The organism is Rothia sp. SD9660Na (assembly GCF_030064065.1).
Classification (GTDB): Bacteria; Actinomycetota; Actinomycetes; order Actinomycetales; family Micrococcaceae; genus Rothia.
This window is the reverse complement of the sequence record NZ_CP125946.1, coordinates 1,431,293-1,488,963: the sequence shown is the minus strand read 5'-3', so window position 1 is coordinate 1,488,963 and position 57,671 is coordinate 1,431,293. Positions and strand designations below refer to the sequence as shown.

The 57,671-nt window shown below is 59.2% G+C and carries 47 protein-coding genes, 6 tRNA genes and 1 CRISPR repeat array (2 of these 54 running past the window's edge); of the genes, 30 read left to right on the top strand and 23 right to left on the bottom strand.

Annotated elements, in window-relative coordinates:
* A protein-coding gene (gene sepH / locus QM007_RS07150; protein ID WP_283489327.1) for a septation protein SepH crosses the window boundary here: on the bottom strand, positions 1-222 show its beginning. The gene continues 1,131 nt to the left of window position 1, outside the view; only the first 222 of its 1,353 coding nucleotides appear in the window; it begins with the start codon at positions 220-222; the stop codon falls past the left edge of the window.
* A gap of 424 nt (positions 223-646) precedes the next feature.
* On the opposite strand from sepH, the gene QM007_RS07145 reads away from it, so the two are divergent.
* Positions 647-946 (top strand): DUF4193 domain-containing protein, encoded by a 300-nt coding sequence (locus QM007_RS07145; RefSeq protein ID WP_083091691.1) that lies wholly within the window; start codon positions 647-649, stop codon positions 944-946.
* A 110-nt stretch (positions 947-1,056) separates the two neighbouring features.
* Here the strand turns inward: QM007_RS07145 and QM007_RS07140 are convergent, their stop codons facing one another.
* Positions 1,057-1,524, bottom strand: a complete 468-nt coding sequence (locus QM007_RS07140; protein WP_283489326.1) for a DUF3093 domain-containing protein — start codon at positions 1,522-1,524, stop codon at positions 1,057-1,059.
* Between the two features lie 134 nt (positions 1,525-1,658).
* Between QM007_RS07140 and dut the strand changes: the two genes are divergently transcribed.
* Genes dut through QM007_RS07125 form a run of 3 tightly spaced genes read left to right on the top strand, consistent with a single transcriptional unit; the run spans position 1,659 to position 3,461 of the window.
* Positions 1,659-2,102: a dUTP diphosphatase gene (gene dut, locus QM007_RS07135; RefSeq protein ID WP_283489325.1), complete on the top strand. Its 444-nt coding sequence runs from the start codon at positions 1,659-1,661 to the stop codon at positions 2,100-2,102.
* A gap of 34 nt (positions 2,103-2,136) precedes the next feature.
* Positions 2,137-2,919, top strand: a complete 783-nt coding sequence (locus tag QM007_RS07130; protein ID WP_283489324.1) for a DUF3710 domain-containing protein — start codon at positions 2,137-2,139, stop codon at positions 2,917-2,919.
* Between the two features lie 5 nt (positions 2,920-2,924).
* Entirely contained in the window at positions 2,925-3,461 is a 537-nt protein-coding gene (locus QM007_RS07125; RefSeq protein ID WP_283489323.1) for an asparaginase, read from the top strand.
* Between the two features lie 82 nt (positions 3,462-3,543).
* Here QM007_RS07125 and QM007_RS07120 read toward each other — a convergent pair whose 3' ends face one another.
* Positions 3,544-4,197 carry a potassium channel family protein gene (locus tag QM007_RS07120; protein ID WP_283489322.1) on the bottom strand — a complete coding sequence of 218 codons (654 nt, stop codon included), beginning with the start codon at positions 4,195-4,197 and terminating at the stop codon, positions 3,544-3,546.
* On the bottom strand, positions 4,188-4,880 hold the full coding sequence (locus QM007_RS07115) for a potassium channel family protein (protein ID WP_237199538.1): 693 nt from the start codon (positions 4,878-4,880) through the stop codon (positions 4,188-4,190). The genes QM007_RS07120 and QM007_RS07115 overlap by 10 nt, the downstream gene beginning before the upstream one ends.
* A gap of 187 nt (positions 4,881-5,067) precedes the next feature.
* Here QM007_RS07115 and QM007_RS07110 point away from each other — a divergent pair, with 187 nt between their 5' ends.
* Both QM007_RS07110 and QM007_RS07105 read left to right on the top strand, forming a co-directional pair.
* Positions 5,068-7,020 (top strand): APC family permease, encoded by a 1,953-nt coding sequence (locus QM007_RS07110; protein WP_283489321.1) that lies wholly within the window; start codon positions 5,068-5,070, stop codon positions 7,018-7,020.
* 39 nt (positions 7,021-7,059) lie between these two features.
* Positions 7,060-8,520 (top strand): class I SAM-dependent RNA methyltransferase, encoded by a 1,461-nt coding sequence (locus QM007_RS07105; RefSeq protein WP_283489320.1) that lies wholly within the window; start codon positions 7,060-7,062, stop codon positions 8,518-8,520.
* Positions 8,521-8,697: 177 nt separating this feature from the next.
* Here QM007_RS07105 and QM007_RS07100 read toward each other — a convergent pair whose 3' ends face one another.
* The 3 genes from QM007_RS07100 to QM007_RS07090 all read right to left on the bottom strand — a co-directional run bounded on the left by QM007_RS07100 (position 8,698) and on the right by QM007_RS07090 (position 9,920).
* Positions 8,698-9,291 carry a hypothetical protein gene (locus QM007_RS07100; protein ID WP_283489319.1) on the bottom strand — a complete coding sequence of 198 codons (594 nt, stop codon included), beginning with the start codon at positions 9,289-9,291 and terminating at the stop codon, positions 8,698-8,700.
* Positions 9,288-9,524: a helix-turn-helix domain-containing protein gene (locus tag QM007_RS07095; protein WP_283489318.1), complete on the bottom strand. Its 237-nt coding sequence runs from the start codon at positions 9,522-9,524 to the stop codon at positions 9,288-9,290. Before QM007_RS07095 ends, QM007_RS07100 begins: the two co-directional genes overlap by 4 nt.
* 198 nt (positions 9,525-9,722) lie before the next feature.
* Positions 9,723-9,920, bottom strand: a complete 198-nt coding sequence (locus tag QM007_RS07090) for a DUF7455 domain-containing protein (RefSeq protein WP_283489317.1) — start codon at positions 9,918-9,920, stop codon at positions 9,723-9,725.
* Positions 9,921-10,145: 225 nt separating this feature from the next.
* Between QM007_RS07090 and QM007_RS07085 the strand changes: the two genes are divergently transcribed.
* The 6 genes from QM007_RS07085 to QM007_RS07060 all read left to right on the top strand — a co-directional run bounded on the left by QM007_RS07085 (position 10,146) and on the right by QM007_RS07060 (position 20,802).
* A complete protein-coding gene (locus tag QM007_RS07085; RefSeq protein WP_283489316.1) occupies positions 10,146-12,239 on the top strand; it encodes a DNA gyrase/topoisomerase IV subunit B in 2,094 nt (697 codons plus the stop codon).
* Positions 12,240-12,275: 36 nt separating this feature from the next.
* Entirely contained in the window at positions 12,276-13,292 is a 1,017-nt protein-coding gene (locus tag QM007_RS07080) for a malate dehydrogenase (protein ID WP_283489315.1), read from the top strand.
* Between the two features lie 284 nt (positions 13,293-13,576).
* Positions 13,577-15,148 (top strand): cytochrome ubiquinol oxidase subunit I, encoded by a 1,572-nt coding sequence (locus tag QM007_RS07075; RefSeq protein ID WP_283489314.1) that lies wholly within the window; start codon positions 13,577-13,579, stop codon positions 15,146-15,148.
* 17 nt (positions 15,149-15,165) lie between these two features.
* The gene (gene cydB, locus QM007_RS07070) at positions 15,166-16,245 is read left to right on the top strand and encodes a cytochrome d ubiquinol oxidase subunit II (protein ID WP_283489313.1); all 1,080 of its coding nucleotides are present in this window, start codon (positions 15,166-15,168) and stop codon (positions 16,243-16,245) included.
* Between the two features lie 183 nt (positions 16,246-16,428).
* Entirely contained in the window at positions 16,429-20,130 is a 3,702-nt protein-coding gene (gene cydC, locus QM007_RS07065; protein ID WP_283489312.1) for a thiol reductant ABC exporter subunit CydC, read from the top strand.
* Positions 20,131-20,304: 174 nt separating this feature from the next.
* Positions 20,305-20,802 carry a hypothetical protein gene (locus QM007_RS07060; RefSeq protein WP_283489311.1) on the top strand — a complete coding sequence of 166 codons (498 nt, stop codon included), beginning with the start codon at positions 20,305-20,307 and terminating at the stop codon, positions 20,800-20,802.
* 189 nt (positions 20,803-20,991) lie between these two features.
* Here the strand turns inward: QM007_RS07060 and QM007_RS07055 are convergent, their stop codons facing one another.
* The 8 genes from QM007_RS07055 to casA all read right to left on the bottom strand — a co-directional run bounded on the left by QM007_RS07055 (position 20,992) and on the right by casA (position 29,879).
* Positions 20,992-23,559: a DNA gyrase/topoisomerase IV subunit A gene (locus QM007_RS07055; protein ID WP_283489310.1), complete on the bottom strand. Its 2,568-nt coding sequence runs from the start codon at positions 23,557-23,559 to the stop codon at positions 20,992-20,994.
* A gap of 127 nt (positions 23,560-23,686) precedes the next feature.
* On the bottom strand, positions 23,687-24,034 hold the full coding sequence (cas2e, locus tag QM007_RS07050; protein ID WP_283489309.1) for a type I-E CRISPR-associated endoribonuclease Cas2e: 348 nt from the start codon (positions 24,032-24,034) through the stop codon (positions 23,687-23,689).
* Positions 24,031-24,963 carry a type I-E CRISPR-associated endonuclease Cas1e gene (cas1e, locus tag QM007_RS07045; protein WP_283489308.1) on the bottom strand — a complete coding sequence of 311 codons (933 nt, stop codon included), beginning with the start codon at positions 24,961-24,963 and terminating at the stop codon, positions 24,031-24,033. Before cas1e ends, cas2e begins: the two co-directional genes overlap by 4 nt.
* 66 nt (positions 24,964-25,029) lie before the next feature.
* Positions 25,030-25,713, bottom strand: a complete 684-nt coding sequence (gene cas6e, locus QM007_RS07040) for a type I-E CRISPR-associated protein Cas6/Cse3/CasE (RefSeq protein WP_283489307.1) — start codon at positions 25,711-25,713, stop codon at positions 25,030-25,032.
* Positions 25,710-26,417, bottom strand: coding sequence for a type I-E CRISPR-associated protein Cas5/CasD (gene cas5e / locus QM007_RS07035; protein WP_185173074.1), 708 nt, complete (start codon positions 26,415-26,417; stop codon positions 25,710-25,712). Before cas5e ends, cas6e begins: the two co-directional genes overlap by 4 nt.
* Entirely contained in the window at positions 26,417-27,538 is a 1,122-nt protein-coding gene (gene cas7e / locus QM007_RS07030; protein ID WP_237185353.1) for a type I-E CRISPR-associated protein Cas7/Cse4/CasC, read from the bottom strand. The genes cas5e and cas7e overlap by 1 nt, the downstream gene beginning before the upstream one ends.
* A gap of 24 nt (positions 27,539-27,562) precedes the next feature.
* Entirely contained in the window at positions 27,563-28,177 is a 615-nt protein-coding gene (casB, locus tag QM007_RS07025) for a type I-E CRISPR-associated protein Cse2/CasB (protein ID WP_283489306.1), read from the bottom strand.
* A 13-nt stretch (positions 28,178-28,190) separates the two neighbouring features.
* Positions 28,191-29,879, bottom strand: a complete 1,689-nt coding sequence (gene casA / locus QM007_RS07020; protein ID WP_283489305.1) for a type I-E CRISPR-associated protein Cse1/CasA — start codon at positions 29,877-29,879, stop codon at positions 28,191-28,193.
* A gap of 336 nt (positions 29,880-30,215) precedes the next feature.
* On the opposite strand from casA, the gene QM007_RS07015 reads away from it, so the two are divergent.
* Genes QM007_RS07015 through cas3 form a run of 3 tightly spaced genes read left to right on the top strand, consistent with a single transcriptional unit; the run spans position 30,216 to position 33,829 of the window.
* The gene (locus QM007_RS07015; protein WP_283489304.1) at positions 30,216-30,509 is read left to right on the top strand and encodes a hypothetical protein; all 294 of its coding nucleotides are present in this window, start codon (positions 30,216-30,218) and stop codon (positions 30,507-30,509) included.
* On the top strand, positions 30,502-30,834 hold the full coding sequence (locus QM007_RS07010; protein ID WP_283489303.1) for a ribbon-helix-helix domain-containing protein: 333 nt from the start codon (positions 30,502-30,504) through the stop codon (positions 30,832-30,834). Before QM007_RS07015 ends, QM007_RS07010 begins: the two co-directional genes overlap by 8 nt.
* A 34-nt stretch (positions 30,835-30,868) precedes the next feature.
* Positions 30,869-33,829 carry a CRISPR-associated helicase Cas3' gene (cas3, locus tag QM007_RS07005; RefSeq protein WP_283489302.1) on the top strand — a complete coding sequence of 987 codons (2,961 nt, stop codon included), beginning with the start codon at positions 30,869-30,871 and terminating at the stop codon, positions 33,827-33,829.
* A 58-nt stretch (positions 33,830-33,887) separates the two neighbouring features.
* Positions 33,888-36,541: a CRISPR direct-repeat array (repeat unit 28 nt; unit sequence GTGCTCCCCGCGTAGACGGGGATGAGCC).
* An 80-nt stretch (positions 36,542-36,621) separates the two neighbouring features.
* On the opposite strand, the gene QM007_RS07000 is transcribed toward cas3, so the two are convergent.
* On the bottom strand, positions 36,622-37,338 hold the full coding sequence (locus QM007_RS07000; protein ID WP_283489301.1) for a hypothetical protein: 717 nt from the start codon (positions 37,336-37,338) through the stop codon (positions 36,622-36,624).
* A gap of 336 nt (positions 37,339-37,674) precedes the next feature.
* Between QM007_RS07000 and acnA the strand changes: the two genes are divergently transcribed.
* The gene (gene acnA / locus QM007_RS06995; RefSeq protein WP_283489300.1) at positions 37,675-40,359 is read left to right on the top strand and encodes an aconitate hydratase AcnA; all 2,685 of its coding nucleotides are present in this window, start codon (positions 37,675-37,677) and stop codon (positions 40,357-40,359) included.
* A gap of 187 nt (positions 40,360-40,546) precedes the next feature.
* Here acnA and QM007_RS06990 read toward each other — a convergent pair whose 3' ends face one another.
* The gene (locus QM007_RS06990) at positions 40,547-41,170 is read right to left on the bottom strand and encodes a mismatch-specific DNA-glycosylase (RefSeq protein ID WP_283489299.1); all 624 of its coding nucleotides are present in this window, start codon (positions 41,168-41,170) and stop codon (positions 40,547-40,549) included.
* Positions 41,171-41,248: 78 nt separating this feature from the next.
* Entirely contained in the window at positions 41,249-42,781 is a 1,533-nt protein-coding gene (locus QM007_RS06985) for an alanine/glycine:cation symporter family protein (RefSeq protein ID WP_283489298.1), read from the bottom strand.
* Positions 42,782-43,107: 326 nt separating this feature from the next.
* On the opposite strand from QM007_RS06985, the gene dxs reads away from it, so the two are divergent.
* Positions 43,108-45,084 carry a 1-deoxy-D-xylulose-5-phosphate synthase gene (gene dxs, locus QM007_RS06980; protein WP_283489297.1) on the top strand — a complete coding sequence of 659 codons (1,977 nt, stop codon included), beginning with the start codon at positions 43,108-43,110 and terminating at the stop codon, positions 45,082-45,084.
* A 241-nt stretch (positions 45,085-45,325) separates the two neighbouring features.
* On the opposite strand, the gene QM007_RS06975 is transcribed toward dxs, so the two are convergent.
* The 3 genes from QM007_RS06975 to msrB form a co-directional block, all read right to left on the bottom strand.
* A complete protein-coding gene (locus QM007_RS06975; RefSeq protein ID WP_283489296.1) occupies positions 45,326-45,823 on the bottom strand; it encodes a Rieske (2Fe-2S) protein in 498 nt (165 codons plus the stop codon).
* A gap of 9 nt (positions 45,824-45,832) precedes the next feature.
* Complete coding sequence (locus QM007_RS06970) at positions 45,833-47,104, bottom strand: HRDC domain-containing protein (RefSeq protein WP_283489295.1); 1,272 nt, start codon at positions 47,102-47,104, stop codon at positions 45,833-45,835.
* 103 nt (positions 47,105-47,207) lie between these two features.
* Positions 47,208-47,630 carry a peptide-methionine (R)-S-oxide reductase MsrB gene (msrB, locus tag QM007_RS06965; RefSeq protein WP_283489294.1) on the bottom strand — a complete coding sequence of 141 codons (423 nt, stop codon included), beginning with the start codon at positions 47,628-47,630 and terminating at the stop codon, positions 47,208-47,210.
* An 83-nt stretch (positions 47,631-47,713) separates the two neighbouring features.
* Between msrB and QM007_RS06960 the strand changes: the two genes are divergently transcribed.
* Positions 47,714-49,042: an alpha/beta hydrolase family protein gene (locus QM007_RS06960; protein WP_283489293.1), complete on the top strand. Its 1,329-nt coding sequence runs from the start codon at positions 47,714-47,716 to the stop codon at positions 49,040-49,042.
* On the opposite strand, the gene ybaK is transcribed toward QM007_RS06960, so the two are convergent.
* Entirely contained in the window at positions 48,980-49,477 is a 498-nt protein-coding gene (gene ybaK, locus QM007_RS06955; protein WP_283489292.1) for a Cys-tRNA(Pro) deacylase, read from the bottom strand. The genes QM007_RS06960 and ybaK overlap by 63 nt on opposite strands.
* 234 nt (positions 49,478-49,711) lie before the next feature.
* On the opposite strand from ybaK, the gene zapE reads away from it, so the two are divergent.
* Positions 49,712-50,773 (top strand): cell division protein ZapE, encoded by a 1,062-nt coding sequence (gene zapE, locus QM007_RS06950; protein ID WP_283489291.1) that lies wholly within the window; start codon positions 49,712-49,714, stop codon positions 50,771-50,773.
* A gap of 76 nt (positions 50,774-50,849) precedes the next feature.
* Here the strand turns inward: zapE and QM007_RS06945 are convergent, their stop codons facing one another.
* The gene (locus QM007_RS06945) at positions 50,850-51,419 is read right to left on the bottom strand and encodes a GNAT family N-acetyltransferase (protein ID WP_237204827.1); all 570 of its coding nucleotides are present in this window, start codon (positions 51,417-51,419) and stop codon (positions 50,850-50,852) included.
* A 229-nt stretch (positions 51,420-51,648) separates the two neighbouring features.
* Between QM007_RS06945 and QM007_RS06940 the strand changes: the two genes are divergently transcribed.
* The 11 genes from QM007_RS06940 to def all read left to right on the top strand — a co-directional run.
* A tRNA-Gly gene (locus QM007_RS06940) sits at positions 51,649-51,721 on the top strand.
* 24 nt (positions 51,722-51,745) lie between these two features.
* Positions 51,746-51,817, top strand: a tRNA-Val gene (locus QM007_RS06935).
* Positions 51,818-51,850: 33 nt separating this feature from the next.
* Positions 51,851-51,926: transfer RNA gene (locus QM007_RS06930), tRNA-Gly, on the top strand.
* Positions 51,927-52,133: 207 nt separating this feature from the next.
* Entirely contained in the window at positions 52,134-53,798 is a 1,665-nt protein-coding gene (locus tag QM007_RS06925) for an ABC-F family ATP-binding cassette domain-containing protein (protein WP_237204828.1), read from the top strand.
* Between the two features lie 49 nt (positions 53,799-53,847).
* Positions 53,848-53,920 (top strand) — tRNA-Gly (locus QM007_RS06920).
* A 49-nt stretch (positions 53,921-53,969) separates the two neighbouring features.
* Positions 53,970-54,043: transfer RNA gene (locus QM007_RS06915), tRNA-Cys, on the top strand.
* Position 54,044: 1 nt separating this feature from the next.
* A tRNA-Val gene (locus QM007_RS06910) sits at positions 54,045-54,116 on the top strand.
* An 82-nt stretch (positions 54,117-54,198) separates the two neighbouring features.
* Positions 54,199-54,981 (top strand): MOSC N-terminal beta barrel domain-containing protein, encoded by a 783-nt coding sequence (locus tag QM007_RS06905; RefSeq protein WP_283489290.1) that lies wholly within the window; start codon positions 54,199-54,201, stop codon positions 54,979-54,981.
* Positions 54,982-55,149: 168 nt separating this feature from the next.
* Complete coding sequence (locus QM007_RS06900) at positions 55,150-56,385, top strand: CapA family protein (RefSeq protein WP_283489289.1); 1,236 nt, start codon at positions 55,150-55,152, stop codon at positions 56,383-56,385.
* 128 nt (positions 56,386-56,513) lie between these two features.
* Positions 56,514-57,395: a cytochrome gene (locus QM007_RS06895; RefSeq protein WP_283489288.1), complete on the top strand. Its 882-nt coding sequence runs from the start codon at positions 56,514-56,516 to the stop codon at positions 57,393-57,395.
* Positions 57,396-57,418: 23 nt separating this feature from the next.
* Positions 57,419-57,671, top strand: the 5' portion of a protein-coding gene (gene def / locus QM007_RS06890; RefSeq protein WP_283489287.1) for a peptide deformylase. It continues 380 nt past the right edge of the window; only the first 253 of its 633 coding nucleotides appear in the window; its start codon is at positions 57,419-57,421; the stop codon falls past the right edge of the window.

Below are 57,671 nucleotides of genomic sequence, written 5' to 3'. Positions count from 1 at the left end.
AATCTCTTCAACCGTTGCGCCCTGGCGGAAACGGGTCTGGATGTCGCGGGGGCCAAAGGCTCCGCTAGCGCTGCCGCCGCGCAGGGGGCTGATACGGCGGGCGCGGGCAATGCTCTGCCGTAGGTTCTGGTCGATGGGCAAGAGGTAGGTTGCGCCGTCAGATGATTCGAGGACAAGGTTTTCACCGTCGTCGTGAATGCTAGCAAGTCGCAGTTCTCGCACTGCTCGGTCTCCTTAGATGGGGCCGGGCACCGCCTCAACAGAGAGGGGTGCTCACTTCAATCTTTACACTTACTTGAAAGACTACCTGCTCAAGCTGTGCTTGAAAGCTAAAGTAGCTGGGGGCCGGGGCGAAGTTTCGAAAAACCCGGTTTTTCAAGGGTTTTTGGCTCAAGTTCAGCAAGAGCTTGAAACATTTTTCTCACCCCGAGGCAAACCTAGTCAGACCTTTGTGACTCGCTAAGAGAGAACATGAAGTTTGCACTTGCATTATCGGGGGCAATGGTGAACAATTCTACCCGTCACCTCAACACAGTCGTAGACCCTGACGAGCGCAGAGTCGGTCGGCACCAAGACCGAGGTGCTGGTGCCCCCAGACTAAACAGAGGGGGTATCTACCCTTCGCACACTTAATACGGAGAAAACCATGGCAACCGATTACGATGCACCTCGCAAGCAGGACGAAGAGAGCAAGGACCAGTCTTTTGAGGAGTTGCGTTCACGCCCCTCAGAAATGCAGTCAGGTGCAGTGGATGAGGACGAAAACGCAGCGGCCGAAAGTTTTGAGCTGCCCGGTGCTGACCTCTCCAATGAAGAGCTGAACGTTGTGGTGCTCCCTGCACAGGACGACGAGTTCACCTGTGCTTCCTGCTTCCTGGTGCGTCATCGCTCCCAGATTGCCCGCGAAGAGGGCGACCTCAAGTTCTGCATCGAGTGCGAGAGCTAAAGATTAAGAAACTTCAAAAGTACGAGGGCGGGCCCACGTTATATAACGTGGGCCCGCCCTCGTATGGTCCAGAGATGAGGCCTGCCAGATGCTAACAGTCTTTGGGCGTCTTAGTCCTCTTCGGGCAGACCCTCATTCAGGATGGCGGCAATTTTTTCGGGGTTGCGGGAGGATGCAATCCAGTAGGGGGTGGGGTCTGCCGGGTCAGTAATCTGAATACGAATGACTGAGGTAATCCACCCGCGGAAACACATGTAGGCGCGACCATCGAGGGCCGGGCCGGTGGCGAGGCGGGCATCTTCACCTCGGAAGGCGTAGGCACGACCAACATAGTCACGCTCGATACGGGCCCGGCCAAAGCGTACAGTGGTTTCGGTAATCTCGATGGTGGGGGAGCTGCCGTAGAGTATTCCGCCGACCAGCAGGAACATCACGATTCCGGCAACGATGCCAGCGGTGATATTAATCGGTGCGCCAACCAGGAAAGAGGCTAGGCCAACGCCTAGGCAGCCTATCCACAGGCCGATTCCGGGGGCCAGACGTTCACGGTAGAGCACGGTGGGGGCGGTAGCAGGCATAGCTTCCTTCGACGAGGGACAAACTGTGAAGTATGAGCCGGAGCAAACCCGGCGCACAGGTTCTAGTCTAAGGGGTTTTGGCGCCCGATGTGGGGCGGCACCGGAGCGCTTAAGCCGGTACAGTAAAGAGGGTGATGAACCAGCTTAAGATTGATATCAAGATGCTCGATGAGGGAATTGACCCCCCCGCCTACGCCCAGCCCGGGGATGCTGGCGCTGATTTGCGCTCGCGAGTGGACCTCACCCTGCAGCCGGGTGAGCGGGCCCTAGTGCCGACCGGTGTGGCCATCGCTCTGCCCGAGGGCTATGTAGGTCTGGTGCACCCCCGTTCAGGCCTGGCTGCTAAGCACGGCATTACGATTGTGAACGCGCCGGGCACCGTTGATTCCGGGTATCGAGGTGAGATCATGGTCTGCCTGCTCAACACCGACAATAGCCAGGCTTTTGAGATTCAGCGCGGTGACCGCATTGCCCAGTTGGTTATTCAGCGGTTTGAGTCGGCTACTTTTAATGTGGTGGAGAGTTTGAGCGAAACCGAGCGTGGAACTGCCGGGTTCGGTTCAACGGGCGTACAGTAAGAGCAGTAGATAGGCGAGGGCCGAAGGAGGCACTATGTTTGGTTTTGGTAAGAAAAAGAATGGCGCGGACGCCGCGACTGAGCGTGAGCAGGGCGCAGCAGCTGATGAAGCGACTAAGAGTGATGCGCCCCAGCCTGCCGCGCAGGAGGAGCCTGCGGCGTCCTTCGTAGAATTTACCCGTGATAACGGACCCTTTGACATCACCGAGCAACGTACCGGCTCTAGCTACATCGACCTAGGTGGCCTACTGGTCAAGAGCAACCCCGGGCTGAACCTGCGCCTTGAGGCGGACCAGAAGACCCAGCAGGTTATCGCGGTGACCCTGCAGCTGGGTGAGGGTACTTTGCAGGTGCAGGCTTTTGCGGCTCCTAAGAGCCGCGGTATCTGGGATGAGATTCGTAAGGAACTGTCTGAGAGCGTGCGCCGCCAGGGCGGTCAGGTTGATATCAACGACGGCCCCTTCGGGCGTCAGCTGATTTCCCGTGTACCCGCTGAACTTCCCGACGGACGCAAGGGCTTTCGTATCGCTCGCTTTGTGGGTGTGGACGGGCCCCGCTGGTTCGTCCGCGGTGTATTCTCGGGCAAGGCCGTGCTGCCCGGTGAGAGTGCTACCGCTCTTGAAGAGGTCTTCCGCACCATCGTGGTCAACCGCGGTTCTGACCCCATGCCCCCGCGCGACCTGCTGCCCATGCGCGTACCCCAGAACATTCAGGACGCCGCAGCCGCCCAGGCCGCTGCCGCAGCGGCTGCCCAGGCTGAGAAGAAGCCCACCGTTGAGGTGCCCCGCCGCGGCCCCGAAATTACTGAAATTGGCTAGCGCCCATGCCTGAGACTGAGTCTCCCTTTACCCAGCAACGGGCTGCCGGGCCGGTCACCCGCCTGGAAGAGTACCCCGAGCGTTTTCGCGCTAGAGCCGCCGGGCGGGTAACCCGGGTGCATATGTCGCATGTGGGGGCTAACCCCCGGTTCGAGGTGACCCTGCTGGTCGATAAGTCTAAGCCCCTGCCTCCGGCTAAGACCCATCCCATGACGGGTATGCCCATTGCAGAGACCGGTGAAGATCTTGATGACACCACCGATGTGAGCACCTCTGAAGACACCTCAACCGGCCAGATTTCTGTGCTGGATGAGGAGACCGGCTTCACCACCCGGTTTAGCGTCAACCGGGCGGCACCCCGGGTGCTCTACCCAGAGTTCCCGCCCCTGAGCCCAGGCACTGTGCTGACCCTGATTTGGCAGGGCCAGCGTCAGGTGCCGGGAATAGAGGCAGGCGGCTACCTTCGGGTCTCAGGCATGCTGAGCACCCGTGAGAAGCCCCTCATGTACAACCCGCGCTACGAGATTGTTCCGGCCCTCTAGCCGCAGGCGCAAGGACGCCGGCCCCACCTTCGGCGAAGAAGGTGGGGCCGGCGTCCTTTTTTGCTGATAAGCAGGAAAGGGGCTAACTGAAGAGAGCGCGGATGTCGTCCTCACCGGTGGGGGTGGTGATGAAGAAGAGCTCGTCGCCGCCCTCAATTACGTCGTCGCCGCTGGGGGTAATCGGTACCCCGTCGCGCAGGATGGCGGTGAGGGTGGTTTCGTAGGGCCACTGCACGTTATCGACGGTGTGGCCAATAATCGGGTGGTCGGTGGGCACAGTGTATTCGACCAGGGTGGCGCTGCCGGTCTTGAGGGTCAGCAGGCGCACGACGTCGCCCACCTCAACGGCCTCTTCCACCAGGGCGGTCATGAGGCGCGGGGTAGAAACCGCAACGTCCACGCCCCAGGAGTCGTCGAAGAGCCACTCATTTTTGGGGTTGTTCACGCGGGCCACGGTGCGGGGCACCCCGAATTCACTGCGGGCCAGCAGCGATACCACTAGGTTGGTTTTATCGTCGCCTGAGGCGGCGACGATGACGTCCGCGTTCTCGGGCTTGGCCTGGCGCAGGACGGACAGCTCGCAGGCGTCCCCAATCACCCAGTGGGCGTGCTGAATGTCGCTGCGGGAAATAGCCTCGGGCTTGATGTCGATAATGGTTACCGTGTGGCCGTGGGAGAGTAGTTCGCGGGCGCTTGAAGAGCCCACCGATCCAGAGCCGATAACGATTACTTCCATTCCAGATCCCCCTCAGCGTTGCGTGCCGGGGGAGCACCCAGCACCCTGGCAATGTCGTTGATGTCTTCGGTGCGCATCATGGCATGCACCGTATCGCCCTGCTGGTAGGAGGTCTCCTTGGTGGGGAGCATACCCTCCCCAAACCGGGTCAGGTAGGCCACACGCACACCGGCAGCCTGCTCAATCTCGGTCAGGGCGTGCCCAGCCCAGTCTTCGTGCAGCTGCAGCTCACCGAGCATCAGGCGGCCCGAAGCCTCACGAAAATCACCGGCCATGGCCTGCTCCGGCAAAATGCGGCGTAGCACCTGGTCGGTCGACCAGCGCACCGCAGCCACCGTGGGAATACCCAGACGCTGGTAGAACTCAGCCCGGTTGGGGTCGTAGATACGGGCAACCACGTGCTGCACCCCAAAGGTCTCACGGGCCACACGGGAGGCAATAATGTTGGAGTTATCGCCAGAGGACACCGCGGCAAAAGCGTAGGCGTGCTCAATACCGGCCCGCTTGAGGGTCTCGCGGTCAAAGCCCACACCGGTCACCTTCTTACCGGCAAAATCTTTGCGCAACCTGCGGAAAGACCGGTCATCCTGATCGATTACAGCAACCGAATGACCCGCATCTTCTAGGGTATGGGCCAGCATAACGCCCACCCGACCAGCACCCATAATCACAAAATGGGGCACTTAGCACCTCACGAAACCACGACGGAAACAAACTTTAACCCCGCACAGCAGGGTTGCCTCTAGTCTACGCCCGGCGGCCCCAGCACCCAACCGGCGCGCCATAGCCGCGCGGGGCGTCCTTACCCACGAGCAAAATGTGGTGTGTATAGCTGTGTTTTCCCCGCTCTACCGACTACGGTTAGAGCCTGTGAGAAATATTAGGAGCGCGGCCACCCGCCTGATTTTTGGTGCCCCCGTCACCAGCAGGCACGCCAAGAAGGGCAACCTGCCCAAACGCCGTGCCCTACCCCTCTTCGGGGCGGACGGGTTCTCGTCGGTTGCCTATGCCCCCGACGAAATCCTGCTGACCCTGCTCCTGGCTGGCCACGGTGCCTTAGCCTACTCGCCCCTGGTGGGGCTGGGGATTGCCCTGATTCTGCTGGTTGTGGTGGGTGCCTACCGCTATAACATCCAGCATGTGGGGGAGCGCGGCGACTTCGCCCTGGTTCACCAGAATCTGGGGATTACCGCCGCTATTGTGCTGGGCGCTGCCCTGATGGTTGACTTTATGCTCACGGTTGCGGTATCGCTGTCTTCGGCTGCCCAGTACCTTGAATCGATTACTCCGGTACTGCTGGGGCATCAGCGGCTGATTGCCTGTTCCCTCATTGCTCTGGTGACCTTTATCTGCCTGCGCGGCCTCAAGGTGATGCTGCGGGTGTCGCACCTTCCCTCATACGTCTTTTTAGTGCTGCTTGCGGCGACCGTGGCCTGCGGTCTCATTGTGGACGCCACCGGGCAGCTCGGGCACGCGGTGTCGGCTGAGTACACGGTGGTGGTACCCGACGGTGCTGCCGAGGTGCTGACCACCCAGCTCGGTGTTGGCCTGCTGCTGGTGAGGGCTTTTGCCTCGGGTTCTGTGGCACTGACCGGGGTAAACACTGTCAGTAATGCAGTCAATGCGTTCGCCCCGCCGCGTCAGCGCAATGCGGCCACTAGTCTGATGGTGATTGGCGGTCTCTCGGCGCTCTCCCTGCTGGGGGTGCTTTATCTTGCCCAGCAAACCGGGGTGGTCAGCGTCCTTGACCCGGCCCAGGGGCTACTCGTCAATGGCCAGCCGGTGGGGGAGGACTTCCACCAGGTACCCGTACTCCTGCAAATTACTGATGCTATCTTTGGCCTGCCCTTAGCCGGCATCCTGCTAGGTGCTGCCACCATCGGAGTGCTGATGGTCGCGGCCATGACCGCCTTTACCGGCTTCCCCATGCTCGCTACCACCATTGCCGCCAAGCAGTACCTACCGGTGCACCTGTCGGCCCGAAGCTCAGCCTCCCTCTACGCCAACGGTGTGCTGGCCCTGGGCGTGAGCTCCATGCTGCTAGTTGCTATCGTCGGACCCAACGTGCACACCCTGGTACAGATGTATATCGTGGGCGTCTTTACCGCTATGACCCTCACCCAGTACGCGGTGCTACGCAACCGCTGGCGAGCCCAGCGCATCACCCTCGACACTAAAAAACGCCGCACCCTCTGGCGTGATATTGGAATCAGCGCTACCGGTACCGGTGCCTCGGTCACGGTACTCGTCGTGATCATTCTTACCAAGTTCACCCACGGTGCCTGGGTCACCGTGCTGCTCATTCTTCTTCTGACCTGGCTCATGATCAAAACCAACAAACACTACAGCAGTATCGACCGGCAGCTAGCCCTCTCAGCCGACCCCGAACAACTGGCCGCAGACCGGGCACTGCCCTCCCGCGTCCACGCCCTCATATATGTTGAGCGGGTACGCAAACCCGTACTCCGGGCCCTCGCCTACGCACGGGCCTCCCGCCCCTCATCCATCGAAGCTCTCGTGGTGAACGTGGACGAAGCCCGCACCCGCGAAAACATCGACACCTGGGAAGCCCTCGAACTGCCCGTCGACCTGACCGTACTGGACTCGCCCTACCGCAACCCCGCCGCCAGCGTGCTCGAATACGTGCAACACATGCGCCAAAAATCCCCCCGCGACGTGCTCGTGGTCTACCTACCCGAATACGTGGTCTCCCACTGGTGGCAGGGCATCTTCCACCGCCGCACCGTACACAAACTCAAAGCCCGCCTGCGCCACGAACCGGGCGTCGTTGTAGCCTCCGTGCCCTGGCAAATCGAACGATAAAATACAAACCCACCGAGCCACCCTCAAAGCGAGAAACACATGTCTACCACCTCCACCACACCCGAACCCGCTATCGGTGACTTCCTAGAACTCACCCCCGAGCGTCCGGCCCACGGCGGTGCCCTCGTCGCTAGAGCGGGCGACCGCGTCATCTTCGTCCGCCACGGCATCGTCGGGGAGCCAGCTACCGTCCGCATCACCGGCCGCGGGCCCAAAGGTCGCTTCTTCTTCGCAGACGTCGTCTCCGTAGAGACCCCCGCACCGCAGCGCCACCCCCACCCCTGGGCACCGGCGGACGCGCTCACGTCCGCTCACCCCCTCGGCGGCATGGAATACGGTCATCTGGACCTAGCGACCCAGCGGGCCTACAAGCAGCAGATCGTGAAGGAACAGCTGGTGCGCCTGGGAGGGGTACCAGAGAACCACCCGTTGTTGGATCAGCTGCCCGTTCACGCCCTGCCTGGCGATGACCGGGGGCTGCACTGGCGCACCCGCGTGCATTTTGCGGTGGAGCGCGAAAGCCAGCAGATTGCCATGTTCCCGCACTCTAGTTCGGTGCCTGTACCCGTTACGGGCTTCCCCCTGGCCGATGGTCGCATTGAGGCCCTCGAACTGCACCGGCTCAAGCTGGCCGGTATTACCCGGGTTGATGTGGCTGTAGCCGCCACCGATATGCTGGCTGTGGTCTTTACCGTGTCATCGCGGACTACGCCCGCCGAGGTCGCTGAAGGCATCGAAGAGCAGGCCCGGGCCCTGTGGGGGTCGCTGGAAGACCGCATGATCACTCTGGTCTTTACCCCCGAGAAAAAGGGCGGACGCCGACGCGGCACCAAACCCGCTGACATCATCGCTGGAGCCGCCACCCCCAACCTGCTGGAGACCGCCACTGTCTACGCCCAGGACTTCTATTGGAACGTTGGAGCAACCGGCTTCTGGCAGATTCACCGGGCTGCCCCCGAGGTGCTGGGTAACGCCGTGCTTGAGGCTGCCCGCCTGAAAAAGGGGATGACGGTCTACGACCTCTACGCAGGTGCAGGCTTCTTCACAGCCCTGGCCGCTGACGCGGTAGGGGACAGGGGCACAGTGCTGTCAGTTGAGGGATCCCCGGTGACCAGCAGCAACGCCTCCGAAAACTTTGGCGACGAAGGCCCATCACGCACTCACAGGTCTGAGCGGACGCGTGTGCGCGTGGAACGCGGGGACGTCGCCCAGGTGCTTGAGAAGATCAGCGCCGAGGTGGCCGAGGGGCGCTACGCCGCCCCTGATGTGGTGATTTGCGACCCGTCTCGTGAGGGCGCTGGCCGTGCCGTGATGGAGCAGGTGACTGACCTGAACCCCTCCACCCTGGTTTATGTGGCCTGCGACCCGGCAGCCCTGGGCCGCGATACCGGCTACCTGCGCGCAGCGGGCTGGCGACTTGTACGCGTCGAAGCCTTCGACATGTACCCCAACACCCACCATGTGGAAGCGGTGGCAGTCTTTAGCCGGTACGGGGCTTAGGCAAGACGCTGCGAAAGTAGCAGAATCTCTGAAGCTTATTCAGAAGAGGTTACGCAGGCTCACACCTTCGCAAGCTCAGGTGATTCCGTTCGCTCTTGTGTGCTACGCACCCGCTCCCTCCATCGAGCCAGCAGCTTCGCTGTGAGCCTGCTTCACCTATCCTTATGAATAACCCTTCTAGATGGTTCCGTCTGAGTCTTCTTGCAGAGTCAGCCCCCGTCGTAGTGCTCCCTCAATAAAGAACAGTGTGGCAATAAAGAGAACCGTTACGAGCCCCTGATCTGATATAAAAGTCGGTTCTAACTCAAGCTTGCTGAGCCCTGCGGATTTTTCTATTCCGCGGGCGGTTAAATCGGTGAGTAGGGAGTACCCAATCATTCCGATAAGTAGTACAACGGGGATAACCCGAAGGCGGTTCAGGGCCTTCAGCGTGAAATCTGCCTTGCTGTAAAAAGACTTAGAGACTTGATGAAGAAGTACAGCCACACAAAGGTACATGAGGAACTTCCACCCAAAAGCTAGCCAAGCCAGAACCTGGGTGCCTGTGCTCAGGCCCTCGGAGCTGACCCAGTAGGTACCGCCCTCTAGCTCCAGATTGTAGCGGTGAAGAGAGCTAGGAATTCCATGCTCGGGCCACTGCACAAAGGCAACATAAAGAATAAGAACTACAGCAAAAGCTGTATAGATCGTCGCAACTGAGAACTGGTGTTCAGCAGGCTGAGGCTTGCTGTTGTCGGTTGTAAGACCAAAATAATTTGATAGAGCTTTCATGAGTCTTTTCCTTCGTCCTTGTAGGTAAAGATGTCACCAGGGGTGCAGTCGAGCACCCGGCAGAGGGCAGTGAGGGTGGTAAACCGGACGGCGCGGGCGCGGTTATTTTTCAGTATGGAAAGATTCGCAACAGAGATTCCAACGTGATGTGAGAGGTCCACCAGGCTCATACTGCGCTCTTCCAGGAGCTTATCTAAGTGGCAGATAATACTGTGTTCTTCGTCTGGTGTCATAGGGTCCTTTACTGCTAGCGAGGCATATTGATTATCAATATGCCATCATCGTTTCATATTGAAAATCGATATGCAAGGCTGCTTTGAGACCTGCACGAAATAGAAAAGACCGCTTAAATCAGAAAAACCCACCTAGTTCGTGGGTTTTTCTGATTTAAATGGTACCTACCCCTGTGGGGCATGGTGGGGTGGTAACTGTTAGCTGAGGCGGTCGGTCTGGTCGTCCCACTCGGCCGCTACAGCGCGCAGGGCCTCTTCCTTGGTGCGAGCATGGTGGCCACAGAAGAGCAGGTCCAAACCCGACTCCATCACCACACGCACATAGGCCTGGGCACCGCAAGCATCGCAACGGTCAGCAGCAGTCAGTTCGCGGCGGGTCTCAAGAGTTGCACTCACGATAGGCTCCTTTCAAAAGCTTTCTTCCTCACCCCTCATACAATCACCGACAGGGGCGCCCCGCACGTCCTTTCGCCCACAGCGCTAAACCCCAGCGGTCAACCCAAGTTCCAGCCCAGGCCGACCGCGGGCGTCCGCACCGCCACAGCACAGGTACAGCCCTGTCAACCCGAACACATGTACTAGACTATATAGGCGTCCCGTCCATACCTGCAGGAGAGTTTCGTGGCAGCAAACAACTACACCGCCCGCAACCTATCGGTGCTCGAAGGCCTCGAAGCCGTGCGCAAACGCCCCGGCATGTATATTGGCTCCACCGACTCGCGTGGCCTCATGCACTGCCTCTGGGAAATCATCGACAACTCGGTCGACGAAGCCCTGGCAGGGTTCGGCCAGTCCATCCAGGTCATTCTCTACAAGGACGGCTCGGTTGAGGTGCAGGACGACGGCCGCGGTGTGCCCACCGACATTGAACCCCGCACCGGCCTCTCGGGTGTTGAGGTGGTTTACACCAAGCTGCACGCCGGCGGTAAGTTCGGCGGTGGCTCCTACAACGCCTCGGGCGGCCTGCACGGCGTGGGCGCCTCGGTCGTCAATGCGCTCTCATCCCGCCTGGACGTACAGGTGGACCGCGGCGGTAAGACCTACCAGATGAGCTTCCGCCACGGCGTGCCCGGCATTTTCGAAGACACCCGCACCCCCAAGCCCGACGCCCCCTTCACCGCCTCATCCGATGCCCTGCAGGTGGTGGGCAAGGCTAAGCGCGGGGTCACCGGCACCCGCGTGCGTTACTGGGCTGACCCCATGATTTTCACCCCGGACGCCCGGTCCAGCTACGAGAACCTGGCAGCCCGAGCCCGCCAGACCGCCTTCCTCATTCCCGGCCTGCGCATTGCCGTGCGCGACGAGCGCCGCCTGCCCGGCACCCCCGGCGAGTTCGAGACTCACGAAGAGGTCTTCCAGCACGACGGCGGTATCTCTGAGTTCGTGGACTACCTCGCCCACGACCAGGCCGTGACCGATATCTGGCGCTTCACCGGCACCGATACCTTCACCGAGACCGTCCCCGTGCTTGACGCCGAGGGGCACTCCCAGCTGACCGAAGTGGAACGCGAGTGCGAGGTTGATGTTGCCCTGCGCTGGGGCACCGGCTACGAAACCAAGCTGCGCACCTTCGTCAACATCATCGCCACCCCCAAGGGCGGCACTCACCAGACCGGCTTCGAGCAGGGCCTGCTCAAGACCTTCCGCAAGCACATTGCCGATAACGCGCGTAAGTTCAAGGCTGGTACCGACAAGATTGAAAAGGACGATGTGCTGGCGGGGCTTACCGCCGTGCTCACCGTGCGTCTGGCTGAGCCCCAGTTTGAGGGCCAGACCAAGGAGATTCTGGGTACCCCGGCGGTGCGTCAGATTGTCTCTAAAGTTGTTGCCAAGCAGCTGGCGGCCAAGCTGAACTCCACCGCGCGGGGCGAGAAGACCCAGGCGGCGGCTGTTTCTGAAAAGGTGGTTGCCGAGATGAAGTCGCGTATTTCGGCGCGAGTTCATAAGGAAACCCAGCGCCGCAAGAACGCCCTGGAAACCTCATCCATGCCCACCAAGCTGGTGGACTGCCGCTCCACCGACGTGGAGAAGTCCGAACTCTTCATCGTGGAGGGTGACTCAGCGCTGGGCACCGCCCGCCTGGCGCGTTCATCGACCTATCAGGCCCTTTTGCCCATTCGCGGCAAGATCCTGAACGTGCAGAAGGCCTCGCTGACCGACATGCTGGCGAATGCCGAGTGCGCCGCCATTATTCAGGTCATTGGCGCCGGTTCTGGCCGCACCTTCGATCTAGAGCAGAAGCGCTACAACAAGATCATCATGATGACGGACGCGGACGTGGACGGCGCCCATATTCGCACCCTGCTGCTGACCCTCTTCTACCGCTACATGCGTCCGCTGGTAGAAGCCGGTCACGTCTATGCCGCTGTGCCGCCCCTGCACCGGGTTGAGGTGGTCAACCGGGGTAAGGCTAACGAGATGGTCTACACCTATTCTGAGAAGGAACTGCACGAGCTGCTCGACCGGCTTGAGGCTGAAGGTAAGAGCTATAAGGAACCCATTCAGCGCTACAAGGGCCTGGGTGAGATGGACGCCGACCAGCTGGCGGAGACCACTATGGACCCCCGCCACCGCATGCTCCGCCGCGTGCGGGTTGAGGACGCCGAAGCTGCCGAGCGGGCCTTTACCCTGTTGATGGGCTCTGAGGTCGCCCCGCGTAAGGACTTCATTATCCGGGGCGCGACCAAGCTCGACCACACAGCTATCGACGCCTAAGCGTGTTGAGGGCAGGGGCAGAGTAAAATGTTGTGTATGACACATGCAATGAAGCACCCTGTTACTGTCACCGTTACCGGCGCCGCTGGCCAGATTGGGTATGCCAGCCTCTTCCGCATCGCGGCAGGTGAAATGCTGGGCCCCGATACTCCCGTCCGCCTGCGTCTACTCGAAATCCCGGCCGGGCTCAAGGCAGCTGAGGGCACCGCGATGGAGCTTGCCGACTGCGCCTTCCCTCTACTTGAATCTGTCGATATCACCGACGACCCCTCCGTTGGCTTCGACGGCACCAACATCGCCCTGCTCATTGGCTCCCGCCCCCGCACCAAGGGTATGGAGCGTGCCGACCTGCTCGAAGCTAACGGCGGTATTTTCTCGATGCAGGGTAAAGCCATCAATGACAGGGCTGCTGACGATGTGAAAGTAGCTGTGGTGGGCAACCCGGCTAATACCAACGCCCTCATTGCCGCCTCCCATGCGCCGGACGTCCCCCTGGAGCGCTTCACCGCCCTCACCCGCCTCGACCACCACCGGGCGGTTGCCCAGCTGGCAGCTGCAACCGGGGCGTCCGTGCCCGAGATCGACGGCATCACCATCTGGGGCAACCATTCTGCCAGCCAGTACCCCGACCTCTTCCACGCCACCGTCGGCGGCCGCCCCGCTATCGACGCCCTTGCCGACAAGAACCTTGGCCAGACCTGGATCGAAGAAACCTTCATTCCCACCGTTGCCCAGCGCGGAGCCGAAATTATCGCGGTGCGCGGTGGGTCGTCCGTCGCCTCTGCTGCCCACGCCGCCCTGGCCCACGTGCATGACTGGGTGCTGGGAACGGGGGAGCGGACCACCTCAATGGCAGTGCCATCCGACGGCTCCTACGGTGTGCCCGAGGGGATTATCAGCTCTTTCCCCGTCAAGTGTTCATCAGGTGGATATGAGATTGTTCACGGTTTGCAGCACTCAGATTTTGCCAGCCAGCGCATCGCGGCCTCTGTGGCCGAGTTAGTTGAAGAGAAGGACGCCGTCGCCCAGCTTGGCATGCTCGGCCCCCACTAAGGTGCCCGCCCCGGTGTGACTAGACAAAGTGTCACTAAATGGGCACTTGGTGCAAAAACCGGTAGAGACTCCCGCACAACCCCAGTAGGGTAGCGGGAGTCTTAGCGTTTAAGTGACCTTTAGTGAAGCGTCAAATCACCTGGTGAAGAGGTCAAAACTACCCTAAGGGCACGCTCATGCAAGCCCGCTATCCTAGAGCAAAACACACCCGCACCGTCGCGCCGGGCAAGCAGCAGAGATGCCAGCCCGCAGACGGTGCATCACTTTAACTCTCAAGGATGTCAATGGACCCCCTCGAACTAGCGCGGTGGCAATTCGGTATCACCACCGTCTACCACTTTATGATGGTTCCGCTGACCCTGGGCCTGGGTGCCGTTGTAGCTGGCTTCTACATCGCCTACGTGCGAACCAAGAAGCACGAATACAAGCGCATGACCAAGTTCTGGGGCAAGCTCTACCTCATCAACTTCATCATGGGCGTTGCAACCGGCCTCGTGCAGGAATTCCAGTTCGGTATGGCCTGGAGTGAATACTCCCGCTTTGTGGGCGATGTCTTCGGCGCCCCTCTGGCGATGGAAGGCCTGCTGGCCTTCTTCGTCGAGTCCACCTTCCTGGGCCTCTTCATCTTCGGCTGGGACAAGCTCGCCCCCAAGGTGCATGCAGCCTGCCTGGTGATTGCTGTAGCGGCCTCCTGGCTCTCTGCCTACTTCATCATCGTGGCTAACTCCTGGATGCAGCACCCTGTTGGCGTTGAAATGATTGACGGCCGCCCCGTCATGACCGACGTCTGGGCCGTACTCACCAACAACACCGCCCTGGTGGCCTACCCCCACGCTATCTTCGGTGCCCTGCAGGTTGCCGGTGGCTTCCTGGTCGGTATCGCCTGGTACAAGCTCTGGAAGCGCCGCCGCGACGGCATCGACACCATCGGGGAAGACGGCAAGGTTATCGTCGGCGAAACTACCGAAGGTGCCCGCGATAAGACCGACTTCAACGTCTGGTTCAAGTCCCTGCGCATCGGCGCTATCGTTGGTTTCGCTGCCTTCATCGGTACCGCCTTGACTGGCCACCATCAGGCCCAGCTCATGATTGAGCAGCAGCCCATGAAGATGGCAGCAGCCGAAGCGGCCTGCCACGACGGCACCGGCTTCTCTGTCCTTTCTCTCTCATCACCTGGTGCCCAGAACTGTGATGAGGTCCAGGCAGTGATCGAAATTCCCGGCCTGCTCTCCTTCCTGGCCTACAACAACTTCACCACCGACGTCCCTGGCATCACCACCCTGCTGCCCCAGTACGAAGAAACCTTCGGCACCACCATCCCCGACAACCCCGAGCTCTATGGGGAGCGCGCCGGTACCGAGGTCGAGTACCTGCCCCTGATGGAAGTTACCTACTATGGCTTCCGCGGCATGATCACCTTCGGTGGTATCAGCGCCCTCTCCTTCCTCTACGTTCTGTGGGTAACCCGCAAGAAGGGCGAAGGTACTGTACCCGAAGCCAAGTGGATTTCAAACCTTGCGATCGCGGGTATTCTAGCCCCCTTCGGCGCCAATGCCACCGGCTGGATTTTCACCGAAATGGGCCGTCAGCCCTTCGTCGTTGCCCCCGACCCCGATGGTAACCCCGCCATCATGATGTTCACCGCCGCAGCAGTCTCACCCGGTGTTTCGGGCTACGAGATCCTTTTCTCGCTGATCTCCCTGGGGCTGATTTACGGCATCCTCATGGTTGTTGAGGTCTACCTGCTGGCTAAGTACGTCAAGGCAGGTGTCGCAGCGGCCATGCCCGAACTGGTCGAAGACCCGCACGATAACGACGAGAAGAACGACCGCGACGTGCTCGCGTTCGCCTACTAAGAAAGGGGCTTACACACATGTTTGAGCTTTTTGCTGACCAGCCTCTTCTGCCGACTCTCTGGTTCGCCGTCATCGGTTTCTTCTGGGTGGGGTACATCATTCTGGACGGTTTCGACCTGGGCGTAGGTATGCTCATGAGCCGAATCTTCGCCAAGAACGAGAAAGAACGCCGCCTGCTGCTGAACACCATCGGCCCCGTCTGGGACGGTAACGAGGTATGGGTTGTTACCGCTGGTGCAGCCACCTTCGCAGCTTTCCCGCTCTGGTACGCCTCCCTCTTCTCGGCCCTCTACATCCCGCTGACCCTGGCCCTGCTGGCCCTGATTTTCCGCGCAGTCGCTATCGAGTACCGCGGTAAGAAGGACTCTGAGCGCTGGATTGCAGGTTGGACGCTAGCTATCTCACTGGGCTCCTTCTTCATCGCCTTCCTGGTCGGCGCCTTGCTGGCCCTGACTTCCACCGGTTTGCCCATCAACGCTAACGGTGACCGCGTGGGCGGTGCCTTTGCCTGGCTGACCCCCGCTGTCTTTATGGGTGGTCTGGCCATGGTCGGTGTTTCCCTGGTCATGGGTCTTGCCTTCATTGCGCTAAAGACCGACGGCGAGGTGCGCCACCGCGCCGGTGCTGCCCTGGTCAAGTTCTCACCCCTGCTGGTGCTCCCGGTTGTTGTCTGGGTCATCTACATGCAGGTGACCACCGGTAACGGCATCTCCTACGCCCTGACCGTACTCGCCGTGCTGGCTCTTGCCGCTGCCTGGTTCTTCGCCAGCCGCAGGAGCGAGGGCAAGGCCTTCTCTGGCTTTGCGGTCTTTGTGGGCTTCGGCGTCCTGGCCATCTTCCTGGCCCTGTACCCCAACGTCCTGCCCTCAACCCTCGATGAGGCCTACAACCTCACCATCGCCAACGCGTCAAGCTCCGAGTATACCCTGCAGGTGATGAGCTGGGTCGGTCTCTTCGGCATCCCGATTCTGCTTGTCTACCAGAGCTGGACCTACTGGGTCTTCCGCAAGCGCCTGCGCGTTGAGAGCATCCCCGATGCCCACGACGCCACCGAGCTGGCCACCCGCGTCACTCGTGCAAGCGCCCATAACGCCTAGCAGCTAGCTCACGGCGTAGAGACGAAAGGACGCCGGGAGCAGCTCCCGGCGTCCTTTCGCTTACCCGGGCGGGTAGGTGTGCTCATACCCACGGCCCAGCCACAGACCTCGCGTCTGCCCGGCTGGGAAGTTCCCACTAGAATAGTGAACAAACTGTTCGCGGCACCAAGGACACTATCGAGAATGACCGCCCCCACAACGAGCAAGCGGCCCCCGCTGGGGCCCCACGCCAAGAGAAACCTCACCATTTTTGCAGTGCTCACCGCACTCAAAACCCTGGCGCTCATTGTCTTTGCCGCGGTGCTGGGCACCGCCATCACCCTGCTAGCCCGTATGACCTATGCGGTGCTCTACGAGGGCAAAACCTACGAGTCTGCCCACGCCGAGCAGCTTGCCGTCTTCGCCGGTAACGGCCAGGCCCAGCTCACCGGTATCTTCTTTGCCACCCCCTTCATGCAGCCGGGGCTGCTGTCCCTGGCGGTCACCGGCGTCATTGCGCTCCTGGTGTGCGCGGCAGCCGACTGGTCCTTGGGCTTCTACGCCCAGCAGGCAGCGGTGGGTGCCAAAACCACTATCCGCCGCAAACTCATCCGCCGCGTTCTTGCCACCGGCGGTATCGACACCCCCGACGGTACCGGTGCCACCGCCGTCCTGCTTTCCCGCGGCCTCAACGCCCTGGATGACTACTACACCAAGACTCTTACTGCCTTTGTCTCCACGGCAGTAGTGCCCACTCTGCTGCTCATCTTCATCGCCTTCTACGACTGGGTCTCAGCCCTGGTCATCATCTGCACCCTGCCGCTGATACCCCTCTTCATGGTGCTCATCGGCCGGACCACAGCAGAAGACACCGCCCGCGCCCAGCGCGACCTGCTGCGCCTGTCAGACCACATCGTCGAACTGGTCAAAGGCCTGCCCGTGCTGGTGGGTCTGGGGCGCTCGCGGGCCCAGTCCAAGGCGCTGGGCGATCTGGGGGAGCGATACCGCAAGGCCACCATGTACACCCTGCGCTCGGCCTTCCTCTCATCGCTGGCCCTGGAACTGATTACCACCATCTCGGTAGCCCTGGTAGCGGTGCTGATTGGCCTGCGCCTAGTGGAGGGAAACCTGGGGCTAGACGTCGCCCTCTTCGCCCTGCTGCTGGCCCCCGAGTGCTACCAGCCCCTGCGCGATGTGGGCACCGCCTACCATCAGTCTGAGGACGGCGTGGCAGCCCTCCGCCGCGCCGAGGCCATCATCGACCAGCCCATTCCCCACGCCACCGTCGCCCCCGGCGGCGACCGCATCTCGGTGCGACAGCTCTCTGTCGCCTACCCGGGCCGCGACCGCACCCTCACCGGCGTGAGCTTCACTCTGCGCCACGGAACCACTACCGCAATTACCGGCCCTTCCGGCTGCGGCAAAACCACCCTGCTCTCGGTACTGGGTGGGGCTCTGCGCAACGACCTGGTACCCACCGGCACCACCGAACCGGTGCACGTCTCCGGCCTGGTATCTGGCACAGGCTCCACCGTCTGGATTAGCCAGTCACCCACCTTCATCGCCCCCACCGCCCTGGCAGAGGTCGCCCTCTATGCCACCGTAACCCGCGGTGAAGGTGCCCTCGAAGGTATCAACTACGCCTCAACCCTGCTCGATGACTCCGTTGCCTTCACCGCTGAGGACCGCGACTACTTCACCTCCTTCCTACACTCAGTAGGGCTGGCTGATCTCGCCGACCTGCCGCCGGAAGCCCTCTCAGCTGGCCAGATGCGCCGTCTTGCTATTGCCCGTGCCCTGGCTCGCGTCGCCACCCTACAGGCCCAGGATGAGCGCGTCACCGTACTGATTGACGAACCTACCGCCCACCTCGACCCGGTATCAGCGGCCAAGGTGAACGTCGCCCTCGCTGCCCTGCAGGAAACCGGCGCAACCCTGATTATCGTCACCCACGATACCGCCCTGGCTGCCGCCACCAACAACCTGCTCCAGGCGACTTCAAAGCCCCACGGCGTTACCTGGGAGCTCACCGCCCAGAACACCGACGGGCTGGGCGGCTACGCTCTTGCGACCCTGGCGGACGCCGTCGCCACCGGCGAGCTCGAAGACTCGGCCCCCGTGCAGGCTGTTGCAAGCTCAACCGAACAGGCGGCAGAGCCAGTCGCGGCAGGCGTCCTGAAAACCCTGCGCCACCTGGGGGAGCTCACCGGCATCCGCAAGCGCGACATGGCCCTGCCTATCCTGCTGTCGGTACTCACCGTGGTCTTTGCTGTCAGCCTTACCGCGCTTTCCGGCTGGCTCATCGTGCGCGCCGCTGAGCAGCCCGCCATGATGTACCTGCTGGTAGCCGTTACCGGCGTCCGCTTCTTTGGCCTGGGCCGGGCGACCTCCCGCTACGCCGAGCGTCTGCGCACCCACAACCTGGTGCTGGGGGCGGCTAATACCCTGCGCGTGCGCGCCTGGGATGCTGCTGGCCGTACCGTCCTGTCGGTGCGCTCCCTGCTGCGAGGCGACAAGATTCTTGACCGACTGGTCGGCGACATCGATGAGCTGCGCGACGCTATCCCGCGCGTCATCCTGCCGGTTGCTGCCCACCTGATTGTGATGCTACTGGTGCTGGGCGTGACGGCCTGGGCTACCCCACAGGCTCTACTTCCGGTCGCGGTTGCCGCCCTGGTAGCAACTTTCCTGCTCCCGCTGATTGTGCTTCGCGCCGATGAACGTGCGGACGCCGTCGCCCGCCGAGAAACCTCAGCCATGCTGCGCCTGGGCGTCTCTGCTCTCGATGCTGCCACCGACCTGCACAACAACGGTCTTGACCAAACCGTTGCCCTGGCTGTTTCTCGTCAGGACGGCTACGCCCAGGCCTCCCGTCTCAAGAGCTCCCGGGCTATCGGAATTGGGCAGGGTCTCATGGTCGTGACCTGGTGGGGCGCGGCTCTGGCTGTGATTGCCAGCGTCTGGCCTGCCGTTGAAGCCGGTGACGTTACCGCGCCGACCGCAGCTATCGTCATTTTGATGATGACCGGCCTGTTTGAGACCACCGCAGCCCACCTGGACGCCATTCGAGGCTGGCCCGCCTTCGCTGCCTTGGTTGCTCGCACCCGCGCTAATTTTGAGACCGTGGACGCTGCCGCTGCAGCTGAGGGCGAGGAAGCCGGTAAGGGCGAGATTCGAGATATCCTGGGCGACCCCGGTATTGGGGCTAAGAACCGTGCCGCCCATAAGTCCATCACCCTGGAACTGGATTCGCTGGCTACCCGCTGGCCCGATATGGAGCAGCCTGTTTTTACCGGCCTGTCAGCGTCTGTATCGTCGGGGCAGTGGCTGGGTATCACCGGCTCCTCTGGCTCGGGCAAGACAACTGCTTTGGCTACCCTGTTGGGCTTCTTGCCCGTTGAGCAGGGGCAGATTCGGGTGAACGGTCGTGCCTTTGATGCCCAGTCTTTGCGCGGGTATGCGGCCTGGTGCCCCCAGTCTGCCTATATCTTTGAGTCCACTATCGCTAATAACCTGGCGATTGCCCGTTCGGCAGACGAGCGCCCCACAGAGGAAGAGATGTACGAGGTGCTTGACCGGGTAGGGCTGGGTGATTTTGTGCGGTCCCTGCCTGCTGGCCTGCAGACCCTGGTGGGGGCTGGCGGTTCTTATGTGTCGGGTGGTCAGCGTCAGCGTATTGCGATTGCCCGCACCCTGCTGGTGGATTCGCCCCTGCTGCTGATGGATGAGCCGACCGCTCACCTCGATGCTCCCGCTGCGGTGGCTCTGATTAATGAGGTTGCCCGCGGTACTAAGCGCGCCCCCGGCCAGAAGCTCAAGGGCAAGACCAAGTTGCCTGCGGTCGTCCTGGTCTCCCACCGTGCCGAAGATATCGCCGCGTGCGATACCGTGGTGAAGCTTCGATAGCCGGCAGAAGACCCCTCCCAACCTACCTATAAAAGGACGACGCGGGAGGGGATCTCTGTATCTAGAGTGGCAGCGGAAATGTATCTGCTGTCTGGAAATTTACCATGGGGGGGGTAAAGTGTGTCCTAGATAATAAATTTCTAGAGCCCAAGTGACAGATAGTGAGTGAATCCCATGCCTACTCTTCAAGAGCACAGCTACGTTGCGCCCCTGACCAAGAACTTCAAGCTCATCCTCTGGGGGCTCATAGTTTTTGAGCTGTTGAGCGTCACCCTGCCTGTCATGATTTTTGGCCCCGCTGATCAGGACGGCAGCAGCCAGGGACTTCACATTTCGGCGTTTGTGGGAGCTGCCGTAGCTCTGATCATTATTCTGGTCATCTTCAGCAGTACCCGCATTGACCTGCTCGATACTTCTCTCAAAATCACCACCATGAAGTTCTTCTCGAAAGAGCTACCCTACAGCGAGATTGAGACGGCAGACGTGGGACCAGTAACCGGTCTGGTGCAGGGGGCTGGTCTGAGAATCATGGGCGGGGGCAACACCGGCTACCTGACCGGCGGCCCCTCCGTTACCTTTACCCTGACCAACGGTAGGCGGGTGACGGCGTCCGCCAGCAACCCCGAGCAGGTTGTTGCTGAGGTGAACTCCCGGCTGCGTTCAGCAGTGTAATGGAAGAAAGTAGCGGGCGCGCCCGTAACCGATTGCAGGGGAGGGAGTGTTGGTGAGCCTGCTGGCTCGGGGCTGGCGTGAATTGGGCGAGCGCCCCAGCGCGAGCCCAAGAGGGTCGGCAGGCACACCAACACTCCATTCCCCACTAACCAGGTTTTAGGGCGAGGGCATGCCCGCTACTTTGTCTTTTTAGAAGAGAGCATCCTCTTCAACCTGAACTTCAGGCTGGTCAGTGGGCTCTTCTGATACCGCTGATACAGGTGCGGGGGAGGTCAGCGCCTGGTAGTTGGGGCCGATTGCGTCGATGCTCTGGGCAAGCAGGACGCCGGAGCCATCGCGGGGGCCGAATTCGGTGGGTAGGGTGCGGGCAACACCGGCTGCTGAGACTGCCTTGGCAGGGCCGATACCCACCCAGGCCAGGGCGAGGGCGGTTTCTCCCTTGAGGAAGCGGTGGGCTCGCATGCCGCTGGTTGCGCGCCCCTTTTGGGGGAATTCGGTGAGTTCGGTGACTTTGGCGGTGGCTCCGTCTTCGCCGCCGTCGGTGATGGTGACGACTTGGGTGTCCGCGCCGGGGGCGGTAACGCCGAAGGCAAGAAGTTTATCGTCGTCGGCTACCTTCATACCTGCCATGCCACCACCGGTGCGGCCCTGGGGGCGGACTTTGGCTGCGTCGAAGGTGAGGAGTTTGGCTTGTTCGGTGATGAAGGTGAGCAGGGCGTCGTTGGAGTCGCAGACGGCTACGCCGATGACGGCGTCCTTGGGCTTGAGCTTCATAATCGCAAACTCGGTGGCGTTGAGCGGGTAGTCGGGGTTGACTCGTTTGACGACGCCGCGTTCGGTGGCCAGGGCCAGGATGGCATTCAGCGGAGCCAGACCTACCAGCTTTTCACCGCGGGCTAGGGCGATGGCGTCCGCTGCCTTGACCCTGCTGGTGAGCTGGGGGGTGCCCCCGGCATCTTCGAGCACGGGCAGGTCAATGACGGGCACGCGGATGAGGCGGCCGGCTGAAGTGATCGCGCCGATTTCACCGCGGGCGCTAGTGGGCACAATGGAGAGGTAGGCGTCGTGTTTGATGCGCTTACCCGGATCAACCAGGGTGGGGCGCTGGCCCTTCACGCCGCTGGTGCGCCCCAGCTGACCCGAGGTGGAGAGTAGAACCCAGCAGGGGTCGTCCGCAATTTCCAGGGACAGCCCGGCTTCTTTCTTAGCCTTGGAGGCCGAGGCCGACAGGGCGGCAACAGCGTCCGCCAGCTCGTCCTTGGTCACGATTTTGGTGCGGCGGTCGGTGCCGTACTCGTCGGCAACCTGCTGCAGTTCCTCTGAGACCAGGGCGCGGAGCTTCATATCGGAACCCAGAATCTCTTCCAGGGAAGCAATTTCTGCTAGCAGGTCATCGCGTTCGGCTTCAAGTTCGATGCGGGAGTACTTGGTGAGCTGGCGCAGGCGCAGTTCGAGAATGTGGTTGGCTTGTACCTCGCTCAGGTCGTAAATCTGCATGAGGCGCTCACGGGCCTGGGCGGTTTCTTCGGAGGAACGGATAATCTGGATAACCTCGTCGATATCGACGATGGCTACCAGCAGGCCCTCGACCAGGTGCAGGCGGTCGCGGCGCTTGCCTAGGCGGTGGTTGGTGCGGCGGCGCACGACGTCCAGGCGGTGGTTGACGTAGACGTGCAGCAAATCGAGCAGGCCCAGGGTCTGGGGCTGGCCGTCCACCAGGGCTACGTTGTTAATGCCGAAGGAGTCTTCCAGCGGGGTGTGCTTGTAGAGGGCAGCTAGCACGGCCTTGGGGTTGAAGCCGTTCTTGATTTCAATGACCATGCGCAGACCGTTTTTGCGGTCGGTCAGGTCAACGACGTCTGAGATGCCCTGTAGCTTCTTGGAGTTGACGCCGTCCTTGATTTTTTCGATGACCTTTTCGGGGCCGACCAGGTAGGGCAGTTCGGTGACCACAATGCCCTGTTTGCGGGCGGTGACCTGTTCGATGGAGACCTTGGCGCGGGTCTTGAAGATGCCGCGTCCCTTTTCGTAGGCGTCCTTAATGCCGGTGGTGCCCACGATGGTGCCGCCAGAGGGTAAGTCGGGGCCGGGCACGAACTTCATGATGTCTTTGAGGGTTGCCTCGGGGTGATCGAGCAGATGGCGGGCTGCCGCAATGACCTCGCGCAGGTTGTGGGGGGCCATATTGGTGGCCATACCGACGGCGATACCGGCTGAGCCGTTGACCAGCAGATTAGGGTAGGCAGCGGGAAGGACGGCCGGCTGCATGAACTGGTTGTCGTAGTTGGGCACGAAGTCCACGACGTCTTCGTCGAGGTTGGCGGTCATGGCGAGGGCCGCCGGGGCCATGCGGACCTCGGTGTAGCGGGAGGCTGCCGGGCCGTCGTCCAGGGAGCCGAAGTTGCCGTGGCCGTCGACCACGGGCAGGCGCATGGAGAAGGGCTGGGCTAGGCGCACCATAGCGTCATAGATGGCACCGTCGCCGTGGGGGTGGAGTTTACCCATGACTTCACCGATCACGCGGGCGCTTTTGACGTGGCCCTTGTCGGGGCGCAGGCCCATCTGCTGCATCATGTAGAGGATGCGGCGCTGCACGGGCTTGAGGCCGTCGCGGGCGTCGGGCAGGGCGCGGGAGTAGATGACCGAGTAGGAGTATTCCAGGAAGCTGGTTTCCATCTCGCTGGTCACGTCGATATCGACGATATTTTCGACGACGTCGGTGGGGTAGTCATCGTGCGCGGTGGTGCGGCGAGCCATGGGAACCTCAAAGCAAATAGACGGTGAAGGTATTGCCCCACCAGTTTACCGTGTTCCCCGCAAGTTCCCCCAGAAAAGCCGAACCTACTAGCCTCTCATACAGAGACAGGATGGGCCGAATTCTGTTCTACGACCTTTTTCGGCCCAATCGGTATCGACTAGCCTTGGACCAGCCACGTTTAGACTCTACCTGCTTGCTGGGTGCCGTGGGCCTACGCATTAGGGTTACGCCCTCAAAATCAACGGGATCCCACTGGTGCCGGTGTACTTTGAAATCTAGGCCCTGCTCTGTGTTGGTAGAGAAGACCATAAGTGCCCGACCAGACTGTACTGAAGAAACAATACGCTCCCACAGGTGCTCGCGTACTCGGGCACTGACCTTGCCAACATAGACTCCCGAACTGATTTCTAAAAGCCAGCGGGTCAAATCACCGCGTAGAGCAGGCGGACAGTTTGAGAGGATAACAACAATCATGCTTCCTCCCCATAATTTCTCCTGCTTTCTATCGTTTCTTCGCGATCTCCCCAGAGGGCAAGGACGTCGGTATGCCAGTCTTCTTCAGCAATTTCCGAGCTGAGAAGTAGTTTCTGAATATCGCTAGTACAACGTTGCAAGATTTTGCCGTCCCGGAGTTTGTCTCTCACTGCACGGCGGGCTCTGGATGCCACGTCCTCCTTGCTTTCTGCAACAACCTCAAAAGCCGCAGGAATACTTACTTCTGCCTTGTAGAGGTCGGCAATATCATAGATAAAAGACCGGGAATGCCCCGTATGCACAAAGCCTAGACCAGGGGAACAGCCCAAAGAAACTACTACCGCATGAACTATCCCGTAGAGGCAGGCATTCGCTGCCGAGAGAGCCATATTAATTGCATCTGCGTTATCAAAATCATTGGGGTCGTAGTTACGGTTATCCCAAGGCACACCGGTACGACCAGATTCCTGGCGGTAAATACGGCGTACTCTAGCGCCCTCCTTGCCCCGTAACTGTTGCATTGTTAGTTCCCTGACATCTTCATCGGGGAAGCGCATATTGTACATTTCCTTAGCAACAGCTAGGCGCTTGCGAGTATTACTGACCTTATCTGCTTGGGCCTGAAGCAGACGAGTGGTTTTAGCCAAGGAGCTACCGTGAGCATAGTAGCGTACCCCCTGCTCACCTACCCACACCGCGGTTGCACCGCAGTCGCCAAGTAACATCATGGCGTGGTGGGTAATACGGGTGCCTGGACCAAGCATAAGAGCGCCTAAAGAAGCGGCAGGTATATGCACGGTTCCCTGGCTATTAGTTGCGGTAATAGCGCTGTCTTCTCGGTGAATCACGCTGTGCTCAACGTAGATAAAAGAAATCCGATCAGAACTTCTAGTTAGTTCCTTGGTAGTAGGCGGGGTAGCCCCAATCATATTTTTCTCCTGGATCTAAGAGATATAAAAGAATCTGGGATGCACACAAGTGTGCATCCCAGATTCTTAGGAAGAATTTTTACGGATAGTAAGCAGACCACATCCATAGGCCTTTCCCTTGCCCATGCCCTTGAGTATGGACTCTCGGAAGAGGTCTACATCGGTGATAACAAGAGCCCCGTCAAATTGGGCTTGCCGGAGGGTCACAGAAGCACGTCGTCCGTCATCGTGAGGATTAGCACGGCTAAAACGCTGGTCAGATCGTGAAGTGACAGCTGCCAGGTAACTTCCTGGCTCAGAGCCTTCAGCTACCCTAAAGCCCCATTGCGGAGCCTTATGCACTAGCCAGCCAAGTTGCTGTTCAGCAGTAACATGGGGGACGACCCTACCACGCTTCCCATTTTCTACAGGAAGAGACTTAACCGGGTTTCCAGTTAGCCGGAAGGACCAGGCCTGGCCCTCCCTTAGGCTGGCTAGCAACTTACCAAGATGAGCAACTTCAGCAGGACGTGACTCCCAGCCGGCGGCCTCCTGAATATGCCGTAGATTCGGCTCTTCAGGACTTTGAACGTAGAGGGTATAGGAAGGGCCGTTAACATCGAGCCGCCACAGTACCCGGCTGTCTGCGCTCGCCTGCACATCTGGCGGGAAAGCAGAGAGGACGGCAGCATGCATGGCTTGGGGGCTGGCTATGAGCTTTCGCGCTTCACGACGCTGGGGATTGATGAGTATGCGGGAAAAGAAACTCATGCTTCAGTAACCACCTTCATGAATTCGTCCTCCGGCTCAGTTTCTCCCTCAGGATTGTTGATTTCTAAGGGCTCTGCCCGGAAAACAGACCGTAGCGAATACTGCCGGAACTCTGGATTAAAGCTTACCGGGATATCTCGTAAGGTATCTGCTGGTTCGCCTAGGCGGGCATCGCGCAGGATCGCAAGTGAGACAAGCTCTCCGGCGTTTTGCTGAGCCCACTTGGGTGCGTACCAGGTATTTTCTGCTCGCAGAACTTCTTCCGCGTTGCCCTCTCTGATACCCAATACTAGATCAGGGTTAGCGGGGCAGGCCCGCCGCCCTAGGTAGAGCGGATAGACAGGACGCCGCAGGGCGGCTTCTAGTTCTTCCAGGAGCGCTTTCTGGGGTGAAGCTAGGGCTACCAGAAAGACAGCATCCGCCAGGTAGTAGCGGGTACTGAGCTGGGAATTTTTGTCCTTACCGAACCAGTTACGGGCCGTGTGATAGTCGCGAGTCAGCTGACCTGGGTGGTCTACCCGCACCGCGAATTCAAGCTGGGCCAGGTCGTCTACGGGCTCTTGACGGTCGCGCCCCAGGGCGGCGGAAAGAAGCCCAATAACTCCTGACTTTGTAGGCTCGTTGTTGGTATGGCGGACCTTGAACCGGCTCTCAGCTCCCCAGGCCTGTAGCGGCGCCTTGAATTTGAGGAGTAGCGAGTACATTAGTCTGCCAGCACCTCGGAAAGATCGCTTTCAACTGCGGAAAGGAGTTCCTTGAGGTTTACGCCCTGGCCAAGGTTTTCTAGGGCATCCTTGAGGTCTCCTACTGCAAGAAAGTAGCTCTTGACGGGCTCCAGACCGTATGTTTCTGCCAGCTCCTGTGCTTCATGGGCTAGGGCAGTGGCTGCCTGGTAACGGCGGCCCTTCTCCGCGCTCTCCTTGACAGGGGTTTCAAAGGCATTGACGTAGGAAACTGGGCGGTCATCACGCAGGGTAACCACTACTGCCTCGGGCAGGGTGCGGTTAGCGAAGCTGTTCTGCTTGCCGGTGGGCATAGCGGTGATGAAGCTCTTGATGAACTGGGTTGCGGCCTCTACAGCGGCCTCCTTGTCACCCAAGTTTGCCTGTAGGCCGGTGAAGTTGATGTTGGCGTAGCGGTAGAGGGTGGAGGACATCATCTCGACGGTGCCAATCATGCCTGCGCCGGTTTCGTCTGCGTCGCGGACAACGTCATCGACTGCGGTGAAGTAGTCGAATTCAGGCTCTGACTCATGAACGCCAATAGCGTGGGCTACCTGGCAGGAGGCATCAACGTTGAAGTCGGGGGCGTCAGCAAGCATACGGCCAAAGAGGGCAATGTCAACGCTGTGCTGTTCGTCCAGGATTTTTTCTACATCCGCTTTTTTCAGTTTGCTGCCTTCAGCATCGATGATTGCCTGGGCCAGGCGTGAAATCTGCTGGTTGCTGACCAGCAGAAGATAACCGGATTCCAGGGTCTTCGGCGCCTCTTCTTCTTTCTTCTTTTTGGGCTCAGCCAGGGAAATTTTTACTGTTTTGAAAGCTTCTGCAACCTCGGAAAGAGCCTGGTCATAGTCGTATCCTTCAGAAATTTCCTGAATTTTGGTAACGACTTTTTCGGCTACTCGCTTGGTGCGGATTCCCATCTTATCGGTGTCGAGGTTGGCGACGAAGTCCTGACGAATAGCAGACTTCCAAGCCTGGGAAGAAACACGCTGGCGGGGTACCCCGCCAAAAACAGCAGACTTGGGGGAGCCCGTATCGTCGCGGTTGATGTTGGAGGGGGGAAGGGTCTGTAGGGCGTGGATATCGATGTAGAAGCTCATGATTTCTCCTTTTAGTTTCTTGGGTTAGTTGTTGGTAGAGGTATTTGCTGGGCGGCGAGTGTAGCCGTAGGCAAAGTCTCGGCTCCAGCGGGTAATGACTTTTGCACGGTGCCTGGGGTGCTGGAGCCAGTAGAGGTCGGTAGTGAACCTTCCATAGTCGAAGGTTAGTTCTTCCTGTTTGAGGAGCTGAACCAGGGAACGAGCGTGGTAGACGATACCGCTAAAGTTCCTTGCCTGAAGTAGGGCATCAAAGCGTTTTTTGATGGAGGGGGTGCGCTTTGCAACAAGCTGTCCTATTGAGTAACCAAAGCTAATGTCTTTGGTGTGCATGTTTCTTTGCTCTGATTGCTGGTGGACAGCGTAGAGGGTGAGGGCCATGTAGGTGGCTAGTTCACCGTAGCTGGCTTCGTCTCCTCGGCCTCGGTAGTTATCTGGAAAGTCGATATTTTCATCGCCGGTGAGGACATACTGCCAGGCTAGCGGGTTTTTAGCAGGATTTTGACCTACTGCTTGACGAAGGTCGCTCAGCTCTTTTTTGGACGCTGAGGAACCTGCATTGTGTCCTCCGTAGAGGCGATGGATTTTGTGGGTGACAAAGTTATAGAGGGTAGGTGTCACCGTCTCAGAAGGATGAGACATCGTTGCCTTCTTTCTACTGGGTTTTGTCTTCGTAGGCTAGAGGAAAAATCTTTTTGAACTCGCGATGGCAGGCTCGTTGGGCTGTTGCTGCACTGATGAGTTTGTCATCCTTGATCCTGCCGATGAGGGCTTTCGGGCTTGCACCGATGAGCATATTTTCTACTTCCCGTTTGAAGAAGGAAGAGGCAAGTTTCTGCCAGCTTTCCTTAAGCTCTTGTGGATTTGCTTCGTGGGTAACCTGGGAAAGCCAGATGCGGAATTCCTTTTCGAGCCTGTGAAGTACAGCTTCGGTTGCCGCTGGCTGGAATTCGTAGCTTTGACCGGCAGCTTCCAGCAGACTTCCGGCGAAGCGTCCCAGCTGGATTGCAGCGTCCATACTCTTTTGGGAGTTTTCAAGGATGGCTGCTGTATGTTCTGGGAATTCATCGGTTAGCAGGGCTAGTTCTACGGGAATTGATTCATCGATGGTGGATTCGATAACAGCGTTTTGGTTGCCGTAGACAACTCCTACTAGCTGGACCTGTACCTTCATATTGTGAGGAAAGTAGCGGTTGAGGTCTTGTATAGTTTGAGGTTTTTTGGGCGCGTATTCGTCCCCGCCTTGGTTAGGACTTAAGACCAGGAGGGCATCTAAGCCTCGCCAGAAGGTACGCTCCTGGTTGTGCTGTAGAGGCATCCAGATTTCCTGTCCCTTTTTAGACTGGTTTTTGCTGTAGCGAAGGCCGGTCCAGGGGTCTTCACAGCCGATGCCGTCTTGGAATTTCTCAGAAGCCTTATCTCCATTGGAGACAAGAACTCCGGTAACTTGACCGTTCTTGGGGAACAGCCGGACGCGCCGGGATTGCCAGGTGAGGGTGTCACAAGGTCCGGTAGGAGTGGTTATCTCTTTGGGGTAGTTTCTGGGGGCAGCGCCATCAAAGGGTTCTCGTTCCCAAACGGGTAAGTCATTGGCGATTTTGAAATCTTCCTCCCCGTTCTCGTTAATGGTCGGCTCAAAGAGTCGGCTGATAGGCAGGTTGAGGAGGAGAGTCTCAAAGATGTTTTCTCCGTGAAGAATAACCCTTCCTGTGGCGCCTTGCCAACCAACACCAATGGGATATCCGCGGCCACCTTTGACGCGCGGGTCACCTACTGCACCGGATTTAATGCCGGAATAGTCGTAGGCCTGTACAGTGATAAGCTTTCGGGCTGCATCGGCATAGTCTAGGGTTCCTTTGCCACTAGCTGCGCGCATGGAAAAGTGATCTGAATCAGAGTCTAGGAGAATGCGGGAAACAGGGGAGAAAGTGCTCTTTTCAGTATGTAGGTCTGCTACCTGCATGAAGGGGTGCTCTGGATGGAAGAGTTCAAAGTAGGGTTTGATGTCTTCATGCTGGAGGTAGTCCAGTACGAAATCAAAGTTGCCTACTTTCTTCTCTCTGAGGGTGGCTATCCAATTTCGACGGGCTTCAGTTCCAAAGGCTGCTACGTCAAAGTCTTCGGCGTCTGCGAAGTGGAAGAAGGACGAGCGTAGAAGAATGGGCTCTAAGAAAGCCAGCATAGCGGAGTCTTCTAGTGCGCTTTCATGAGCAAGCTTGGTAATGGAATAGCCTTCGCGGAAGAGCTGCTCTAAAGAAACAAGTTCTAGCTCACCGGCTGTCTTCTGAACCTTAATCCAGGGTGAATCTACGAGATTAAATTGGGGAATGGTGTCTTCGCTCACTCTATCCTCCTAAAATTTTGTCTAGGGGCTGTGTGGGCGAGTCTTGATGGCGTCATCGCCCTGCGTTCTTGAGTAAGAGCCTAATTCTGTCTAGAGCGGCATGTCAAGGGTTTATAGATATTTAATTTACAAGTTCATTACTTTTTGCTCTTCGGGTAGGATGAGAGTATCTCGTCTTCGCGAGGAGCATGAGGTGATCCCTGGATAGATACTTCATCTACAAGGGGTCATCACCGTACAGGCGGTGCTTTTCTAGGTTACATGAGGATTTTGGGTGGGGCTGTCGTTCACCTGCAGATTTACCCCCCCGACTCGAAGGAATATTGTGATACATTAATGATGAAGGTAATTTTTCTTCCCAGCGCTTCCAAGCATGGCTACACGGAAGCAGATGCCCTGTGCGCTATAAAGAACTACCAGCACTATCTTTCAGCCTTTGAACCTTCGCGCATAGCGCATCTACCAGACCCGAATCTCTACATCGGCCCAGCGCTCAACGGTGATCTGCTAGAGGTCTTTACCTACGTGATAGACCCTCAAACCGTTATCTTCCACTGTATGAAGTTACGGGGGAAGACCTACATGCGTGCTGTGCAAAACTCTGAGGAAAGGAGCTACCAAGGTGACTAAGGAATACAGCCTGGAGGAACTAGAGGCTATTGGCCAGAAGCTATCTTCTTGGGTGGAGTCTGACGAATATTTTGAAACTTTAGAGAACGCCCAATTCCAGGGCCGCACCTCCGAGGGGGTTGCTCAAGCGGAGGCAATAGTGCAGGCTGCTACCCGAGGCCGCCCTTCTCTCGCCGCAGAGATAGATGGCAAGTCTCCCACTATCAATGCGCGAGTAACCCCAGACCTTAAAGAACGCCTAACAGCCTACGCAAAAGAGCGGAAGGTTAAGCCCTCTGTTGTGGTGAGAGAAGCCCTAGAACAATATCTGCCCCGTTCTGCCTAGTAGTTGACGAGCGCCCCGAAAGGATAACGCCACTGTGAAGACTAACCCTATCGAATCTTTATCTGCTGGTGCTCAAACTTTTTGGGCCAAGACAGGGCAGGAAGAATCACCCGCAACAGGAATGAGCCTAGCCCAGCATATGCTGGATAGTTCCCAGGTGGCCCACTATCTGTGGGAGAACTGGCTATCCGACGGCAGCAAACAGTGGATTCAAAAAAGCCTGAACCTTGAAGAAGCTGAAACCCAAGCCCTTGTTTCCTGGTTGGTGGGAACCCACGATATTGGTAAAGCTAGCCCGGAATTCGCTGGGCAGCTAGATGCGCGTCAAAATATTGACCTTCTGGTTTACCGCCAAAGGATTGAGGACGCTGGGTATGACTTTATGCTAGACCTCACCAAGGTAACAGACCGTTGCCCTCACTCCCGCTACAGCTATAGCATTATCAGGCACTGGCTGGCACAGAAGTACCCTGCTGTTTCTGAAACAAGCATCAACAGTCTGGCCCAGGTGAGCGGCTCCCATCACGGCAAACCTGCGGCCGCCTACGCTGAGGGCAGGGACACCGAGCTTGTTCAACGCGTCCTGCAAGACACAAAATTTAAGAACTGGCTAGAAGCCTGGGACGAGTTGCTCAGCTTCATCGAAAGAACCACGGAGGCAGGCCACGCTATCCTAAAAGCCTTAGAAAACGGCGGCTTGAAACCTGACCTCCAATTCTTCATTACCGGGCTAACCATCATGTGCGACTGGATAGCTTCCAACCCCGACTACTTCCCCTACGGGCAGGTTACCCACCAGGAAACCCGACTCCAAGAGGCCTTTGAAAAGCTAAACCTTAGCCAGCCCTGGCAACCTGAAGACCTCAGTGCTTTGAGCCCAGAAGAAATCTATTCCAGCAGATTCTCCCTCCCACCGGGTGCTACCCTGCGTCCCATGCAAAAGGTCGTAGTGGAGGCCGCCCGCTCCCTCCAAAGCACCGGGCTTATCTGCATTGAAGCCCCCATGGGCCAGGGAAAAACAGAAGCAGGCCTGGTTGCCGCAGAGATCCTAGCTCACACCACCGGCAAAAACGGCCTGATGTTTGCCGCACCCACCCAAGCCACCGCGGATGCCCTCTTTGACCGTGTCGCGGACTGGGGGCGAAAAGCCGCCCACGGTAACGAGACAATCTCCATGTTCCTTGGGCATTCAAAAAGCAATCTCAACGAAAATTTTAGTCGTATGCGGTTTGCAGGTATCCACGCTGATGAGGGGCGTAAAGGCCACCAGGAAGAGGCTCGGGTTATTGCGCATCAGTGGTTTTCCCGCAAGAAAGGAGTGCTCTCTAATTTTGTAGTGGGCACTGTAGACCAGGTACTGATGATGGCGCTCGCCAGCAAACATGTGATGCTGCGGCACTTGGGGTTGGGCGAGAAAGTGTTGGTTATCGACGAGGTTCACGCCTACGACGCCTACATGAATGTTTATCTTGAAAATGCCTTGGAGTGGTTGGGCAGGATGCAGGCCCCCGTGATTCTGATGTCTGCTACCTTGCCAGGGGTAGCTAGGCAGAAGCTGATGCAGGCTTACGCTCGGGGGCTGGGTTTCCGTAAGTCTAAGCCAGATGTGGTGCCTGCTAGGAGAAGTAGGCGCGGGGGAGCTGCTAAAGTCTCTCAGTCTGTTGTGGAGAGCGTGGATCTTTCCTACCCCGTGATTCATACAGTCTCCATTGAAAACGCGGGTGAACCCAGGAAGTGGGAGATCGAACAGCCTAAGGAACAACAGGAATTTTCACTCAGGCTCATTGATGATTCCTTTGCTGAGCTAGATAGTGTGCTTGCGCCCCTCGAAAATAATGGGGGATGTGCCGCCATTATCTGTAATACGGTGAGCCGGGCCCAGGAAGTCTATGAACACTTGCAGGGGATCTTTGCTCCGCATGAGCTGATGCTGGTACATTCTCGTTTCATTGCGCGCGACCGCGTCAAAAATGAGAAGGTGCTTGTTGAAGCTTTGGGCAAAAAGAGCCGTGCTGGAGCCGGGCGTCCCGAGCGTTTTGTGGTCGTGGGGACGCAAGTCATTGAGCAGTCTCTAGACATTGACTTTGACGTGATGATTACGGACCACGCCCCAGTAGACCTTGTACTACAGCGTATGGGGCGTTTGCACCGTCATGACAGGGCAGGGGAGAGGGCACCCCACCATCTTGACCCGGTGTGCTACGTGCGCGGTGTCCAAGAACTTGGAACTGAAAATGCCGCCCCTGTCTTTACTGAATCTGCTGAAAAAATTTATGACAGGTCGATTCTGCTATCAAGCTATGCCCAGTTGATGCCTCATTTTGAGGGTAAGAAACTTCAGATTCCTGCAGATATAAGCGCACTGGTGCAGGGCGCTTACTCTGCTCAGGCATCTGTTCCTGAGGGCTGGGCTGAAACCTACGCGGAGGCCGTCCAGGAACGGAAGAGCAAGGAAGCAGAGAGCCGGAGAAAAGCAGGCGCGTACTCTATGCGCCCTGGCTCAGGCATCGACTATTTGTGTGATTTCTTTGGTGAAAAGGGTGTAATGGGCGATGCCGATGAGCTGAAAGCTCAGGCTAAAGTGCGTGATACGGACGATACCTTGGAAGTGCTGGTGGTGCAGTCGGATGATGGTGGCCAGACCTACCGGCCACTGGGTGATGAATACGTGGATCTAATGTTTGAGGCTGACGCCTTAGAGAAACCTGATTGGAAACTGGCGAACGTGCTCGCAGGGTCTTCTATCCGTTTGCCCTACCAGTTTGCGGATAAGGGATGGGCACCTAACAAGAATCCTTTTGACCTGGCCCTTAAGGCTTTAGAAACGAATCAATTTTCTGCCTGGCAACAGCATCACCTACTGAAAGGGGAGCTGGTGCTTCTGCTAGATACCAATATGGAATGTTCCTTAGCCGGGTACAGGTTGCGCTATTCGCAGGAACTGGGCTTGGAAGTTCTTCGGGAAGCAGATTCGGGTATGATTATCGAGGGCTAGCCGGCTAAAAGTAAAGTAAATTTCCTTGTTCTCTCGGTGTTCTACCATGTCAGCAAGTGTGCTCCCCGCGTAGACGGGGATGAGCCCGCTAGCAACCGAAGAGAAAGAAGAAAAGACCAGTGCTCCCCGCGTAGACGGGGATGAGCCCTGGTAGGGGAGGGTGGGGGCTTGTGCCCCCACGTGCTCCCCGCGTAGACGGGGATGAGCCACCAAGGGGAACATGCTGCTGTATATGCTGCCGGTGCTCCCCGCGTAGACGGGGATGAGCCCACCGCGCACGATGTTTTTGACCCTAACGGCCCGTGCTCCCCGCGTAGACGGGGATGAGCCTCCGAATCTTCGTGATGATATGGACGCCAAGCAGTGCTCCCCGCGTAGACGGGGATGAGCCGTGTTCCTTTTTGTTGCTAACGGCTGGGATACCGTGCTCCCCGCGTAGACGGGGATGAGCCGGGGTATCGAGGATCTTATCGAGCAGAGCCATGGTGCTCCCCGCGTAGACGGGGATGAGCCGGCAGTTGCGGACGGCACGGTGCTTTTCGAGGAGTGCTCCCCGCGTAGACGGGGATGAGCCTGGGTCGCTGGTCTCCGGTGGCCTAGTGGGGGTGTGCTCCCCGCGTAGACGGGGATGAGCCGACATGAATCCCAACCTCATTCCCCTGATTGTCGTGCTCCCCGCGTAGACGGGGATGAGCCGGTAGATAACGCCATCGCCGGCGTGTAGCCCGCGTGCTCCCCGCGTAGACGGGGATGAGCCGAGAGAGTGAGAGAGTAAGTGAGCAAGCAGGCAGTGCTCCCCGCGTAGACGGGGATGAGCCGAACTGCACTGAGGCCCATAATGCCGGCCGCTAGTGCTCCCCGCGTAGACGGGGATGAGCCCGCGGACGCCCTGCAGCTGCTCAAAACTTCCCTGTGCTCCCCGCGTAGACGGGGATGAGCCGGAAAGCTAACTAATGGCCGGTAAAAGCGCCATGTGCTCCCCGCGTAGACGGGGATGAGCCGGCATGGGCCAGACCATCAAGGCGTATATCAACGTGCTCCCCGCGTAGACGGGGATGAGCCGACACGGTACTGGCCCTAGCGATTGGTGTAGGCGTGCTCCCCGCGTAGACGGGGATGAGCCGTGTATCTAAAAGCACTTCACGTAAATGATGGAGTGCTCCCCGCGTAGACGGGGATGAGCCTAGGTGCGCCCCTCAGCCGACGGGGCCAAGGGGGTGCTCCCCGCGTAGACGGGGATGAGCCGATTGGCTAGAAATGGCAACCGAAAATGACCTTGTGCTCCCCGCGTAGACGGGGATGAGCCGAGTAACCGGTGACGGTACGATCATCGGCAGCGGTGCTCCCCGCGTAGACGGGGATGAGCCGGACGCCCAATCCCGCGGGCTCATCCACAAACAGTGCTCCCCGCGTAGACGGGGATGAGCCGTAAGCCACCGATAAGGACAACATCCATTCAATGTGCTCCCCGCGTAGACGGGGATGAGCCGGTTAATTCTTGCAGGGTACTTCCAAGCGTCAGGTGCTCCCCGCGTAGACGGGGATGAGCCGGAGGTCCCACGTGGCTTTTGATAAGACTCTGCGTGCTCCCCGCGTAGACGGGGATGAGCCGGTGAAAATGGTAGTAACGTACCGGACGTCTATAGTGCTCCCCGCGTAGACGGGGATGAGCCCATGAATCAGGCCGAGTTCCATCTAGTCGCTTGGTGCTCCCCGCGTAGACGGGGATGAGCCGATTCGAGCTCCGAGCCTTCTTCGTGCCAGGCTGTGCTCCCCGCGTAGACGGGGATGAGCCTGCCCCCCCGGTGCCTTGCTTATGCAAAACCAGGTGCTCCCCGCGTAGACGGGGATGAGCCGTCCACGCAAGTCTGGATGTTCTCCACCATGGGGTGCTCCCCGCGTAGACGGGGATGAGCCGGCCAACCGGCCACGGGAACGGCAAACAAAGGAGTGCTCCCCGCGTAGACGGGGATGAGCCGACTTCGCAGTAAACGTAGTGTTCGGCGATAACGTGCTCCCCGCGTAGACGGGGATGAGCCGTCGTGAACCGTACCCGCCGCGTCCTTGAAAACGTGCTCCCCGCGTAGACGGGGATGAGCCGAGCGCGCCACTGCTCGCCAGCTCCTCTCTCGAGTGCTCCCCGCGTAGACGGGGATGAGCCGTTCGGCATCGATGATACGGAGTTCCAGGCCATGTGCTCCCCGCGTAGACGGGGATGAGCCGGTCTCGGGCATGGTTGATGACTTCGATGAGCGGTGCTCCCCGCGTAGACGGGGATGAGCCGTCACTCGCCCCTCAGCTGAGATTATGGTCAAAGTGCTCCCCGCGTAGACGGGGATGAGCCGGACTTCATCCCCGTCAAGATGACCGCTATAGCGTGCTCCCCGCGTAGACGGGGATGAGCCCGGCGTAAAAGCACAGCTCGACGCCCTGCAATCGTGCTCCCCGCGTAGACGGGGATGAGCCGCTGCCCGCGCCGAAGAGCGCGCCAAGGTCAATGTGCTCCCCGCGTAGACGGGGATGAGCCGAAACCACCAGCGCCGGGTACATCTACTGGGACGTGTGCTCCCCGCGTAGACGGGGATGAGCCGCCTTGGCTAATCGTGATGTTACGGTGCGTTTGGTGCTCCCCGCGTAGACGGGGATGAGCCGTCTTCAAGCCAAGCAACCCGGTACTGAATCTGGTGCTCCCCGCGTAGACGGGGATGAGCCAGAACGTGAATCCTACCTACGGCTTATCTCAAGAGTGCCACCCGCGTGGACTGAGAAAGCCAGTAAGCAGGCTGGTCAGCCTAGCGGGTGCGGGCAGGTACAAAGAGCCCGTAGATGCCCAGGGCGCCGAGCACGAGGGTAGCTACCCCAAAAGGAACAGCTGTGGGGGAGTGCTCACCGCCGGTCGTTATGAATGTATCTGCCAGCCCCACGCCCATGTGCCAGCCCCACCCCAGAAAGAGAAGGAAGCAAGCGATAGCTACAGAAAGAGAACAGAAACCGATAGCGCGCTTGGTGCTGTAGGATGCCATGCCCCGCAACCATTCGTGCACGTTCGGCAGAGCAGCTAAAAGAAGCGCGACGAAAAAGCCCCACACAATCACGACAGGGAGGCTAAACTGGTTAGCCTCGCTCAAGATGCTGTACACCTCGCTGAGGGTGTAGCCTGGGGCTGTTGCTAGGGGGTTCCACCAAAAGACATGCAAACCGTAGTAGATAGCTAACACCAGCCCCAACCCACAAAAGGAAAGAGGCAGGCGGACGCCAGGGGTCGGCTTAACATGCTCCCTGCTGGTTTTCGCTTCAGCGGATGTACTGTGAAAAATCTCGGTGATACCCACTCCCAATAGGGAGGTAGCTCCTGTAAGGAAAGAAAGCACTGCCGCCCAGTTGATGAGGGAAGCGAACTGAATTGAGACTGGGTGGGGGAGAGCTATCGCTACTGAAGTGGCCAGCGCAAAAACCGCAGCGCTACCGATAAGGAGCCAGTGAAAGGCTACATTGAGTGCATTTGCCACAGACCTAGTTTGTGTCCTGTGCAGGTGTCTAGGAGAAACCGTCATGCCCCTATTGTGGCACGAGAACGCAATATATTAACGGCACATTTTCCTTGCCAAAGTCGAAAAGTCGCGCCCGAGGTGGGGTGCGCGTCCGCTCCCTGAAACATACAGACGAAACATTTGCTTACGAACCGTCTTCAAAATATGTGAACAACGTGATACGCGGTACACTAAAAGGCAGTGGCCCCGTGCCCACAGGCTCAAGAACGAGCATCACACACCCGTCGCGCAGACGCGACGGTACCCACCGGCGCACGAGCCAAACGCAAGACAGTGTCGAGAGGAGTCCCACATATGAGCACTGTGGATAGCTTCGGTTCAAAGGGCGTACTTTCCGTCAACGGAACCGACTATGAAATTTTCCGTCTAAAGGCAGTAGAAGGCTCACAGAAACTGCCTTACTCCCTGAAGGTTCTACTCGAAAACCTTCTGCGCACCGAAGACGGTGCCAACATCACCGAAGGCCACATCAAGGCACTCGCCAACTGGGATCCCTCCGCGGAACCCGACACCGAAATCCAGTTCACCCCCGCCCGCGTCATTATGCAGGACTTCACCGGCGTTCCCTGCGTGGTTGACCTTGCCACCATGCGCGAGGCCGTGAAGGAACTGGGCGGCGACCCCTCCAAGATCAACCCCCTGGCACCTGCCGAACTGGTCATCGACCACTCCGTACAGATTGATACCTTCGGCACCGCCGACGCTATCACCCGCAACATGGACATCGAATACCAGCGCAACGGCGAACGCTACAAGTTCCTGCGCTGGGGCCAGACCGCCTTCGACGACTTCAAGGTTGTTCCTCCCGGTATGGGTATCGTGCACCAGGTCAACATCGAATACCTGGCCCGCACCATCATGGCCCGCGAGGTCAACGGCGTCCTGCGCGCCTACCCCGACACCGTTGTAGGCACCGACTCCCACACCACCATGGTCAACGGCCTGGGCGTACTCGGCTGGGGTGTTGGCGGTATCGAAGCTGAAGCAGCAATGCTCGGCCAGCCAGTCTCCATGCTGATTCCCCGCGTCGTCGGCTTCAAGCTCACCGGCTCCATCCCCTCCGGCGCAACCGCAACCGACGTCGTCCTTACCATCACCGAAATGCTGCGCGAACACGGCGTCGTCGGCAAGTTCGTTGAATTCTACGGTGAAGGCGTCGGCCAGGTGCCCCTGGCAAACCGTGCAACCATCGGTAACATGAGCCCCGAATTCGGCTCTACCGCCGCCATGTTCCCCATTGATGAGAAGACCCTCGAATACCTGCGCCTGACCGGCCGCAGCGAGGCACAGGTCGCCCTGGTTGAGGCCTACACCAAGGAACAGGGCCTCTGGCACGACCCCTCTGTCGACGTCGAATACTCCGAGTACCTGGAGTTGGACCTCTCCACCGTGGTCCCCTCTATCGCGGGCCCCAAGCGTCCCCAGGACCGCATCCTGCTCTCAGAGTCCAAGAGCCAGTTCGAATCAGACATCAAGAACTACGCCAAGGACGGCGAGACCGACAAGTCAGCCCAGGTCTCCATGGCCGACGGCCGCGAGTTCGAACTCAAGAACGGTGCGGTGTCCATCGCCTCGATTACCTCCTGCACCAACACCTCCAACCCCTCGGTCATGATGGCAGCAGGCGTGCTCGCCCGCAACGCCGCCGCCAAGGGCCTGACTGCCAAGCCCTGGGTCAAGACCTCTATCGCTCCCGGTTCAAAGGTCGTCACCGACTACTACGAGAAGGCAGGCCTGCTGCCTGACCTTGAGAAGCTGGGCTTCTACGTCGTTGGCTACGGCTGTGCCACCTGCATCGGTAACTCCGGTCCCCTGGAGCCCGAAATCTCAGAGGCTATCCAGAGCGAAGACCTCTCCGTCACCGCGGTTCTCTCAGGTAACCGCAACTTTGAGGGGCGTATCTCACCGGACGTCAAGATGAACTACCTGGCCTCCCCGCCGCTGGTCATCGCCTACGCCCTGGCCGGTACCATGGACTTCGACTTCGAGAAGGACTCCCTGGGCACCGACGCCGACGGCAACGAGGTCTACCTCAAGGACATCTGGCCCGACCCCGAAGAAGTCCAGAAGATCATCGACGAGTCCCTCGACACCGAGATGTATAACAAGGAATACGGCACCATCTTTGACGGTGACGAGCGCTGGCAGGCTCTGGAGACTCCCACCGGCTCCACCTTCGAGTGGGACGACAAGTCCACCTACGTGCGCAAGCCCCCGTACTTCGAGGGCATGACCATGGAAACCACCCCCGTTGAGGACATCAAGGGTGCCCGCGTACTGCTCAAGCTGGGCGACTCGGTCACCACTGACCACATCTCACCGGCAGGTTCCTTCAAGTCAGACACCCCCGCAGGTAAGTACCTGATCGAAAACGGTGTTGAGCGTAAGGACTTCAACTCCTACGGCTCCCGCCGCGGTAACCACGAGGTCATGATTCGCGGTACCTTCGCCAACATCCGCATCAAGAACCAGCTTCTGGACGGCGTTGAAGGCGGCTTCACCCGCGACTTCACCAAGGACGGCGAACAGTCCACCGTCTACGACGCATCCATGAACTACCAGGCTGCCGGCATCCCGCTGGTTGTTCTGGGCGGTAAGGAATACGGCACCGGTTCATCCCGTGACTGGGCTGCTAAGGGCACCACCCTGCTGGGCGTCAAGGCAGTTATCGCTGAGTCCTTCGAGCGTATCCACCGTTCAAACCTGATCGGTATGGGCGTTGTACCCCTGCAGTTCCCCGCCGGTGAATCCCACGAATCACTCGGCCTGACCGGTACCGAAACTTTCGATATCACCGGCCTGACCGAACTGAACGAGGGCACCACCCCCAAGACTCTCAAGGTCACCGCCACCGCTGAAGACGGCAAGGTCACCGAGTTCGACGCTGTAGTTCGCATCGACACCCCCGGTGAAGCCGACTACTACCGCAACGGCGGCATCTTGCAGTACGTCCTGCGTAACCTGGTCCGCGGCTCCTAAGTTCTAGAGAGCTAACAGGTTCACGGTCTGTGGCCCCCACTTTTCAGTGGGGGCCACAGACCTTTTTGTTTGTTTTCTATGGAGTTGGGACCAGATGAGTGTTCAAAGTATCTGTGGGCAACGAGGATTGTGGGAGGAATCTGGTCCCTTGTGTATGGCGGCGGGGACGGCGGCAGGGACGCGGTAGCTAGGTGAGCGGCTGCGTGGAGTTCCAGACCTGCCGCCACTTATCCGCTAGAGAATCAATATTTTCGTGGGCGTTCAAGCCGCTAGGTTGAGGCACGACCCAGAGCTGGCTCGCCGGGTTCCACCCCTCAATCTGGGAGGTGTCTTGTCGCCCCAGCTGAGCCTTCCTGTCGCCGAAGGCTGTCCGATAGGCTGTAATGCCCGCAATGGCTACAGCTTGGGGTCTATACGTGTGGGTGAGTTCAATAAGCCGGGGGAGGGCGTCCTTCAGCTCCTGGGCTGTGAGCTCGTCGGCTCTTGCTGTTGCCCGGGCAACCAGGTTGGTTATGCCGATACCCAGGCTGGCTAGCTGCTCCTCAACCTCGTCGCTCAAGCCGCGTGAAGCATCCACCCTGGGGGTAACGATGCCTGCCCTATCAAGCGATGGCCAGAAACGGTTACCGGGAAAAGCGAAGGGGGCGTTGACGGCGGACGTCCACAGCCCGGGGTTGATGCCCACGATCAGCAGACGGAGGGGAGTGCCAGCCGTAGGCAGCCGGTCGTCAAGGGTGCCGTTGACGAAGTCTTGAAGCTGCTCCCGAGTGGGGCGCTGGTCGCCTAGAGGTGAGGGGTGAAGAGTGCTCATGATCCCACCCTACACGTACAAACGCCCCGCACAACCCTTGACTGTGCGGGGCGCTAGAGTAGCTAAACCTAGTTCGTCTTACTTGATGTCTTGAACCGGGATAGCACCGGTCTTCACATCGTAGTAGGTCTCCCAGAAGTCAGCGTTCTTAATGCCGAGGGGGCGGGGGTCAAACATGGGGTCAAGGCCCTGCTTCTTCTGCTGTTCATAGTCCTTGAGTACCTGTAGAGCGGGCTTCTGAATGACCAGAATACCCACGATGTTCAGCCAGGCCATCAGACCTACGCCGATATCACCCAGAGCCCAGGCGGCACCTGCGGTGCTGACGCAGCCAATAACGGTTGCGGTCAGAATCAGCAACTGCAGCAGACGCAAGAGGGCATTGCCCAGGGTCTTGTTCTGCAGGTTACGGGTGAGGTAACGTAGGTTGGTTTCTGCCATGTAGTAGTAGGCAACGATGGTGGTGAAGGCGAAGAAACCCAGTGAAACTGCAATGAAGATCGGGCCAGCACCGGGGATCAGCGTATCGAAGGCGGACTGTGCAAATGCCGGACCAACGGTAGCGCCTTCGGCCAGGTTGCCCGGGCCCTCTGCCAGCACGGGGGTGTCGGCTGAGCCGCCCTCGTAGACACGGTACATGCCGGTTGAAAGAATTAGGAAGGCAGTAGCGGAGCAGACGAAGAGGGTGTCGATGTAGACAGCCATCGCTTGCACGAAGCCCTGGGCAGCAGGGTGCTTAACCTCAGCGGCGGCAGCAGCGTGGGGGCCGGTGCCCTGGCCAGCTTCATTGGAGTAGATACCGCGCTTGACGCCCCACTCAACGGCGGTGCCAATGATGGCGCCGAAGGTGGCGTGCAGACCAAAAGCTGATGAGAAAATCAGGTTAATAACCTCACCCAGCATATTGATGTTGATAAAGGCAACAATCATGGCCAGCACGATGTAGATGATAGCCATGAAGGGAACCACAACAGAGGCGAAGGTCGCAATACGCTTGACGCCACCAACGACGATGAAGGCCAGCAGGATGGTAACGCCGGTGGCGGTCATCCAGGGGTGGACAGTGGGGAAGGCACCCTGCATGGAGGTGGCAATACCGTTAGCCTGCACACCGGGTAGGAAGAAGCCACAGGCCAGGGCAGTGGCAAAAGCGAAGATGGAGGCGTAAACCTTGAAGAGTCCGGAGTACTTGGTGTGGCGGTAGGCCTTTTCGAAGTAGTAGGCCGGGCCACCACGGTACTCGCCGGTGACCTTATCGCGTTCCTTGTAAATCTGGCCCAGGGTGGACTCGATGAAGGAGGTGGAGGAGCCTAGGAAGGCCACGGTCCACATCCAGAAAACGGCACCGGGGCCGCCGAAAGCGATAGCGGTGGCTACACCTGCGATATTACCGGTACCTACGCGGCCGGCAAGTGACATAGCCAAAGCCTGGAAGGACGAGACGCCGTCCTTAGATGATTCGCCCTTGAAAGTCGCGCGAATCATGGTGGGAATCTGACGTATCTGGAGTAGGCGGGTGCGGATGGTGAAGTACACGCCAACAGCCAGGCAAAGATATACCAGCACGGGCGACCAGATAATGCTGTTCGCCCAATCGATTGCTGCGGTCATAGAAGAGATCCATTCGTGCGGGGCTAGTGAGGGAACTAGCCTGGTAATGATTCAGCACCACTGTGACCTATGACTGTGTGCTGATGCACAGTGTGAGCTGTTGAACACTGATATTAGTGGTTCGTATATACATTTGAAAAGCGCCACGCGTGAGGAAACCTAACTGAAACACAAGCGCTACTTTTCTTCTCACACTGTGAATCGCTAAACCTGCACTGAGCGGGTAAAGTTACTTAATTGCAACATACTAGACTTTTGACCGGTGGCCGCCGCCCACAGCTACAAGGACGTTGGGGCGCAGCTAGCCGGTGAACGGGGGAGTAATCGTGGGACTACTAGAAACTATTGGTGAGCCGAGCGACCTGAACGCTTTGAGCCCTGATCAGCTCACCGAGCTAGCCCAAGAGATTCGTGACTTCCTCGTTGCTAATGTCTCGCGGACCGGTGGGCACCTGGGCCCCAACCTGGGTGTTGTGGAACTAACCCTGGGCATCCACCGGGTTTTTAACTCCCCTCAGGACTCCATTGTCTTTGATACCGGCCACCAGTCCTACGTTCACAAGCTGGTTACTGGCCGTCAGAACTTTGAGACCCTGCGTCAAAAGGGCGGTATTGCTGGCTACCCCGAGCGCGCAGAATCTGACCACGACATCGTCGAGTCCTCGCACGCGTCCTCGTCCCTTTCCTGGGCAGACGGTATTTCCCGGGCCTACCAGCTCACCGGGCAGAGAGACCGCTACACCGTAGCTGTCATTGGTGACGGTGCGCTGACCGGCGGCATGGCCTGGGAAGCGGTCAACAATATCGCAGCTGATAAGAACCGCAAGGTCGTCATCGTGGTCAACGACAATGGCCGCTCCTATGCTCCCACCATCGGCGGTTTCGCCAACCACCTCGCTGCCCTGCAGCACGAACTTCAAAATAAGGTAGATAAGGTTCGCCTGGATTCACGCTATGAGCGCACCCTGGCCGCCGCCCGCACCAAGCTACAAAACGGCGGTTCTGTGGGGCAGATGATCTATCGCGGCCTGCACGGCATGAAGGCCGGTATTAAGGACGTCATGGTGCCCGGCGGCATCTTTGAAGACCTGGGCATGAAGTATGTGGGCCCCATCGACGGGCACGACCTTGAAGCTGTGGAAACCGCTCTAGAATCCGCCAAAAATTTTGGCGGCCCCGTCATCGTGCACGCCATCACCGAAAAGGGCCACGGCTATGCGCCTGCCGTTAGCGATAAGGACGACATGTTCCACGCCGTTGGCGTCATCGACCCCGACACCGGCGAAGCTCTAGCCAAGTCGTCCGGAAAGTCCTGGACCAGTGTTTTTGCCCAGGAAATCAAAGATATTGCCGATGAACGCGAGGACATCGTGGGTGTCACCGGCGCTATGCTCATTCCCGTCGGCCTCAAGCCTATGGCTGCCGCCCACCCCGGCCGCGTCATCGACGTGGGCATCGCCGAACAGCACGCTATCGCTATGAGCGCCGGTCTGGCCTACGGCGGCCAGCACCCCGTCATCGCCCTCTACGCGACCTTCCTCAACCGCGGCTTCGACCAGCTGCTCATGGACGTTGCCCTACACAAGGCCGGCGTCACCATCGTGCTGGACCGCTCGGGCATCACCGGCCCTGACGGTGCCTCCCACCACGGTATGTGGGATCTAGCCCTGCTCCAGTTCATCCCCGGCCTGCACTTAGCTGCCCCCCGCGATGCTGTGACCCTGCGCGAAGAACTGCGCGAAGCTGTTGCTATTGAGGACGCCTCCACCGTGGTGCGCTACCCCAAGGGCTCAGTAGGTGCTGATATCCCCGCCCTGGAACGTCTTGCAGATGGCACGGACGTCCTCGCCCGCCATGGCGACCCCAACCCTGAAAGCGGCCAGCGCGACGTGCTCCTCATCGGCGTCGGTGCCTTTGCCCGACTCGCCCTCGACACCGCAGACCTGCTCGCCGAGCGGGGCGTGAGCGTAACCGTCATCGACCCCCGCTGGGTCATGCCCGTACCCGCCAGCGTAGTAACCCTCGCCGGCGAACACCGCATCGTCGTCTCCATGGAGGACGGCGTGCGGGCAGGCGGCGTGGGCTCCCGCATCCGCCAAGAAATGCGAGCAGCCGGAATCGACACCGCCCTCAACGAACTCGGCCTACCCGCCGAATTCATTAAGCACGCCGAACGCGGTGAAATCCTCGAAGAAGTCGGGCTTACCCCCCAGAAAATTAGCGCCGATATTCTCGCGCAGCTCGCCGGGAACATGGTGCCCTTCGCCCGCACCGAAGGGGAGAAGCCGAAGCACACTAGCTAGGCGACAATTAAGGGGCCTTAAGGCGTGCTTAGAACAGGATGCACGGGCTCACGCTGGATGGAGCCCTGCAGATTCCGAGCGCGCGAGGAAATAAATCTGCGGGCGGAATAGGCGTAAGCCTGACCCTCACGCCCCGCCTTGCGGTGGATTTCGTTCGCTCTTGTGTGCTCGCGCGCTCGCACCCGCTCACTTCATCGTGCCAACAGCTTCGCTGTGAGCCCGTGCATCCGTCATGGCTAGCTTAGGAAACCCAGATTCTTCCGTCCTTGACCTCCACCGTGAACTCGGGTAGGGCGGTTTCTGCTGGGCCGCCTTGAACCGAACCGTCCTCTAATGAGAAGACTGAGGCGTGGCAAGGGCAGGCCATGGTCTTTTCTTTCTGGGCGTTGAGCTGGCAGCCCTGGTGGGTGCAGACCGATGAGAAGGCATGGAAGGTGCCCTCAGTTGGCTGGGTAATCATGACAGTCACACCATCGTTGTTGGCCTGAATGACGCCGCCTACCGGAACATCTTCAACAGCAGCCATATCGGTGGCCTGAGCGGGGCGACCGTCGTTGGCGGTCAGGCTCTCAGACTCATCAGAAGAACCGCAGGCCGTTAGTAGAGCGGCACCGGCACCCACGCCAGCGGTGCCTGCCACAGCCTGGCGGCGGGTGAGCCCGCGCCCACCGGCCGCAGTCTGCTCAGCCGGGGCGGGCGCGTCCTTGTTTTCCTTCTGACAACCACAGGTAGTACACATAGTTGAACCTTACTTTGTAGATGAATGTCTAACCCGGGCAAAAACATCAGCCAGGTCAGGGGCTATAAGTTCAATCTGCCACTGGCGTGCCCCAAGTTCAAGCAGGGCTACCCTAAGTTCTTCAACGGACGACCCAGCGGGCGGGTCCCAGCACAGGCGGCGCAGCACATCGGGGGCAAGGACGTTCTCCTGCGGCATGTTCAGGTGCTCGCCCACAGCGAGCACCGCAGGCTTTGCCTCAGCAATGAGCAGGGCGGACTCGGGGCGCTTGACCTCCCAGGCTTTGAGCGGCGGCGGGCCAGAGGCAGGGGTGGTAAACGGTACCGGTTCGGCATCCTTCTTGGCGTCGGCCAGGGCCTTGAGCCAACGCGGGGCCTCCCGCTTGAGCGCCCGGGTTTGGAAGCCGGGAATCTGCAGAATGGCAGGTACCGTGCGCGGCATAAGCTTGGCTGCAGTAATCAAGGAGGCGTCGGGCAGCAGGCGCTTGGGGGCAACGTCCTTCTTCTGCGCCAGGTGCTCACGCTCATACCAGAGGTTGCGTAGGGCGGTGAGCTGGCGGCGGGTCTTCACCTCTCGAATACCCTTGGTCTTTCTCCAGGGGTCGGGCTTCTCTTCACGTTCGGGGTGCTCACAGATATAGCGGAACTCTTCCAAGGCATAGCCTAGCTTGCCCTGGGCCCGCAGCTCTTCTTCCACCGCATCGCGCAGGTCAAGTAGAATATCAACGTCGAGGGCAGCGTAGTTGAGCCAGGCTGAGGGGAGTGGGCGGTGGGACCAATCCACCGCCGAGTGCTCCTTGGCCAGCTTGTAGCCCAGCAGGTTTTCCACCATGAAGCCCAAACCAACGCGCTCAAATCCGGCCAGGCGTCCGCCCAGCTCAGTATCAAAGAGAGCGTCGGGGTACATGCCAAGGTCAGCAAGGCAGGGCAAATCCTGGGTCGCAGCGTGCAACACCCACTCAGCACCTGCCAAGGCCTCGTTAATCAGGGTGAGATCATCAAAGCTCTCGGGGTCAATCAGAATTACCCCGGAATTACCGCGCTTGAGCTGCACCAAAAAAGCCCGCTGACCATAGCGAATGCCAGATGCGCGCTCGGTATCAACCGCCACAGGCCCGCTTTCTGCCGCCAGAATTTTAGCTACGCGGTGCAAGCCGCGTTCGGTGTTAATGACGCTCGGTGTGCCTCCCTCAGGCTCGTCGAGATACACCACCTCGGGGATACTAATCCCCTCGGGTACATCAAACTGAGAACCTGTTCCCCCTACAGGTTGCACCGCCATAAAACTCCCTCCCGGTGGAAAACTACCTCCCCATTATGCCAGGTTTTGCCCGGCCCTACCGGGGTGGGTGGCGTCCGCTCACCCACACCCCCGGGCAGAGAACCTACTCAGCTACCGGCTTCTCGTGCAGGGTCAGGCTGATGGAGTTGATGCAGTAGCGCAGGTCGGTGGGGGTATCGTAGCCTTCCCCCTCAAAGACGTGGCCCAGGTGGGAATCGCAGGCGGCACAGCGCACCTCAACGCGCACCATACCTAAAGAACGGTCCTCGATGTAGCGCACCCGGTCAGCAGCGAGCGGCTCAAAGAAAGAGGGCCAGCCGCAGTGGCTCTCAAACTTCTCGGTGGACCGGAACAGTTCTGTGCCACAGGCCCGGCAGGCGTAGACGCCCTCGGTGGTGGTGTCCCAATACTCACCGGTAAAAGCCCGCTCCGTACCGCCTTGGCGCAGCACCGCGTACTCATCGGGGCTCAGAACTTCCTTCCAGTTCTTGGCAATGGCACCAAGGCCGGGCAGAGAATCACTCATGGCTTGCTCGCTTTCATCACGGCTGTATCTGTGCACCAGTATAAGCAGGCGCAGCGGGCTCTTATTCCCGTACACTGGGCATTATGGCTACTGAGCACGCACACCCCACACCCGCCCGCACCCTCACCCTAGCTACCGTAGCGGGGGTTGCCGGGGCCGCCGGAGCGACCCTGGCTTGCGCCGCTGCCCTGGGCACCGCAGGAATCGCCACCCACTTCGCCCGCAAAATCGTGGTTCCCCCCAAAGCGCCGGTTGAGGACGTCCGCGTGCACTCCCTGGGCTATAGCAGCGCTGACATCGCCGAGGGCCAGCAGCCTACCAGCATCCGTATCGACGCCACCGAGCGTACCCTGGCCCCGGGCCACTACGGCTTTTACTTCTCGGGTGGGGCGGGTTTTGCCCTGCTGGGGGAGCTGACCTCCTATATGCCGGGTGACAAGACCGTGGTACGGAGCATCGAAAAAATTTACCGGGGCAATATGGCAGAAATTAAGCGCGGACGCCTCACCGGCGTGGTTGCCACCGACCCCGCTATGGCTGGCTATCGGGCTGAAGATATTGAGCTGTCCCTGCCGGTAGGCCCCGCCCCCTCCTGGGTAGTACACCCCGGGGCGGCGCTGGACGCGCAAACAACGGAAGGCCAAGCAACTGACGAACCCGGTACCCCTGAACCGAGCGACACCTGGGCCATCATGGTGCACGGCATGGGGGCAACCCGCGCCGAAACCCTGCGCGCCCTCGACGCCACCCAGGCCCTGGGCCTCACCAGCTTGCACATGAGCTACCGCAACGACCGCGAAGCACCCGCCAGCGAGGACGGCCGCTACGGCCTGGGCTTCACCGAATGGCGGGACGTCGAAGTCGCCATCGACTACGCCCTGGCCCACGGCGCTCGCAGCGTAGTACTCTTTGGGTGGTCTATGGGCGGGTCAATCTGCATGCAGACTGCCGACCTGGCCCGTAACCGCCGGGCTATCCGGGCACTGGTGCTGGACGGCCCTGCCCTGGACTGGCTTGAGCTCATCCAGTACCACACGCATCTGAACAAGATCCCGCTGCGCATCGGTCAGCTGGGTGTACAGATGATTACCCATCCCGCCCTCAGCACTCTCACCGGGCTGAAAGAACCCATCAGCCTACAACAGATTTCCTGGCCCCACCGGGCGGGCGACATTACCGTGCCCACCCTAATCATGCACTCGGTGGACGATACCTATGTGCCCTACCAGCCCTCACAGGCCCTGGCTGAGCTCTCACACCTGGTGGACTTCGTCCCCTTCGAAAAGGCCCCCCACACCAGGGAATGGAACGTAGACCCGCAGCTCTGGTTTGGCACCGTCACCGGCTGGCTAAACAGCCGCAATATCGGCGTAAGCCCCCTGCGTCAGCGCAACCAGGTCATCGGCAGCTAGCTCCACATCCAGGCCGCGGCGCCCACCCGACACCAAAATCGTGTTAAAAAGCTGGGCAGTTTCATCCACCAGGGTAGGGTGAGCCGTCTTCTGCCCCAAGGGAGAAATACCGCCCACCACATACCCGGTGCGCTTCTCTGCCACATCGGGGGCAGCCATCTTCGCCGACTTCCAGCCGAGGGCAGCCGCAGCAGCCTTCACGTTCAGCTTGCCACCCACCGGCACCACGCAGACCGCAAAATCCTTCTCGTGGGTAATCATCAGGGTCTTAAAAACCTGCTCGGGGGAGCGACCCAGTTTTTCGGCAGCCTCCAGACCAAAGTTGGTTTCACCGTCCACATGTTCATACTCGCGCACCTCAAAAGCAGTACCGGTCTGCTGCAACAGAGCCAGCGCAGCCGTAGCCGCCCCCTTCTTCTTCTTCGCCTTCGCCATCGTTTCTTTATCCCTTTCACTCACGTCAATAGGTATGCACCTACCAGCCTAAAACGAGAAGCCGCCCACCGGCGTCCGCCCAGAGCCTGACCAGCACATCTGTGAACAAGCCAACCGGCTTAGAGTCAGCCCCGCACTAACCCCACCGCAACATTGGGCAACCTGCCCACCAGCTACTAGACTGTGGGTGTACGAATCACCAGCGCACCGTCGCGCCTAAGGGAAAGACCACACGTGGCAACCTACACGCACCTCACCGACCGCACCCCCCACGTCTCAGCCGATGAACTCCTCTCAGGGTTCAGGCCCTCAGAACGCTTCGGTGAAGTGTCTTTCAATACCTACCGCCCCGACCCCGCCCAGCCCTCCCAACAGGCAGCCGTCGACGCCCTGCGCGCCTTCGGTGAAATCATCAACCGCGGCGGATCAACCAACGGGGGCGGCTTCTTCGGCAAACTCTTCGGCGGCGGCAAAAAGAAGGACGACACCAAAGCCGGCCTCTACCTCGACGGCGGCTTCGGCGTAGGTAAAACCCACCTGCTCGCCTCCCTCTGGCACATGGTCGAAGGCCCCAAAGCCTTCGGCACCTTCGTCGAATACACCAACCTGGTCGGCGCCCTGACCTTCCGCAAAACCGTCGAAGCCCTCTCACACTACAAACTGGTCTGCATCGACGAATTCGAACTCGACGACCCCGGTGACACCGTGCTCATGTCCCGCCTCATGCGCGAACTCGCCGAAGCCGGCGTCAAACTCGTCGCCACCTCCAACACCCTGCCCGGCGCCCTCGGTGAAGGCCGCTTCGCCGCAGCCGACTTCAAACGCGAAATCCAAGTACTCGCCGACCAGTTCGACGTCCTACGCGTCGACGGTGAAGACTTCCGCCACCGCGGCCTACCCGCCGCCCCCGCACCCGTAGCAGACGCCGATTTTGACGCCCTGGTCGATAACCGCTTCGGTGGGCTTGGAACCGTCGCCATCGACGACTTCGAAGCCCTTATCGACCACCTCTCCCGCGTCCACCCCTCCCGCTACCGCCAATTCATCGACGGCCTCGACGCCATCGCCTGGCGCAACGTCACCACCATCACCCAACAAGCCGTCGCCCTGCGCTTCGTCGTCCTCGCCGACCGCCTCTACGACAAAGACCTCCCCATCATCGCCTCCGGCGTCCCCTTCGACCGGGTCTTCACCGAAGAAATGATGACCGGCGGCTACCAGAAAAAGTACTTCCGCGCGGTTTCACGCCTGACCGCTCTATCACGTGAGGGTATGTTGGACGAAACGGAGGCGTGAAACCAGGACGCCGGGGCACACCAGCCTGCCAGCAGCAGGTAGGTGCGCCCCGGCGTCCTTGCGTATAAAAACCGCCCTAGCCGGGGAAGCCCAACTCGGCCCAGCGGTCGCGCGTCAGCTCAGCGGCGCGCATATCAAGCAGGGGAGTGGAGCCGTCCTCAAGCGGGCGGCCCGGCTCGCTTTTCACCAACGTACGGAAATCGGTAAACCCAACCCGGCGAGCCACCCGCTCAGAGGCATCGTTATCAGCAAGCGCCTTCCAGCTCAGCCTGTCGAGGCCCAGCCCCTGGGGGTCCAGGGCAAAGCCCACCATCATGCCTAGGGCCTCGGTCAGAAAGCCCTGACCGCGACTACCCGGCGCTAACCAGTAGCCGACCTCCGCAGAAGATCCTGTGATGTTAAAGAGACTCACCACACCGGCGAAAACCCCGCTCGCGTCGATGCCCCAGACCAGCTCATGCCCGCTCTCGCTTGCCTGATGGGTGTAGGCAACGAAATCGCGGGCAGTCTCTTCCGTATAGTTCAGGGGTACGGATAGGCAAAAACGAATAATGTCCGGGTCCTGGCAAGCCTGAGCCATCGCCGCTGCATCGGCCTCACGCAAGGGGCGCAGGGTGAAACGTTCGGTGAGAAGCTGGGGGTGCATGAAAACTCCACGATGAATAGAAATGTTTTTTACAGTGTACGCCCCCAAAGATGTGGCACAGGGCATAGAAGAAAAATTTTGAACTGAGCGGGGTTGCGGCGGTAAAAACCGCGAAAACACGCGGTAAAAAAGGGTTTACGCGAAGGTGCGTGTTGATTTGGCAGGAGCCAGAAAAGTGTGTAAAGTATTTACTCGTTGGTTCGGTTCCCTAAAGGAATTGAAACACAATGCGGTTGTAGCTCAGTTGGTAGAGCACCACCTTGCCAAGGTGGATGTCGCGAGTTCAAGTCTCGTCAACCGCTCGCAACACTCCTTGCGAGTGTCTAGCGCGATTGGCGCAGCGGTAGCGCACTTCCTTGACATGGAAGGGGTCACTGGTTCGATCCCAGTATCGCGCACTGGATGAAAATCCACTGCAAATAATTGCATACGCGGTTGTAGCTCAGTTGGTAGAGCACCACCTTGCCAAGGTGGATGTCGCGAGTTCAAGTCTCGTCAACCGCTCCACGTAAGCCCCGGTTCTAAGAGCCGGGGCTTTTGCATCGATATCTACCACTTGATAGAGTGTTCACCATGTATTTCGCAGCAGCTATCGCTAAGCCCTGGACCCGCCGCTAAAGGCGGCTTACACCTAGGGTTCAATCTCTTCAGCCGCCGTTCCATCACCCCAGATGAACGGGTACATAGTCGTACCCTCAACGGACTAGAGAGAATATGCGAAACAACAAACGTCACTCCGAAGAACCTCAAACATTAGGCTTTGTTACTCACCAGAGCGGAACATCCGCCACTGCACACATCAAGGCAGAAAACATCTCCGCCACTAGAGGCGGAAAATTACTGTTCTCAGATTTAAACCTGACAATATCGGCACATACCAAGATGGCGGTCGTTGGAGAGAACGGTACAGGGAAAAGCACCCTGCTCAAAATACTGTCAGGCCTAGAAAACCCCGACCTGGGTGAAGTGGCATCTCAGGGGACAATCGCTTTTGTTGGGCAGGATATGGCATTGGTCGACCATCAAACTGTAGGCGAGCTTATCAAACTATCCACTCAGCATGCACACGCAGCACTTGCAGACCTCGACAGAGCATCAGAATTACTCGCGCTTGGACATGAGGGTGCAGAGGCTGCCTACGCTCAAGCGCTAGAAAAAGCTAGTGCACTGGAAGCATGGGATGTTGACAGAAAAATCGATCAAGCGCTCCACGGACTAAAAGCGTGTGCAGACCGATCCCGAAACCTTAGCACCCTGTCGGTGGGCCAGAGGTACAGGGTGAGGCTTGCTGTGCTTCTCGGCGCAGGGGCAGATGTACTTCTACTCGATGAGCCAACCAATCATTTAGATAGAGAGTCGATTGAATTCCTGACTCAGTCCCTGCAGGAGCTAAAGGGTGGATTTGCGGTAGTCAGCCATGACCGGCAACTCCTGGTTGACGTTGCGCAGACTTTCTGCGATCTTGACCCGTCATTACAAGGGGTGCCCCAGGTCTACTCTGGTGGCTACAAAGGGTGGCAGAAGGGAAAACGAAAAGACCGTATTGCGTGGGAGAAAACCTATCAAGACCATATCAACCGCACAGAAGAACTGAAACAGGCGGTTGAAGAGGCAGGGGCTAGGTTGCACACAGGGTGGCGGCCGCCCAAGGGGACGGGAAAGCATCAGCGAGCTACGCGAGCTGCTAGCCATGTCAAAGCGTTCAAGCAACGTCTCAACGAGCTGGAAAGCTATCGCATTGAAGTTCCTGAGCCCCCGAGTATTCTGCAGTACCCAGAGGTGCGAATTGAGAAAGAAAAGCTACTGCTTGAAGCTAACGATATCGCATACCTGGGGCGCAGTGCCCATGGCGTTAGCTTATCGCTAAGGACCGGGCAAAAAATCGTGGTGACCGGTGGAAACGGGGCCGGTAAATCAACCTTGATTTCCATGCTGGCAGGGGAGTTGGCCCCCACAAGCGGCAGTGTGACCGTAGCTCCTGAGGTGAAGATAGCCCTATTGTCGCAAGAGGTGCCCCAGTGGAACCCAGAGCTAACCCCAGAAGATGTGTATCGGCAGACCCTCATTCAAACAGGTACCTACGCGGAGTATTCGGACACACCGACTCTAGAAAGCCTGGGTTTACTGGCCACCGAAGCGCGTACCACCCGTGTTGGGCAGCTTTCCGCTGGCCAGCAAAGGAGACTCCACCTGGCAGTCACTATAGCTCAACGTCCTCACGTCCTGCTGCTCGATGAGCCGACCAACCACCTATCAATGACCCTGCTCGACCAACTTATACCCCATCTCAGGGGAACCCAGTCGAGTGTTGTTGTCGCAACTCATGACCGGTACCTTCTTTCCAAGGTAAATGACTGGCAAGAAGTGCACCTGCAATAGTCTCGCCAGGTTGAAAGACCACCTACCCTTGTGTATAGTTATTCGAGTTGCGGTTGTAGCTCAGTTGGTAGAGCACCACCTTGCCAAGGTGGATGTCGCGAGTTCAAGTCTCGTCAACCGCTCTCTCGAAAACAACTCGTTTTCGCAACTCAGACCACGGTCTGAGCGTGTGGTGGGGTGGTCGAGTGGTTAGGCAACGGTCTGCAAAACCGTGTACGCGGGTTCGAATCCCGTCCTCACCTCCACGCGCGATTGGCGCAGCGGTAGCGCACTTCCTTGACATGGAAGGGGTCACTGGTTCGATCCCAGTATCGCGCACAAGAGAAAGGCTCCCCGGCTTCGGCCAGGGAGCCTTTTGCTTACCCCGCATCATCAGAACATACTGTGCAAGACTAGAACCATGCACCTGACCGTTACCCACTTTGGCTACAGCCCCCTCAAAGGTGCTCGCCATCAGGCACGCACTACAGCTGAGTTCAGCGCGTCCGGCCCCCTCTATAACCGCCGCTGGGCCCTGGTTTCACCTGCTGAGCGCGCCGTGCTCCGAACTGTTACTAACCCCTCTCTGATGGGCATTACCACAGACCTCATCATTGACGGGGACGGGACGGAACTTACCCTGCACATACCCGGGGCAGGCGGCTACACCGTCCCCGCCCTTAACGAAGCTGCCACCAGCACCTTCACTTCCTGGGGCGCAGAGAAGCAGCTTGCGGTCTACGACGACCCGGTCAACGGAGCCCTCAGCGCCTACCTAGGAAAGCCCGTGGCCCTGGCCTTCGCGCCCCGGCAGAACCTGGTGTACGCCGGGGCCTTCTCGCTCATCGGCACCGCCACCCTGGCCGAGATCGCCCGCCAGATGAACCCTGAACAGCCGCCGAACCCGGATGAGATAGGGACCAGGCTACGCTGTAACCTGGTGGTCGAAACCTCAACGCCCTATATCGAAGATAGGTGGCAGGGGACAACGCTTACCCTCCAGGCAGGATGCGGCATGCCGGCTGAGTTGCACGGTCTGCAGCTTGTTGCCGGTGAAGGTATCGGCAGATGTGCTGTGATTGACTACCAGCCAGAAACCGGCCAGCGCACAGCCAGGTTTCTCAAGCTCTTGGCCTCCTACCGGCCCAGAAACCAGCGCGGTGAGCCAACGGCGGGTATATACGCGAGTCTCATATCTACCTGACCCTACCCAATGAGCTGCATGGTGCTACAGTAACGTCCATCGAGTTGCAGGGTGGGGGGGGCTTAACCTACGCTCTGGCTGGTATGGACATCTGGTAACAATGTATGCCCTGCGGCGGCACTTTTAGGTAGGGTGGTGTTGGTAACAAACCGCTGAAAGGACCCCACCGTGTATCGTCGCCTTCTAGTCTTCCTCTCCCTAAGCGCCCTGGCCCTGGCAGGCTGTAGCTCGCAGCAGACCGGCTCGCAGACTACGGAAAGTAGCGGGGCGGACGCCGCCGTCCAGCAGAGCGAGCAGGGGCAGGTAGCCTCCGGGGAAGCAGGGCAGACCAGCGAATCTGGTGCCCTGACCACGTCAGCCGCCGGGGGAGCCTGCGGCGAGGCAGACTGCGTCTCCCTGCTCTTCACCGGTGATTTTCTCATGCACAACATGCTCTGGGGTCAGGCTGAAGCCGATGCGGCAGCAGCAGGTAGCTCGGGCCTGGATTTTAGACCCCTCATCAGCGAGCAGAAGCCCTACCTGGACCGCGCAGATTTGGCGGTCTGCCAGATGGAAACAGTGGTTGCCACCGAAGAGGGCCCCTTTTTTGGCTACCCCAACTTTAGTGTGCCGCCCCAGATTCTGACGGCCGCAGCGGACACCGGGTGGGACGTCTGCATGACGGCCTCTAACCATTCGTTCGACCAGGGTACTGAGGGCCTAGAGCGAACTTATCGTGCGGTTGAGGCGGCCGGTATGGGCGTTACCGGCACCTCGCTGACCGAAGAAGAAGCTGAACAGCCCGATATCTTCACCACTGCCAACGGTGCGAAGGTCGCCGTGATTACCGGCACCTACGGGCTTAATGGATATGTGCCTGAACACTCCTGGCAAGTTGATATGCTCGACCCCCAAGCCATGATAGCTAAGGCAGCCCGAGCCCGGGCGGAAGGGGCTAACCTAGTCATTGCCAATATGCACGCCGGTGATGAGTATGTGCATGAACCCTCAGCCCAGCAGGTAGAGGTAGCGCATGCCCTCGTTGATTCAGGGCAGTTCAACCTGATTGTCGGCCAGCATGCCCACGCCGTGCAGCCCATCGAATACTACAAGGACACCTGGATTGTCTACGGTATGGGGAATAACCTCACCGAGCTTTCACCCTCCTACGTTGCCAACAACGAGGGAATTATGGTCAACCCCATCTTTGAGCGAGGGGAGGACGGCACCTGGCAGGTGCGCGACCTGCGCTGGGTCTCTAGCACCATGGTCGACTCCCCGTCCTATCGCTACTGCATCACCTCACCCAGTCGTCCTGCCTCCGACTGTGTCGATGAAGATTACGCCCAGCAGTCCAATGCCCGCGTCCAGCAGATTGTTGAGTCTATGGGGGCTGCTGAAGCCGGTGCCCGCCAGTGGAGCTAGGGTAAGCGGTCTAACCTATCGGCCCTCTCGTACTTGGCAGAGCAGACGCGTATAATCGATAGAGCGCCAAATAGAGCTGAGAAGGCTGGGCGCTTTTTCGATTTTTTCCCCGACGTCAGGACGGCCGCGTGACCACACCCATGCTAGCGTCAGCAACCGACCACGGTCGCATGTACGCGCGCACGGTCGGCGGGGAGCTACTGGTTCCCTCGATTACCACGGTGATTGGGCAGCAGGCTAACGACCTCTCGGGTTGGCACGGCTATATGGCGGCCAAGGCCGCCCTGGAAGACCAGCGGTCTTACCGGGCCACCAGCTCAGCCGGGCTCAAGTTCGCGGTGATTCGGGACGCCGCAGCCGCCTCGGAACGCTACCGCGACGCAGCGGCGGCGCGGGGGGATCGTGTGCACAACTATGCAGAGCAGGTTGCCCTGCGCGCTATGGGGCTGCCCCACGAAGTGGAGGGCTACCGGGAGAACCTCATTGCCCACGGCGAGCAGGCCTATGCCGACCGCTTCGATGAGTGGTGGGACCTTTACCGGCCCAAGCCCCTGGCTACCGAAGTCACCATCTGGAACGAGACGGTTGGCTACGCGGGCACCCTCGACCTGGTGGCCGAGATAGCCGGGCATACCTGCATTATTGACTACAAGACCAAGGGGACCGACCGGAAGGGGCGGGTCAAACCCCTGGACGATAAAGTGGTCATGCAGCTGGTCGCCGGTGTCAAAGCAGAAGAAGCGCTGGTTGACGCTGAACACGGCAGCTGGGAACCCTGGCAACACGGGGGAGCGAGCATCCTCATGGGCGTTGCCCTGGGCGAAACCCAGGTGGTACCCCAGCAGGCCAACCCCCGGGTACTAGAACGTAACTGGTACAAGTTCTGCGCCCTCAAACGGGTCTGGGACCTCAACCGCGACCTCTCCGAAACCCCCGAAGACTCCCTCATGCCGGTAGTTCCGCCCCCGGCAGCTACCGGAACAGACCTACCCGACGCAGCGGCGTCCTAACCTCACCGACGAGAAAGAGAAGCATGACTATTCTGCCCATTCGCACCGTAGGCGACCCCGTGCTACGCACCGAGTGCGACGATATCACCGTATTTGACGCAGACCTGGAAAAACTAGTGGCCGACATGCTTGAAACCATGTACGACGTTGAGGGCGTAGGTCTAGCTGGGCCCCAGGTGGGTATCTCTAAGCGCATCTTCACCTTCGGCAATATTGACGGCCGCGAGGGGCACATCATCAACCCCGTACTTGAGGTGGGGGACGAACCCCAGGAGG

Bases quoted from the DNA above. Each gene is read 5' to 3' on its own strand.
- QM007_RS07145 (WP_083091691.1), top strand. From the start codon at position 647: ATGGCAACCGATTACGATGCACCTCGCAAGCAGGACGAAGAGAGCAAG.
- QM007_RS07140 (WP_283489326.1), bottom strand. From the start codon at position 1,524: ATGCCTGCTACCGCCCCCACCGTGCTCTACCGTGAACGTCTGGCCCCC.
- dut (WP_283489325.1), top strand. From the start codon at position 1,659: ATGAACCAGCTTAAGATTGATATCAAGATGCTCGATGAGGGAATTGAC.
- QM007_RS07130 (WP_283489324.1), top strand. From the start codon at position 2,137: ATGTTTGGTTTTGGTAAGAAAAAGAATGGCGCGGACGCCGCGACTGAG.
- QM007_RS07125 (WP_283489323.1), top strand. From the start codon at position 2,925: ATGCCTGAGACTGAGTCTCCCTTTACCCAGCAACGGGCTGCCGGGCCG.
- QM007_RS07120 (WP_283489322.1), bottom strand. From the start codon at position 4,197: ATGGAAGTAATCGTTATCGGCTCTGGATCGGTGGGCTCTTCAAGCGCC.
- QM007_RS07105 (WP_283489320.1), top strand. From the start codon at position 7,060: ATGTCTACCACCTCCACCACACCCGAACCCGCTATCGGTGACTTCCTA.
- QM007_RS07100 (WP_283489319.1), bottom strand. From the start codon at position 9,291: ATGAAAGCTCTATCAAATTATTTTGGTCTTACAACCGACAACAGCAAG.
- QM007_RS07095 (WP_283489318.1), bottom strand. From the start codon at position 9,524: ATGACACCAGACGAAGAACACAGTATTATCTGCCACTTAGATAAGCTC.
- QM007_RS07080 (WP_283489315.1), top strand. From the start codon at position 12,276: ATGACACATGCAATGAAGCACCCTGTTACTGTCACCGTTACCGGCGCC.
- QM007_RS07075 (WP_283489314.1), top strand. From the start codon at position 13,577: ATGGACCCCCTCGAACTAGCGCGGTGGCAATTCGGTATCACCACCGTC.
- cydB (WP_283489313.1), top strand. From the start codon at position 15,166: ATGTTTGAGCTTTTTGCTGACCAGCCTCTTCTGCCGACTCTCTGGTTC.
- cydC (WP_283489312.1), top strand. From the start codon at position 16,429: ATGACCGCCCCCACAACGAGCAAGCGGCCCCCGCTGGGGCCCCACGCC.
- QM007_RS07060 (WP_283489311.1), top strand. From the start codon at position 20,305: ATGCCTACTCTTCAAGAGCACAGCTACGTTGCGCCCCTGACCAAGAAC.
- QM007_RS07055 (WP_283489310.1), bottom strand. From the start codon at position 23,559: ATGGCTCGCCGCACCACCGCGCACGATGACTACCCCACCGACGTCGTC.
- cas2e (WP_283489309.1), bottom strand. From the start codon at position 24,034: ATGATTGTTGTTATCCTCTCAAACTGTCCGCCTGCTCTACGCGGTGAT.
- cas1e (WP_283489308.1), bottom strand. From the start codon at position 24,963: ATGATTGGGGCTACCCCGCCTACTACCAAGGAACTAACTAGAAGTTCT.
- cas6e (WP_283489307.1), bottom strand. From the start codon at position 25,713: ATGAGTTTCTTTTCCCGCATACTCATCAATCCCCAGCGTCGTGAAGCG.
- cas5e (WP_185173074.1), bottom strand. From the start codon at position 26,417: ATGTACTCGCTACTCCTCAAATTCAAGGCGCCGCTACAGGCCTGGGGA.
- cas7e (WP_237185353.1), bottom strand. From the start codon at position 27,538: ATGAGCTTCTACATCGATATCCACGCCCTACAGACCCTTCCCCCCTCC.
- casB (WP_283489306.1), bottom strand. From the start codon at position 28,177: ATGTCTCATCCTTCTGAGACGGTGACACCTACCCTCTATAACTTTGTC.
- QM007_RS07015 (WP_283489304.1), top strand. From the start codon at position 30,216: ATGATGAAGGTAATTTTTCTTCCCAGCGCTTCCAAGCATGGCTACACG.
- acnA (WP_283489300.1), top strand. From the start codon at position 37,675: ATGAGCACTGTGGATAGCTTCGGTTCAAAGGGCGTACTTTCCGTCAAC.
- QM007_RS06990 (WP_283489299.1), bottom strand. From the start codon at position 41,170: ATGAGCACTCTTCACCCCTCACCTCTAGGCGACCAGCGCCCCACTCGG.
- QM007_RS06985 (WP_283489298.1), bottom strand. From the start codon at position 42,781: ATGACCGCAGCAATCGATTGGGCGAACAGCATTATCTGGTCGCCCGTG.
- QM007_RS06975 (WP_283489296.1), bottom strand. From the start codon at position 45,823: ATGTGTACTACCTGTGGTTGTCAGAAGGAAAACAAGGACGCGCCCGCC.
- QM007_RS06970 (WP_283489295.1), bottom strand. From the start codon at position 47,104: ATGGCGGTGCAACCTGTAGGGGGAACAGGTTCTCAGTTTGATGTACCC.
- msrB (WP_283489294.1), bottom strand. From the start codon at position 47,630: ATGAGTGATTCTCTGCCCGGCCTTGGTGCCATTGCCAAGAACTGGAAG.
- QM007_RS06960 (WP_283489293.1), top strand. From the start codon at position 47,714: ATGGCTACTGAGCACGCACACCCCACACCCGCCCGCACCCTCACCCTA.
- ybaK (WP_283489292.1), bottom strand. From the start codon at position 49,477: ATGGCGAAGGCGAAGAAGAAGAAGGGGGCGGCTACGGCTGCGCTGGCT.
- QM007_RS06945 (WP_237204827.1), bottom strand. From the start codon at position 51,419: ATGCACCCCCAGCTTCTCACCGAACGTTTCACCCTGCGCCCCTTGCGT.
- QM007_RS06925 (WP_237204828.1), top strand. From the start codon at position 52,134: ATGCGAAACAACAAACGTCACTCCGAAGAACCTCAAACATTAGGCTTT.
- QM007_RS06905 (WP_283489290.1), top strand. From the start codon at position 54,199: ATGCACCTGACCGTTACCCACTTTGGCTACAGCCCCCTCAAAGGTGCT.